The organism is Nonomuraea endophytica (assembly GCF_014203235.1).
Taxonomy (GTDB): Bacteria; Actinomycetota; Actinomycetes; order Streptosporangiales; family Streptosporangiaceae; genus Nonomuraea; species Nonomuraea endophytica.
Genome location: NZ_JACHIN010000015.1, coordinates 212,619 through 268,431 on the forward strand (window position 1 = coordinate 212,619; position 55,813 = coordinate 268,431).

Genomic DNA, 55,813 nt, shown 5'->3' on the forward strand with positions numbered 1-55,813 from the left:
CACGAGCAGCAGCACCGCCAGCGCGATGCTGACGATGAGCGAGGTCTTCAGCTGCTCCGTGGTGATCCACGTGACGGTGAAGGCGATCGTGGGCACCGCTGCCTCGATCATGCCACGCACGCCGCCCAGCGCCTTGCCGAGCTGGGCGCGGACCGCCGACTCGACGGTGTCGTGGGCGACTTCCTCGGCCTCGGCACTCACCTGATCAGCTCCCTGGACGCAGTTCGTATCGTGGATTGAACATCACCTTGCGCCCGTCCTGCATGCTGACCAGGCCCTCGGCCTTGACGATGCGTCCGGGTTCGATGCCCGCGATCCTGCGGCGGCCGAGCCAGACGAGGTCGATCACGTCGGACCCGTCATACAGCTCGGCCTCCAGCGCGGGCGCCCCACCGCGGGGACGCAACGTCACGGTACGTAGCGTACCGGCTACGCAGAAGCGGCGTCGGCCGCCGCACCTGACGATGGGAGTGGCGCCGGCCTGGTCGGCGTCCTCCCGCAGCTCCTGAGCTTCGATCTCGGACTGCGGGGAGGCAAGCCGGCTGAAGAAGCCGCGCAATCCGCCGCGTTTGTGGGGCTCTGCCGTACTCGTCATGATGACTCAGCTTATGTGATGAGAGGCGTCAGCGAATCTCACTGATTTCGGGTCCTCGCTGGAACGGGTCGAGCCCGGGGTCGGGCGCGTCCTGCTCGGATGCGTTCTCGTTGGGACGGCGCAGCGGGATCGCCTCTTCCCTGGCCATCGGGTCGCTGCCGCGCACCACCACGATGTCCCTGACGAAGTCGAGAAACTCCTCCGCCACCTTCTCGTCGAGGGCGGCGCGGCCGCTGATGATGGCCAGCAGGAGCCAGCGCGGGCCGTCGACGCCGAGGTAGCGGATCTGGCGGCGTTCGCCGTCGGACTCGACCTCGCCCCTCAGCTCGGCGCCCAGCGGGCCCTCGCTCACGGACAGGCCGCTCGCGGTGCTCGTGATCTTGGTGCGTACCTCGTCCCACAGACCCGAGGACTTGGGCGCGGCCATCGCCTGGACCTGCAGCGTGCTCTCCTCGTAGAGAGCGATCACGCTGACGTGCTGGTCGCCCATGGCGGCCAGGCGGATGTCGAAGGCCGGGTGATGCGGGACCCGCAGGCCGCCCAGGTCGATCCGGTCTGTCTCCGGGTGCGCCTCGTCGGCGTCCCAGGGACCTGACTCGCGGTCAGGCTCGCGTGCCGCCGATTCCTCGACGACCGGCTCCTGCCCGCGACGCTTGCGTCGGAACACGTTCCTCACTCCTTAACGTCCGGTAGAACCAAAGCCGCCGTTGCCGCGTGCCGATCCGGGCAGGCGCTCGACCTCGGCGAAGGCGGCGCGCTCCACACGCTGGATGACCAGCTGGGCGACCCGGTCGCCGCGGCGCAGGCGGAAGGCGTTCTTGGTGTCGGTGTTGATCAGCGTCACCTTGATCTCGCCACGGTATCCGGCATCGACGGTGCCGGGGGCGTTGACGAGGGTCACGCCGTGCTTGGCGGCCAGGCCCGAGCGCGGGTGCACGAACGCGGCGTAGCCGTCGGGCAGCGCGATCGCCAGCCCGGTGCCGACCATCGCGCGCTCGCCGGGCAGCAGTTCGACGTCCTCGGCGGCGTAGAGGTCGGCGCCGGCGTCGCCCGGATGGGCATAGGACGGCGGCGGCAGATCGCGGTCGAGCCGCTGGATCAGCACCTCCGTGTCCGTCGGCCGCGCGACGCTCGCGCGCCGCCCGTCCGCTCCGCCCACTGCGTCGGACTCACTCCCGCTCACGGGTTCACCTCGTACTCGTGATGTTCGGCCGCCATGGCCTCGGCGTCGCCGTGCTGCGCGAAGTGCTCCATGTTCACCTCGACGAACAGCGCCGCGGCGCGGACGGCGACCGGGCCGTCGGGGGCGCCAACGCGCCCCTCAGCCTCAAGGTACGCCTTCCGCCCCGCCACACCGGTGCACCAGGCACGCAGGTGGAGTGTCGTGCCCACGGGAACCGGGAGGAGGTAGTCGGTCTCCAGGCGGGCCGTGACATACGGCTTGTGGAACAGCCAGATGGACATTCCGATGACTTCGTCCATCGCCGCGGCGAGCACGCCGCCGTGCGCCAGCCCCGGCGCTCCCTGGTGCGCCGTGCCGACCGTGAACTCCGCCTCGACCGTGGCCCCGTCGGGCGTGCGGGCGGCGAGGTGGAGGCCGGTCGGGTGGTCGGCGCCGCAGCCGAAGCACCGGCTGTAGTGGGAGCCGAGCGCCGAACCCGGCGGAGGCGCGTTGAGGTGCGCCTTCGGCTGGTCCGCGCCCTCGGGAGGCGTGGTCAGGGAGGAACGAGTCACGGGTGACGAGGTTACTCCTTGCCGGAGGCCGCCACGTCCTTGGCGACCGCACCGGACTCCGTGGACGCGGGCGCACCGGACTCCGTGGACGCCCCGGACTCCGTGGGACCGGATTCCTTGGAACCCGGCTCCGTGGGCGCCGGGGCGGCGGGCTGGTCGGGCGCGGGCTTCGCGGGCGTCTGCGACGTGGGCGGGTCAGCGGGCGGGAGCTCCTGCGGCGGATCGTGGCGCAGCTCGGGCAGCGCCCGGTAGATGACGGCGGCCACCGGGACCGCCACCACGGCGCCCGCGATGCCGCCCATGATGCCGCCGACCGCCAGCACCAGGATGATCGCCAGCGGGTGGAAGTTGAGCGCCCGCCCGACGATCAACGGCTGCAGCACGTGGTTTTCCAGCTGCTGCTCGACGACGAGCACGATGAGGAAGACCAGCGCCTTCCACGGCTCGACGGAACCCAGCGTGACCAGCGTGGCCACGGTGCCGGCGAAGAAGATGCCGACGATCGGGATGAAGCTGGCCAGGAAGATCAGTACGGCCAGCGCCGCCCAGAGCGGCACCCCCAGCCCGGCCAGCACGATGCCCATGATCACGCCGTGCACCGCGGCGACCGCCACCGTGCCCTGGACGTAGTGGGAGATCGTGACCCAGGCGGCGGTGCCGGCCCGGTCGACCCGCGGCGCCATGCCGCCGAACGCCTTCAGGAACCAGGCCCAGATCCGGTCGCCATCCTTGAGCAGGAAGAACGTGACGAACAACAGCAGCACGATCGAGGCGAGGATCTCCACGAAGACCTGGCCGGCGGCCAGCGCGGTGCTGGTCAGCGCCGCCTGCTGCTGGGTGATCCAGCTCGTGATCTGCCCGGTCCACTTGCTGAGCTCGGCCTCGCTGAGGTGCAGCGGCCCCACCAGCATCCAGTCGCGCACGTTGTTGATCGTCGCGGTGATCTGCTTGGCCAGCTGCGGGAACTCCTCGCTGGCCCGCGTGCCCACCAGCCAGCCGGTGCCGCCCAGGACGGCCAGCGCCACCAGCATCGTCATCCAGGTGGCGTAGATCGGGCGCAGCCCGGCCCTGCGGAAGAAGCGGGTCAGCGGATAGAGCAGAGCGGCCAGCAGCAGCGCGATCGCCACCGGCAGCGCCACGAAGCTCAGCCGGGCGATGACCTGCGCGAAGACGTAGACGACCACTCCGACGAGGATCAGGCAGGCACTCCACGCCGCCATCCGGGCTAGGAACGGCGGCACGAGTTTCGTCAGTCGGTCGGAGAACACGTGTTCAAGACTGGCACGTCCCACCGACAGATGCGCGCACATATTCGGGCCTGTGCAAGGTCAGCGGCCCATGTCACGTTCGACCCATGAAGGCTGTCCCGATCTTAGTGGCGCTCCTCATGGCGCTGTCCGGTCTCACCGCCTTACCCGCCCACGCGGGCGGCGGCCTCGCGCTGGAGGTGCTCTCCAGCCGCCCCGACCAGGTGAGCGGCGGTGACGCCCTGCTGAGGGTACGGCTCGCGCCACGGCTGAAAGTGCTGCGTAACGGCGAGGACGTGACCTCGGCCTTCGCCCCCGACCCGGGCGGCAGGACGGCGACCGGCCTGGTGACCGGCCTGCGCACGGGCGAGAACCTGGTGACCGCGACGGCGCGGCCGTACCGGGACGTGCTGCGGCTGCGCGACCACCCGATCTCGGGACCGATCTTCTCGGGCCCGCAGCAGTACCCGTTCGTCTGCAAGACCGAGCGCTCCGGCCTCGGCCCGCCCGTGGCCGACAACCAGGATCGGCGGGGCTACCGGGTCGAGGGCGGCTGGAGCAAGGACTGCTTCGCCCCGTCGGTCACCGACCGCGTCTACCGCTCGACCGGCGGCCAGTGGAAGCCGATGCCCGCGGAACGCCCGGCCGACATGTCCACCACGAAGCTGCTCGACGGGCGCACCGTCGACTTCGTGGTCAAGCGCGAGCGCGGCGTCATCAACCGCTTCCTCTACTCGATCGCGGTCGTGGAGGGCGGCTGGAACCAGCGGGCCATGTACCGCTTCGACGGCGGCGTCGCGATCGGCCGCGACCAGGGCACGCTCGGCGGCAGCGCCCTCGACCCGCACGGCCTGGGCCTGGGCTACGCGATCCTGCACTCCTCGGGCACGCGCACCTCGACCCACTACAACCTGATCGTCGGCGGCGAGACCGCGCTGATGGTCAAGGAGCGCTTCATCGAGCTGTACGGCAGGCCGCTCTACACGGTGGGCGTAGGCGGCTCGGGCGGCGCCATCCAGCAGTACGTCTACGCCCAGAACTACGGCGACCGGATCATCGATGCCGCCATCCCCCAGTACTCCTATCCCGACATGGTCACCCAGACCATCCACATCGGCGACTGCGAGCTGCTCGAACGCTACATGGACGCCACCCCGCGCTGGGCGAACTGGAACTCCAGGACCGCCCTGATCGGCCTGAACGCCAGCGACACCGTCGCCAACCCCTACACGAGGCAGCCGGGCGCCAGCGAGTGCGTGATCGGCTGGCGCGGCCTGACCCCGCTGGCCATGAACCCGAAGTGGACCGACGACAACGACCCCGAGTGGGACAAGATGGACCCGCCGGGCGTCAAGGACACCGTCCACTGGACCCACTGGGAAGACCTCAAGAACGTCTACGGCGTCGGCCCCGACGGCTACGCCCGCTCCCCCTGGGACAACGTCGGCGTGCAGTACGGCCTGAAGGCCCTGCGCGAAGGCGTCATCACCCCCGACGAGTTCCTGGACGTCAACGAGAAGGCGGGCTCGTGGAAGGAGTCGCGCGACATGGTCCAGGAGGGCTGCCCGTTCGTCCCGGCCGCCTGCCCGGCCGACTGGGACCCGTGGAGCGCCCGCAACATCGCTCCGGGCCGCAGGACCGGCGACCCGGTCGCGATCCGCAACGTCGAGCGCAGCGGCCTGGTCTTCAGGGGCGACGTCGACATCCCGGTCATCGACTGGCGCCACTACCTGGAAGACCGGCTCGACATGCACAACAGCCACCAGTCGTTCGCCTCGCGGCAGCGGATGCTCGACCATGACGGCGACGCCGGCAACCAGGTGATCTGGTTCACCGACGCCCGCCCGGACGGGCCGCGCTCCGACCAGACGCCGCAGGCGCTGGAGGTCATCGACGCGTGGATGGCCAACATCCGCGAACGCCCGTGGCGCGGGGTGTCGGGCAACAAGCCGCCGCTGGCGGTGGACCGCTGCTTCGCCACCGACGGCACGCAGATCGCGGCCGGCCGCGGCGTCTGGAACGGCATACTCGACCGCCGCGAGCCGGGCGCCTGCACGAAGGCGTTCCCGCTGTATTCGACGAGCCGGATCGTGGCGGGCGGCCCGATCGAGGGCGGCGTCTTCAAGTGCCGGCTGCAGCCGGTCGCCAAGGCGGTCGCCCGCGGTCTCTACGGCACGTGGAAGCCGGCCCCCGCCGAGCGCGCCCGGCTGGACGCGGTCTTCCCGACGGGGGTGTGCGACTACTAGCCGAGCTCCACCTCGACGGTGAGCGACTCTCCCGGCTCCAGGACGAACTCCTCGACGTTGCCGGCGCCGCAGAGGTCGTCCTGGGCCAGCCGTACCAGCGCCACCTCGGGGCCGGTGACGGTCAGCCTGGACACCTCGGCGCGCATCGACTGCTTGGCCTCGGACTTGGCCTTGCGCACCCGGCGCAGGATCTCCGAGGCCACGGTCAGCACGGCGGGGTCGCCGCCGCCCGGTGCGGCCTGCGGCCACGCGGCGCGGTGGACCGAGCCCTCGCGCCACCACGACCAGACCTCTTCGGTGACGAACGGCAGGAACGGCGCGAACAGCCGCAACTGCGTCTCCAGCGCCCGCCGCAGCGCCACGACCGCCGAGGCGTCCCCCTCGTACGCCCGCGCCTTGACCAGCTCCAGATAGTCGTCGCAGAACGACCAGAAGAACCGCTCGGCGACCTCAAGGGCCCTGGTGTGGTCGTAGGACTCGAAGGCCCGGCCCGCCTCGGCGACGGCGTCGTCCAGCGCGGCCAGCATGGACAGATCCAGCGCCTCGGTCACCTCGCCGCCGACGTCGCCGAAGCCGAGCACGAACTTCGAGGCGTTGAGGATCTTGATGGCCAGCCTGCGGCCGACCTTGAGCTGGCCGGGGTCGAAGGCGGTGTCCACGCCGTAGCGGCCGTTGGCGGCCCAGTAGCGCACGGCGTCGGAGCCGTACTGCTCCAGCAGCGCCATCGGGGTGACGACGTTCCCCTTGGACTTGGACATCTTCTTGCGGTCGGGGTCGAGGATCCACCCCGACACGGCCGCGTCGCTCCACGGCAGGCTGCCGAACTCCAGGTGCGAGCGGGTCACCGTGGCGAACAACCAGGTGCGGATGATCTCGTGCGACTGCGAGCGCAGGTCCATCGGGAAGACCCGGCGGAACAGGTCGTCGTCGGTCTCCCAGCGGCCGGCGAGCTGCGGTGTCAGCGAGGACGTGGCCCAGGTGTCCATGACGTCGGTGTCGCCGGCGAAGCCGCCGGGCACGCCGCGCTGGTCCTCGGTGTAGCCGGGCGGCACGTCGGAGGACGGGTCGATCGGCAGCATCTCCTCCGGCGGCAGGATCGGCTCGTCGTGGAGCCGGTTGCCGGAGCCGTCGAGCTTGTACCAGACGGGGAACGGCACGCCGAAGAAGCGTTGCCGGGAGATGAGCCAGTCGCCGTTGAGCCCCTCGACCCAGTTGTCGTAGCGCACCCGCATGTGCGGCGGATGCCAGTTGAGCTCCCGGCCGCGCTCCAGCAGCCGCTCGCGCAGCACCTGGTCGCGCCCGCCGTTGCGGATGTACCACTGGCGGGTGGTGACGATCTCCAGCGGCTTGTCGCCGCGCTCGTAGAACTTCACCGTGCGCTGCACGGGTTTGGGCTCGCCGTCGAGGTCGCCGGACTCGCGCAGCATCTCCACGATCCGCTCGCGGGCGCTGTGGACGGTCTTCCCGGCCAGTTCCTTGTACGGCTCGCCGTCCACGCCCTCCGGCGGCTCGGGCAGCAGGCGCCCGTCCCAGCCGATGACCGAGCGCGTGTCCAGCCCCAGCTCACGCCACCAGGTGACGTCGGTGACGTCGCCGAAGGTGCAGATCATCGCGATGCCGGAGCCCTTGTCCATCTCTGCCAGGCGGTGGGCCACGATCGGCACCTCGACGCCGAACAGCGGCGTGAGCACGCTCGTGCCGAACAACGGCTTGTAGCGCTCGTCGTCGGGGTGGGCCACCAGGGCCACGCAGGCGGGGATGAGCTCGGGCCGGGTGGTCTCGATGAAGACCGGCCCCTGGTCGCCGTAGAAGGAGATGCGGTGGAAGGCGCCGGGCCACTCGCGGTCCTCCAGCTCCGCCTGGGCGACGGCGGTGCGGAAGGTGACGTCCCAGAGCGTCGGCGCCTCGGCGAGGTAGGCCTCCCCGCGCGCGAGGTTGCGCAGGAAGGCGCGCTGCGAGACCGCGCGGGAGTCGTCGCCGATCGTGGTGTAGAGCAGCGACCAGTCGACCGACAGGCCGACGCGCCGCCAGACTTCCTCGAAGGCCTGCTCGTCGATGGCGGTCAGCTTGTGGCACAGCTCGACGAAGTTGCGCCGCGAGATGGGGATCTCCCGCTTGCCCGGCTTGTCCGGTGGAGCGAACTCCGGGTCATAGGGCAGGGAGGCGTCGCCGCGCACGCCGTAGACGTTCTGCACCCGGCGCTCGGTGGGCAGGCCGTTGTCGTCCCAGCCGATCGGGTAGAAGACCTCGTAGCCCGCCATCCGCTTGTAGCGGGCCATGATGTCGGTGTGGGTGTAGGAGAAGACGTGGCCGACGTGCAGCGAGCCGGAGACGGTGGGCGGCGGGGTGTCGATCGAGAAGATCTCGGGCCGCTCACGGGTACGGTCGAAGCGGTAGACGCCTTCGTCCTCCCAGCGGGCTACCCATACCTGCTCCAGGCCGTCGAGAGTCGGCTTCTCCGGCATGGCGGCATGGCGTAGTCGCTGTTGAGTCATGCCTCCTTATGGTACGGCTTCGCACGGCTCGCAGAAGCTAGAGACTAGTGTTCGTTACATAGGCGAAGGAGTGATCAGGATGGCGGACGACAAGCCCGATGTCGCGTGGCGGGTGATCGGTGGTCTGGTGGGTCTGGCGACCGCGTGGGCGGCCAGGAAGCTGCTCGGGTTCGTCTGGGTCAAGGCGACGGGCAAGGAGCCCCCGATCGACTCGGAGTCCCCCGAGGTCAGCATGGCTGAGGCCATCGGCTACGCGGTCGTGATGGGCGTCGGCATGTCGGTGGCGCAGATCGTGGTCAACAAGACCGCGAAGAAGCGCTACGACGCCTGGAAGGCGCTCAAGACTCCAAAGCCGTGAGAAACTCGCTGGCCCAGCGGTCGACGTCGTAGGTGGCCACCCGGCGCCGCATCGTGCGCATGCGCCGGGCCAGCTCGTGCGGCGAGGCGTTCATGGCGGCCATCATCTCCCGTTTGAGCCCCTCCACGTCGTACGGGTTGACCAGGTACGCCGAGCGCAGCTCGGAGGCGGCCCCGGCGAACTCGCTCAGCACCAGCGCGCCCTGCAGATCGTGGTGGCAGGAGACGTACTCCTTGGCCACGAGGTTCATCCCGTCGCGCAGCGGCGTCACGACCATGATGTCGGCGGCCAGGTAGAGAGCAGCCAGTTCCTCCCGGTCGTAGGACTGGTGGAAGTACTGCACCGGCTGGGCCCCGAGCACCGAGTACTCGCCGTTGATCCGGCCGACCTGCAGCTCGATGTCGTCGCGCAGCCGCCGGTATTCCTCGACCCGCTCCCTGCTGGGCGTCGCGATCTGCACGAACACCGCCTCACCGGGAGCCAGGCTCTCGTCGCGCAGCAGTTCCCCGAAGGCTTCGAGCCGCCGCCCGATGCCCTTGGTGTAGTCGAGCCGGTCGACGCCGAGCAGCATGTGCTCGGGATCGCCGAGCTCGACCCGTATCTCCTTGGCCCGGTGCATGATGTGCGGCTCGCGCACGAGCGTGTCCAGCTCGGAGAAGTCGACGGAGATCGGGAAGGCCTGGGTGGTGACGACCCGGTCCTCCAGGAAGATCTCGTTGCTCTTGTACGGCAGGCCGAGCAGCCGCCTGCACAACATCCGGAAGTTCGCCGCCCCGCCGGGCAGCTGGAAGCCGACCAGGTCCGCCCCGAGCAGCCCTTCGACCAGCTCGCGCCGCCACGGCAGCCGCCAGAACAGCTCGACGGGCGGGAACGGGATGTGCAGGAAGAACCCGATGCGCAGGTCGGGCCGCATCGCGCGGAGCATGGCCGGCACGAGCTGCAGCTGGTAGTCCTGCACCCACACCACGGCGCCCTGCTCGGCGACCTCGGCGGCGGCCTGCGCGAAGCGCTCGTTGACGGTGCGGTAGGACTCCCACATCTCGCGTTCGAACACCGGCGGCGCGACCACGTCGTGGTAGAGCGGCCAGAGCGTGGAGTTGGAGAAGCCCTCGTAGTAGAGCTCGACCTCCTCCGCGGTCAGCGGGACCGGGATGAGGTCCATGCCGTCGTTCTCGAACGGCTCCAGGAGCTCGTCGGCGGCGCCGTGCCAGCCGAGCCAGGCGCCTTTCCGGCGTTGCATGACCGGGGCGATGGCGGTGACCAGTCCTCCAGGGCTTCGACGCCACGATGCCGTTCCGTCAGGCCCCACCGTGCGGTCCACCGGCAGGCGGTTCGCCACGATCAGGAACGAGCTACGGCTGGTCACCAAGGATTCCCTCCTACGACTCACTGTACGCAAGCCGCAAGGCACGGCTCACGGCGGCCGCCACCTCTTCGGTCCCCGCTCGGGGGATCATCGCGGCGATGTGGGCGTCGGGCCTGACGAGCCATGCCTCATCCGGCGCCGCACCGAGAGTCTCGGCCAGGGCTCCGGTCCCATCGATCTCCGCGAGCTCGCGAATGGCGAGCGGCGCCGTAGTCACCTTCCCCAAGATCTGGGCAAACAAACCCGAATCACACATTTCACCCAGGAGTAGCAGGAAACCACCTCTGCACATCTCGCGCAGCCGTCCGCCTGGAATGGGACAGTCGGGGAGGATCACCCCGGGCGCCGGAGCCGGGCTCTGCCCCCTGGGCGGGCGCCCGGCGAACGGGCGGCCAGGCGTGGTGAGCGGGGAGTCGACGTACCAGTACGGCTCGGCGAAGCGCCCGGAGTCGATCTCCTCGATCGCGCCCCGCTCCAGCACGTCGCGCTGGTGCGCCCGCCCGGCCTCGTCGGCGGGCACCAGGAAGCGCATGGTGGCCGTCGTGACCTCCAGGTTCTCCCGGGCGGCGGCGTGCCGTTCGTCGTGGTAGGTCTCCAGCAGTTCCTCCGGGGCCCAGCCGCGCAGGACGGCGGCCAGCTTCCAGGCGGCGTTCTCGGCGTCGGGCACGCCGGAGTTGAGCCCGCGGGCGCCGAAGGGGGCCACGAGGTGCGCGGCGTCCCCGGCCAGCAGGACGCGTCCCACGCGCATCCGGGAGGCGATCCGGGAGTGGAAGCGGTAGACCGACTGCCAGACGAGCTCATACGGCCGATTACCGATGATTTGCCTGATTTTTCGCGAAATATCATCTGATGTTGCGAGGTAGCCGGGCGGGACCTGCCAGTCGATCCGATACGTCGAGCCGGGACACGGGTGGATGAGGACCTGGCGGCCGGGGTTCCACGCCGGGTCGAAGTAGAAGCGGCGCTCCTGCTCCCAGCCCGGCAGATCGGCCCGGATGTCGCAGATGAGGAACTGGTCGTCGAAGGAGTGCCCGTCGAAGGTGACGCCGAGCGCCTGCCGTACCCCGTGGGCGCGGGCGCCCGCGCAGACCAGCACATAGGGCGCGCGCGTCAGCCCGTCGCCGCAGCGGACCGTCACCCCCTCGCCGTCCTGCTCCAGGCCGGTGACCTCGCGGTCCCAGCGGACCTCGATCAGCGGCTCGGCGGCGATGGCCGCGTCGAGCAGTTCCTCGGTGCGGGCCTGCGAGATGTTGACGAACGGCGGCAGCGGGCCCTGCGCGCCGAAGCTCCACGAGAACAGCTCGCGGTCGCGGTAGTAGGTGCGCGCGGTGGTCCAGGTCAGGCCCTCCTCGGCCACCTGCGGCACGCCCAGCGACGCCCACAGGTCGAGCACGTCGCGCTGCTGGCAGATCGAACGCGAGCCCTCCAGGTCGCGCGCGGGCCTGCGGTCCAGGACCAGCACCCGCAGCCCCCAGCGGGCCAGCAGCAGCGCCGCCGTCTGGCCGACCGGGCCCGCGCCGACCACTATGACTGCAGGGCCGCCCATACGTCCCTGTCCCTCTCGGCGGTCCAGATGACCGGCCGCTCGATCCCGTGCAGCTCGTCCCACAGCCGCGAGACGTCGAACGGCAGGCAGTGCTCGAAGATCGGCCAGCGTCCGTAGCGGGGCGCGAGCGCCGCGTGGGTGCGCTCGAAGGCCTCCTTCAGCGTACGGCTGCCGCCCACCTCCCTGATCATCACGCGCAGGAACTCGCGGGTCTGGGCGATGGCCGCCTCGACCCCGTCCTTGCCCGTCGCCACCGCGCCCCTGCCGCCGACCAGCGTCTCCGCGCCGAACGCCGCCACCCGGTCGAGCGTGCCGGAGGCCCAGTCGCGGTGGAAGGCGTCGCCGGTGTACAGGGCGGCCTGCGACTCCACCAGGTCTCCGGCGAACATGATCCGGTGCTTCGGCAGCCACATCACCAGGTCGCCCTCGGTGTGGCCGCGCCCGCAGTACTTCAGGACCAGGTCGCCCCTGTCGCCGCCCAGGTCGATGGTGAAGCGGTCGCTGAACGTGGCGGTGGGCCAGGTCAGGCCGGGGATCGAGGCGGGTTCCTTGAACAGGCGGGGCATCCTGCCGTACTCGCTGGCCCAGTCCTGCTCGCCGCGCTCGGCGATGAGCTCGCGGGTCTTCTCGTGCGCCACGATCACGCCCGCGCCGAACGCCGACGCGCCCAGGACCCGCACCGCGTGATAGTGGGACAGGACCAGGTAGCGCACCGGTTTGTCCGTGTGCTCACGCAGCATCGCCAGCCACTCGCGGGCGGCGACCGGGGTGGCCAGCGCCTCGAAGCACACCACGAAGTCCTCGCCCTCGACCGCGCCCACGTTGGGGTCGCCTTCGGCGGTGAGCGCGTAGACGCCCTCGGCCAGGACGTGCAGCGTCTGCCGCTTCTCGCCCAGATCCTCCGATGAGGCGAACGGCTTGGCCATCTTCTTCCGCTCCTTCACAACAGGCGCTTCACAGGCGTCTTCACAGGCGAACTCAGGCGTTCTCCGGCGTTCTCCGGCACTCTCTTTGCGTCTTCAGGCGTTCTCACGCGTTCTCTGGCGCTCTCTTGCGTCTTCAGGCGTCGAAGTCCGCTGTCACGTGTTCGGTTACGGGGTGGCTCTGGCAGGCCAGCCGGTATCCGGCCGCCAGCTCTCCGGGCTCCAGCGCGTAGTTCTGGTCCATCGTGACCTCACCCTGGCTCAGCCGGACGCGGCAGGTGCCGCAGACGCCGCCCCTGCACGCGTAGGGGGCGTCCGCGCGCACCCTCAGCGCGGCGCCGAGCAGGCTCTCGTCGTCGCGCAGGTGCACGCGCGTGGTGCGGCCGTCGAGCGTGAAGTCGAAAACCGCCCCATCCGGTACGGCATGCGTCCTCGCGACCGGCTCCCCCGCGTAGAACAGCTCGTAGTGGACCTGTCTGCCTCCCAGCATGCCCCTGACCGTCTCGACCAGGCCGATCGGGCCGCACAGGTAGTACTCGTCGGCCTCGCCCAGCAGGGGCAGCAGGGTGCGCATCTTGTCCGCGTCGATGCGGCCGCTGGCGATCGGGGCCTCCTGGGGTTCCTGGCTGAGGACGTGGAGGAGGTTGAGGCGGCTGCCGTAGGTGTCCTTCAGGTCGGCCAGTTCCTCGGCGAACATGACGTCTCTGGCGGTTCTGTTGCCGTACACGAGGGTGAAGCGGCTGAGCGGCTCGACCTCCAGCGTGGTCGTCAGCAGGGAGATGACGGGGGTGATGCCGGATCCGGCGACGATGGCCAGATGATGCCGCGATTTTTCGGGATATAGCGGGGTGGTGAACCGGCCGAGGGGCGGCATCGCCTCCACCACGTCCCCCGGCTTGAGCATGGAGTTGGCCCACTCGGAGAACGCCCCGCCGGGGAGCCGCTTGACCCCGATCCTGAGGGGGCCGCCTGCCGGGGAGCAGATGGAGTAGCTGCGCCGTACCTCCAGGCCGTCGAGGAAGACGCGCACGGTGAGATGCTGCCCCTGCACGAACGGCAGCCGCTCCTCGAACGTCACCGCCACCGCGTCGTCGGTCAGCCGTTCCACGGCCGCGACCGTGAGTGGCTGGAAGCGGCTCACGTCAGATCTCCTTGAAGTGGTCGAACGGCTCCAGGCACACGCGGCACGTGTAGAGCGCCTTGCACGCCGTCGAGCCGTACCTGCTGACCAGGCGCGTCTCCGGCGACCCGCACCGAGGACAACGCGCGCTCAACTCCAGCGCCACCGGCCCCCTGTCGCGCAGGTGGCCCGGCGGCGAGATCCCGTGCTCCCGCAGCTTCTCCCGGCCCTCGTCGGTGATCCAGTCCGTGCTCCAGGCCGGCGACAGCACCGTCGTGACCACCGCGCCGGGCAGCGCCCGCCCGATGTCCTCGCGGATGGCGTCCATGGCCGGGCACCCCGAGTACGTCGGCGTCACCACCACCTCGAACCCACCATCCGCCCCCTGCCTGACCTCCCTGACGATGCCCAGATCGCCCAGCGTGAGCACCGGCAGCTCAGGATCCGGCACCGCGCTGACCACCGCCCTGGCCTGGGCGAGCGTCACCATGTGGCGCCCTGGTGCTCGCGGTGCAGGGCCTGCATCTCGTCCAGCAGGACACCCAGGTGCTCGGTATGCACACCCTTGCGCCCGCCGTACCGCTGCTCGACACCTTCCGGCACAACCAGCCCCGCCTCCCCCAGCACCGCCCCCACATACTCCACCCAAGACTCCCTAAGCCCAGCGTCCTGGGCGTCCTGAGCGTCCTGTGCGTCCCGGGCGTCCTGAGCCTCCTGTGCGTCCCGGGCGTCCTGAGCCTCCTGTGCGTCCCGGGCGTCGTGGGCCTCCTGTGCGTCCCGGGTGTCCTGGGTGTCCCGGGCGTCCTGGGCATCTTGGGCGAAGAGCTCCCCCGTGAACGGCCAGAGCGCGTCCAGGGCGGCTGTCATGCGGCGGTGGCTCTCGTCGGTGCCCAGGCCGAGGCGCCTGGTCCAGAGGGCGGCGTAGTCGCGGTGGTAGGCGATCTCCTTGACGCCCTTGGCCGCCACGCCGTCCTCGGGATGCGCGCCGTACACCTCGAACAGGAAGCTCGCGTACAGCAGGTGCCGCACCACCGTGTGCGCGAAGTCCCCGTTGGGCTGCTCCACCAGCAGGCAGTTGCGGAACTCTTCAGGCCCCCGCAGATACGCCAGCTCGTCCTCGTCCCCGACCCGCGACAGCAACGAACGCGCCTGCCCGAGAAGGTCGAGCGAGAGGTTGGCCAGAGCGACGTCCTCCTCAAGCGTGGGCGCCCGCGTGACCCACTCCGCGAGCCGCTGCGACAGTACGAGGCAGTCGTCACCGATCTCCAGGGAGTTCACAGGTGCTTCACCCCCTCGGGCAGGTCGTAAAAGGTCGGATGCCGATACGGCTTGTCCCCCGCCGGGTCGAAGAACGCGTCCTTCTCATCCGGCGACGAGGCGGTGATCTCACTGGCCGGAACCACCCAGATGCTCACGCCCTCCTGGCGGCGCGTGTACAGATCCCGCGCGTGCCGCAGGGCCAGCTCAGCGTCCTCGGCATGCAGGCTCCCGGCGTGCACATGCGACAACCCACGCTTGGGCCGCACGAACACCTCCCACAACATCACCCCACCTCCCCAACCCCGGAACCGCCTTCCCGCAGCCCCACCCCATCCCCCGGCACCCCACGGTCCAACGGCCCCCGGTCTGACATCCCGGGCTCTGATATCCCCAGGTCCGTCATCCCGTGGTCCGACGACCTGCGGTCTGACATCCCGTGGTCCGACGACCCAGGGTCTGACAACCCGCGGTCCGACAACCCGCGGTCCGACAACCCGCGGTCCGACAACCCCCGGTCCGACAACCCCCGGTCCGACAACCCGCGGTCCGACAACCCCCGGTCCGACAACCCGCGGTCCGACAACCCGCGGTCCGACAACCCAGGGTTCGACATCCCGTGGTCCGACAACCCCCGGTCCGACATCCCCAGGTCCGACAACCCCGGAGCTGACAACCCGGAGGCCGACATCCCACGGTCTTGCCTCTCGGAGCCAGTCGCCCCGGAGGTCGTTGGATCTGAGGTGGATGGGTGGAGGGTGGGGCGGGTGGCGTAGGCGGTGGCGGCTTCGCGGACCCAGGCGCCCTCCTCGTGGGCGCGGCGGCGGTGGGACATGCGTTCGGCGTTCAGGGGCCCGTCGCCCGCCAGCACGCGCTTGAACTCCGACCAGTCGATCTCACCGTGGTCGTAGTGGCCGCGCGAGGGGTTCCAGCTCAGGTCGGGGTCGGGGAGGGTGAGGCCCAGGATCTCGGCCTGCGGCACCAGCATGTCGATGAAGCGCTGCCGCAGCTCGTCGTTGGAGTGGCGCTTGATCTTCCAGGCCATCGACTGCGCGGAATGGGTCGACTCGGTGTCCGGCGGGCCGAACATCATCAGCGACGGCCAGTACCAGCGGTCCACCGCGTCCTGGGCCATGCGCTTCTGGGCGGGCGTGCCGTGGGCGAGCGTGTAGAGGAGCTCGTAGCCCTGCCGCTGGTGGAAGCTCTCCTCCTTGCAGATCCGCACCATCGCCCGCGCGTACGGCCCGTACGAGCACCGGCACAACGGCACCTGGTTGACGATGGCGGCGCCGTCCACGAGCCACCCGATCGCGCCCATGTCCGCCCAGGTGGGGGTCGGATAGTTGAAGATCGAGGAGTAGCGCTGGCGGCCCTCGTGCAGGGCGTCGAGCAGTTCGTCGCGGTGGACGCCGAGCGTCTCGGCGGCGCTGTAGAGGTAGAGCCCGTGCCCCGCCTCGTCCTGAACCTTTGCCAGCAGGATCGCCTTGCGCTTGAGCGAGGGCGCCCGGGTGATCCAGCTGCCTTCCGGCTGCATGCCGATGATCTCGGAGTGCGCGTGCTGGGCGATCTGCCGGATCAGCGTCTTGCGGTAGGCGTCGGGCATGTCGTCGCGTGGTTCGATGCGCTCGTCCGCGTCGATGACTTCCTGAAATATCCCGCTCATCGATCCTCCTCCCACGTATAGAACCCTTTCCCCGACTTACGCCCCAGCTCCCCCGCGGCGACCTTCTCCCGCAGGATCCGGGGCGGCTCGAACCGTTCGCCGAGCTTCTGGTGCAGGTACTCGGCGATGGCCAGCCGCACATCCAGCCCCACGAGGTCGCCGAGCTTGATCGGCCCCATCGGGTGCCGGTAGCCGAGCTCCATGGCGGTGTCGATGTCCTCGGGCGAGGCGACGCCCTCCTCGACCATCCGCATGGCCTCCAGCCCCAGCAGCACCCCCAGCCGACTGGACGCGAACCCCGGCGAGTCGTTGACCACCACCCCCGTCTTCCCGATCAGCTCCACCCAGCCTTGGGCCCGCCCCAGCACGTCATCCGGAGTCCCAGCCGTGACCACGATCTCGACCAGCTTCTGCACCGGCACAGGATTGAAGAAGTGCAGCCCGATCAGCCGCTCGGGCCGCTCAAGCCCCGCCGCCAGTTCGCCGATGGACAACGAACTCGTATTGCTCGCCAGTACGGCCCGCTCCCCCGCCCGCGCCTCCGCCTCGGCCAGAACCTCGACCTTGAGCTTGGGATCCTCCGGCACCGCCTCGACCACCAGATCCACACCATGCGGCACCGTCCCCATCACCAGCCGAGACAAGGCCTCCTCCGCACTGACCCCACCCCCTCCAGCGCCAACAGACCCCCGGCTGACCACCCCTGAACTGACCGACCCCGGGTTACCAGACCCAGGGTTGACCACCCCTGAACTGACCACCCCTGAACTGACCACCCCTGAACTGACCGACCCAGGGTTGCCAGACCCAGGGCTAGCCGACCCTGGACGGTCGGACCCAGGGCTGACAGACCTCGGGCTGACGGACCTGGAGCTGACGGACCCAGAGCCGACAGACCCAGAGCTGACAGACCCCGGCCTGACGGACCCAGAGCCGACGGACCCAGAGCTGACGGACCTCGGGTTGACCGCGCCAGGGTCGGCAGACTCAGGGCTGGGTGGTGTTGTGAGGGGTTGGCCGGTGGGGGGTTGGGTGGTGGGGGTGGATTTGGATTCAGCTATGGCGAGGCCCTTGGCTATGCGGGCGTAGGCGGCTGCGGCTTCGGGTTCCTGGACGGTTACCTCGGCTCCGGCCGTAAGGAAGACCTGGGCTATGCCGGCGCCCATCCGGCCGCCGCCGATGACGGCCACCCGCAGGCGGGGTTCCTCTCGGGGTGCGTCGGTCATCTGGTGTCCTTCCGGTTCCGGTCCAGAAATTTCCGCATGCGGGCGTGCTTGTCGGGGTCCTCGAACAGCACGGCCTGGGCCAGGTGGTCGGTGACCGGGTGGGCGGAAGGCGGGGCGTCTAGGACGAGCTTGGTCAGGCGGAGGGCGGCGGGCGACATCTTCGCCATGCGGTCGATCAGGGTGTGGGCCGCGGCCTCCAGAGACTCCGGCTCGTGCACGGAGGCGACGAGGCGGCACGACAGCGCTTCCTCGGCGCCGATGGTGTGCCCGGCCAGCAGTACCAGCTTGGCCAGGGGCTCGCCGACCAGCTCCTTCAGCCGCCAGCACGCTCCGGCGCCGGCGATGATGCCCAGGTTGGGCTCGGGGTTGCCGAACCTCGCCTCGGTGCCGGCCACCCTGATGTCGCACGCGTACGCCAGCTCCGCCCCGCCGCCCAGCGCGTAGCCGTCGACCGCGGCCACCGTCGGCATCGGCAGGCGGCGGATCCGCTCGAACAGCGTGCTGTTGATGCCCTGGAGCGCCTGGTCCCGGCCGCGTTCGAGCAGTTCGGCGATGTCGGCACCGGCGGCGAAGAACCCGTTGCCACCGGTCAGCAGCAGCGGCCTGGGGTCACGTTCCAGGAAGCTGCAGACCGCGTGGAGGTCGCCGACCATCTCGGCGTTGATCGCGTTGCGGGCCTCGGGCCGGTGCAGCCGCACGATGAGCCGGTCCGGTTTCTCCTCCACGAGCAGGGTGTTCACCGTCGCCCCTCGGCGGCCGGGCGGATGGCGTTCATGCGGACTCCTCACAGTTCGCGGCACAGGCTGGGGGCCGAACCGGGTGGCAGGGCCGGACGAGGCCCCGCCCCGCTCCCCCGGCCGGGCGGGGCAGGGCAAGGGCGGGGGCCGGGCGGGGGCTGGGGCCCGGCCCGCTCGTCCGTCCGTCCGTCCGGCCGAGCGGACGAGCGGGCGAGCGAGCGGACGGACGAGCGAGCGAGCGAGCGGACGGACGAGCGGACGAGCGGACGAGCGGACGGACGAGCGGACGGACGAGCGGACGGACGAGCGGACGAGCGGACGAGCGGACGGACGAGCGGACGGACGAGCGGACGGAGTCGGTGGGGTGTCAGGCCGGGCGGCGGGATTGGACGATGTGGAAGCGGCCCGCCACGTACCCCGGATCGGTGAGGGAGGCCGTGGCCGCGGGGTTGGCGCCGGAGCCGTGGAAGTCGCTGAACGCCGCCGACTGGTTGACGAAGATGCCGCCGGTCAGGTTGCACGAGAGGTTGACCCCGGCCTCCAGAGCCGCCTTCTCCGCCCGGTCCAGCACATCGGGCGAGGTCGAGTACACGGCCGCGGTCAGCGCCCCGTGCGCGGAGACGGTCTCGCCGAGCAGGTTCAGCGCCGCCTCGGTCGACTCCACCGGGATGACGAACGAGATGGGCCCGAAGTGCTCGCTGGTGTAGACGTCGGAACGAGCGGGGTCCACGCGCACGATGACGGGCGTCCTGACGGTCGCCTCGGGGAAGGCCGGGTGCTTGATCGCCCGTGATTCCAGGACCACCTCGCCGAGCGCGGGCGCGCCGTCGACGCGGGCCAGCACGTCGGGGTTGGCCAGCGCCCCGGTCAGTTCGACCGCGCGGGCGTCGTCGCCGAGGAGTTTGCCGACCGCGGCGGCGATCCCGGCGGCGACCTCGTCGAAGCTCTTGTGTCCTTCGTCGGTGTCGATGCCGCCGGCCGGGATGAGGATGTTCTGCGGCGCGGTGCACATCTGACCGCTGTAGAGCGACAGGGAAAAGGCGAGGTTGCCGAGCATGCCCTTGTAGGCGTCGGTGGAGTCGAGGACGACGGTGTTGAGCCCGGCCTTCTCGGTGTGGACGAGGGCCTGGCGGGCGTTCGCCTCCAGCCAGTCGCCATAGGTGGTGGAGCCGGTGAAGTCGACGATGCGTACGTCGGGATGGACGGCAAGCTCGGTGGCCAGGCCCACGCCCTCCTCCACGGCCAGTTGCGCGAGGTTGGGGTCGAAGCCCGCCTCGGCCAGCACCTCGCGGGCGATCTGTACGGAGATGGCCAGCGGCAGGATGGCGCGCGGGTGGGGCTTGACGATGACGGGGTTGCCGGTGACGAGCGAGGCGAACAGGCCCGGGTAGGAGTTCCAGGTCGGGAAGGTGTTGCAGCCGATGACGAGGCCGATGCCCCGCGGCACGACGGTGAACTTCTTCTCCATCACCAGCGGGTCGCCCTTGGCCGGCTTCTCCCAGCGCGCCGCGGTGCCGGAGGCGGTCATGGCGGCGTAGCCGTACGCGATGGCTTCGAGCGCGCGGTCCTGCGCGTGCGGCCCGCCGGCCTGGAAGGCCATGACGAACGCCTGGCCGCTGGTGTGCTGCACGGCGTTGGCGATCTCGAAGGAGCGCTTGTTGACGCGGTTGACGATCTCGACGCAGGTGAGCGCGCGCGCCTCGGGCCCGGCGTCGCGCCAGGCGGGCAGCGCCGCCTTGGCGGCGGCGATCAGGGCCGCGACGTCCGGCCGGGGGTAGGTGACGCCGAGTTCGATCCCGTACGGCGAGCGTTCCGCCCCGACGGGGTCACCGGTGGACGGCTGGTCGGTGGGGAAGGGTCTGCCCAGATAGGACTCGAATGCTTCCTTGCCCCGCTCGGCGGCGCCCTCTCCGTAGACGCGGGGGCTCGGCGACTCGGGATAGGCGCTCCAGTAGCCCCGTTCCGAGATCGCGGAGAGCGCCTGGTCCAGGGTCTCGCGGTTCTGCTCGAACATGTTGTCCCTCTCTTGACAGGGATCCGCCGGACGTGAAGTGTTTACCGAACATTCGGTCAGTTGACAAGGGAGACTTCCGTTGGAAAGCGCGCGTCGCATGCTCGCCGCCGACACGGCCTCCAAGGCGCTGGGCATCGAGCTGCTCGATCTGGCGGAGGGCCGGGCGACCTGCCGGATGGCGGTGACCGGTGAGATGGTCAACGGGCACGGCCTGTGCCACGGCGGCTACGTCTTCCTCCTGGCCGACACCGCTTTCGCCTGCGCGTGCAACACCTACGGCCCGGTGACGGTCGCGGCCGGGGCGGAGATCACCTTCGTCTCCCCCGCCCGGGAGGGCGACGTGCTGACCGCTGAGGCGGCCGAGCGCACGCGTTACGGACGCAGCGGAATCTACGACATCACGGTGACGGGTTCCGGCGGCCGGGTGGTCGCGGAGTTCCGGGGCAGAAGCAGAGAGTTCCGGGGCAGAAGCAGAGAGTTCCGGGGCGGAAGCAGAGAGTTGAGGTGAGCGAGCACGTGAGACTGAGCGATGCGCCCGCGCCGGAGGACCTCGATCCGGCGGAACGGCTTTCGCGCGACGAACTGGCCGCGTTGCAGCTGGAGCGCCTGCAGTGGACGCTCAACCACGCGTACGAAAATGTGCCCTTTTATCGTCATAAATTTGACGAGCACGGCGTCCACCCCCGCGACTGCAAGGAACTCGCCGACCTCGCGCGCTTCCCCTTCACCACCAAGCAGGACCTGCGCGACACCTACCCGTTCGGCATGTTCGCCGTCCCCCGCGAGCAGGTCGTCCGAGTTCACGCCTCCAGCGGCACCACCGGCAAGCCCACCGTCGTCGGCTACACGCGGCGCGACATCGACACCTGGTCGGACGTCATGGCCCGCTCCATCCGCGCCGCCGGCGGCCGCCCCGGCCACATCGTGCACGTCGCCTACGGCTACGGCCTGTTCACCGGCGGCCTCGGGGCCCACTACGGCGCCGAGCGGCTCGGCTGCACGGTGGTGCCGGTCTCCGGCGGCATGACGCCCCGCCAGGTCCAGCTCATCAACGACTTCCGGCCCGAGGTCATCATGGTGACCCCGTCGTACATGCTGGCGCTTCTCGACGAGTTCGAGGCGCAGGGCCTCGACCCGCGCGCCAGTTCGCTCAAGGTCGGCATCTTCGGCGCCGAGCCGTGGACCGAGGAGATGCGCAGGGAGATCGAGGAGCGCTTCGACCTGCACGCGGTCGACATCTACGGCTTGTCGGAGGTGATGGGGCCCGGCGTCGCGCAGGAGTGCGTGGAGACCAAGGACGGCCTGCACGTCTGGGAGGACCACTTCTACCCGGAGACGGTCGACCCGTTCACCGGCGCGGTCGCCGACGCGGGCGAGCTGGTCTTCACCTCGCTGACCAAGCAGGCGCTGCCGATCATCCGCTACCGCACCCGTGACCTGACCAGGCTGCTGCCCGGCACCGCGCGGCCGGCGTTCCGGCGCATGGAGAAGGTGACGGGACGCACCGACGACATGATCATCCTGCGCGGTGTGAACGTCTTCCCCACCCAGATCGAGGAGATCGTGCTGCGCACGCCCGGCCTGTCGCCGCACTTCCAGGTGCATCTGACCCGCCCGGAGCGGCTGGACGTGATGACGGTCAAGGTCGAGGCCAGGCCGGGCTTCGAGGGCCGCCAGGAGGCCGCGGCGGCGCTGCGCGGGGCGGTCAAGGACACGGTCGGGGTGAGCGTGGAGGTGGAGATCGTGGAGCCGGAGACGTTGGAGCGATCCGTCGGCAAGCTCAAACGGGTCATCGACAGACGGGATAATTAACCATATGGCCACCACATCCCGTCAGCGGAAGCGCGGACACGACCCCGAGTCCGTGCTGTCCATCGCCGTGGGCGTCTTCAACGAGCGCGGCTTCGACGGGACCAGCATGGAGGACCTGGCCCGCGCGCTCGGCGTCACCAAGTCGGCCATCTACTACCACGTGCCCGGCAAGGAGCAGCTCCTCGCGCGGGCGCTGGACCGGGCGCTGGACGGCCTGTTCGAGGTGGTGGCCGACGAGCGCGCCACCACCGGTCCCGCGATCGAGCGGCTCCAGTGGGTGGTACGGCACAGCGTCCGCATCCTGGTGGACCGCCTGCCGTACGTGACACTGCTGCTGCGGGTGCGCGGCAACAGCACGACCGAGCAGCAGGCGCTGGACCGGCGGCGCGAGTTCGACCGGTTCATCGCGCACCTGGTGAAGGAGGCGGCGGCCGACGGCCAGATCCGGCCCGACCTGGACCCGGCGCTGGTGACGCGGCTGTTGTTCGGGACGGTGAACTCCATCACCGAGTGGTACCAGCCCGGCCGGGGCGGCACGGCCGACGAACTGGCCGACGCGGTGCTGAAGATGACCTTCGACGGCCTGCGCGTCTGAAGGCGGCCGTGCACGTCTGAAGGCTCAGGGATCGAGCTGCTTGGGGCCGGGATCGGCGTCGACGGCCCGCTTGCCGGGCGTCGGCAGCGTCTGCTTGCCCCGCAGGTCGTTGCGGATCGCCTCGCCCAGCCGCTTGGTGGCCGCCCGGTTGAGCGCGCCTCCGGCGACGGCGCCGGTGAGGAAAGGGCCGAGCGTGGTCAGGTGGCGTCCCATGACCTTGAGCAACCGGTTGCGCAGCGCGGTCTTGGTGGCCGCCCCGATGGCGAGCGTCACCGTGGCCGGTGCGAAGGGGTCGATGCCGCGCTGCCTGGCCCAGGCCGCGGTGAAGGCGACGGCACGCTGGGTGCCGGTGCCCTCGACGCGGACGCCGTAGACCTCGTGCAGCTCGGCCAGAAGTTTGACTTCGATGGCGGCCACGACGATCGTCTCGGCGACCAGCTGGGCCGGCGCGGAGAGCAGGAGGGGTGGGGCGGCGAACTCGGCGGCGGCCAGTGCCCCGCCGATCGCGCCGACGGTCATGGTCGCTTTCTGGGCGGTGCGCACCAGGTCGTCGGCGAGTTGCTCACCGGTGAGGCCGTGGTGGTGCTCGGACAGTGTCCGCAGGTCCCTGATGGGGATGCGGGGCGCGATGCTGAGGAACACGTCGGCGAGCCATCGGCCTCGGCTCTCGCCGCTCTTGCGTGCCTTCCTCGCGCCTGCCGCGAGAGACTGGGCTAGTCGGCCGAGCAGCTTGCGCCGCTCGGCCGGCTCCAGCTCGCCTGGTTGGGCGAGCTTGCCCACGATCTCGCCGATTTCCCTGTCGGGCTCGGCGTTCTCCTTGTCAGGTGCTGCCACGGTGCCTCCCAACTAGGCGGCGCACTCCCGGCAGACCTGCTGGCCGTTCCGCTCAGAGGCCAGCTGGCTACGGTGGTGCACCAGGAAGCAACGCGAACACGTGAACTCGTCGGCCTGGCGCGGAATCACGCGCAGGGAGAGCTCCTCATTGGACAGGTCGGCACCGGGCAGCTCGAGCGACTCGGCGAGATCGGTCTCGTCGATGTCGATGCTGCCGGACGACTTGTCCGTGCGCCGCGCCTGGAGTTCCTGGAGGCTGTCCTCCCCCAGGTCGTCATCGGTCTTGCGCGGGCTGTCGTAGTCGGTAGCCATTGTGCTTACTCCATCCCCCTCATCTATATGTCTTCGCGCTCGTCGCGCGTGGTCTAACGTCCGGGACGTTCATCTTGTGCCCGTTCCTCGCGGGAGATTTTGCATCGGATACCCGCGAGAAGAGGTCGACGAACCTCCCAACACGTCATGACGCGCTGCCGACTGCAATGGTTAGCCAAATATGGCTAAACCCACAGCCTTGGCGTCTTGCGCCACCGTGTTCGACGGCACATCCAACCACATGTACGGCGCGAACGAGACGCCCGCGGTGGATCAACACGCCGGGATCAACGACCAGGAAGCCGAATGGTCACGACAAGTCCCCCACCATCACGTGGAACAGCTGCGACGTTTCCGCCGTGCGCCTGCACCACAGCACGGACGATCGAAAGCCCGAGTCCCGATCCCTTCGCCGAATCCACACGGTCCGCATGGAGCCTCCTGAACGGCTCGAACAGGCTGTTCACCTCGTACGCCGGGACGTGCTGCCCGGTGTTGGCCACCTGAACAACCAAGGCCCCGTCCGCCATTCCCGTTCGGATCCAGACTTTTCCGCTATCGGAAAGGTTGTACTTCACCGCGTTCTCGAGCAGATTGCTCACACATCGCTCCAGCAACACCGGATCCCCCACGGTGCCCGCCGGGCTCAATTCTGTGGTGACTGTCACACCATGCTCCTCGGCGAAGGGCATCACCTGCTCCACCGCGGTCTGTGCCACGTCCTTGATGTCGAGCGGCTTGCGCACAGCCAGCTCGCGTTCGCTCCTGGCGAGCAGCAGCAGCCCCTCGATGAGCTTCTCGTTGCGCGCGTTGACCTCCAGGAGGGTACGGCCCAGCGCCTTCAGATCCTCCGAGGCCGCCGGGTCGCCCAGGGCGATCTCCAGAACCGTCCTGTTGATGGTGAGCGGCGTGCGCAACTCGTGGGAGGCGTTGGCCACGAAGCGCCGCTGGGTGTCGAAGGCGACGTTGAGGCGGGTGAGCATGTCGTCGAAGGTGTCGGCCAGTTCCTTCAGCTCGTCGTTGGGGCCCTGCAGGGCGATGCGCTGGTGGCTGAGGTTGCCCTCGGAGAGCTTGCGGGCGGTGGCGGTCATCCTGCTGACCGGCCGCAGCGCCCGGTCGGCCACGAAGTAGCCGACGATCACGGCGAAGATGCCGACGCCGACCAGGGCCATGATGCTGCTGCGCAGCATGGCGTCCTGGATGATCTGCTGGATCCTGGCCTGCTCGGCCCGCCAGTTGGCCTCCGTGATGGCCGCCTCGATGGGGGCCAGCCCGCGCAGGTTCAGGCTGGGCCACTCGTTGTCGATCGTGGAGCCCGCGATGGTGTACAGCGCCATCACGACGACGGCGGCGGCCACGAAGAACATCGCGCTGTAGGTGAGCGTGAGGCGCCAGCGGACGCTGACCTTGCCGGGCAGGTCCCAGAGGGACCCCTGCGGCGCCGAACCGAGGTACTCGGGAGGAGGCGGACCGTCCCACGAGGGCGCCCCGCTCGGCGGGGACACCTGCCTGCCCTCGGCCCGCTCGGAGTGCGGGCTGATCATCGGGTGGGTCGGCACCGGCTCGCTCACAGCTTGTATCCCACTCCGGGTACGGTCTCGATCACCTGCGGCTCTCCCAGCTTCTTACGCAACGTCATCATGGTGACCCGCACGACGTTGGTGAACGGGTCGATGTTCTCGTCCCATGCCTTGTCCAGTAGGTCTTCCTGCGAGACGACGGCGCCCTCGGCCCGCATCAGCTCTTCGAGCACCGCGAACTCCTTCTTGGTGAGCACGACCTCCTTGCCGTCGCGCTCCACCAGCCGCTTGCCCGGGTCCAGCCGGATACCGCCCCGCTCAAGGACCGGCGGCAGCGCCGGCGCGGAGCGCCGGCCCAGGGCCCGTACCCTCGCGACGAGCTCCACGAACACGAACGGCTTGGCGAGATAGTCGTCGGCGCCCAGCCCGAGCCCTTCGACCTTGTCGTCCACGTCGCCCGACGCGGTCAGCATCAGGATGCGCGAAGCGGTGCGCTGCGCCACCAGGCGGCGGCACACCTCGTCCCCGTGGACGACCGGAAGGTCACGGTCGAGCACGATCACGTCATAGTCGATGTAGGAGGTACGCTCCAGCGCTCCGCCCCCGTCGTAGGCCACGTCCACGGCCATGGCCTCGCGGCGCAGCCCGGTCGCGATCGCGTCGGCGAGCACCCGCTCATCTTCGACCACCAGCACTCGCACGGTGTGCACACCTCTCTCCGGTCCCGGCTCACATTCTCCGCACACGACGATAAGCGCACGGTAAGGCATGTGTGGGCACGCGAGCCGCAAGCCGCGGCCGAATCCATGTTTCGGGAACGGAGGGTCCGGGGTATGCCGTCGGGACCACCCGCTGACGTGTGCTTCGCGGGTTTTCGCGCGCTCTTTGCGACCCCCTGAGAGAGAAGGTGAGATGGGCGAGTTCACCACTACGATCGAACGCCGCCTCGACCAGGCATACCGTGGCCTGAAGGAGGCCAAGTGCTCCGGCGACGACTACCTCGCCGACACCCTCAACGCCGAGATCGAGGACCTGCGCCGCCTGGCGGACGACCACGGGGTGCCGTTGCCTCGCTGACCACCGAAAGCACGAAACGGCCGGAGCCCAGCTGTTGGGGCTCCGGCCGTTTCACGTGCGCGTCAAGCGTCCCGCTCCGGGTCCAGGGGCGCCAGCAGGCCGTGCAGGTCCTCGAACAGGCCGGGGGCCGCGCACAGCGTCAGCTCGGTGTTCGGGGCCTTGCCGCGCAGGCCGCCGATCCTGGCGCCGGACTCGGCGGCGACGAGCCCGGCCGCCGCCCAGTCCCAGTAGTTGACGCCGCGCTCGTAGTAGGCGTCCACGCGGCCGGCGGCCACCGAGCACAGGTCCGTCGCGCAGGAGCCGCCCCGGCGGATGTCGCGCACGCTGGGCAGCACCGCCGCGAGCACTTCTCCCTGTACGGCCCGCCGCTCCGGCGAGTATCCGAACCCGGTGGCGACCAGCGCCCTGGACAGCGGCACGTCCTGGTTGCAGGCGAGCCTTGAGCCGCCGAGCCAGGCGCCCTCGCCGAGCGCGGCGGTGAACACCTCGCCCCTCGGCACCACGTTGACGACCCCGGCGACGATCCCGCCGTCCACCTCGACCGCGATGGACACGGCCCAGTCGGCCAGGCCGTACAGGAAATTGACGGTGCCGTCGATGGGGTCGACGACCCAGCGCACGCCGCTGGAGCCGGGGGTGGCGCCGCCCTCCTCGCCGAGGATCATGTCGTCGGGGCGGGCGGCCAGGATGCGGGCCCTGATGAGCTCCTCGGAGGCCTTGTCCAGCGCCGTGACGACGTCGGTGGGGCTGGACTTGGTCTCGACCGCCGCGGACATCGTGGGCCGCTCGGCGAGCAACATCGCGCCCGCCTCCCTGGCGATGTCCTCGGCGAGTTTCAGAAAGTCGGTCATGAGCCTGCCCTGGATGTCGCTGTCATGCTACGGAGTCCGGGCGCTTCCACTCCTGGCCGAGGACGTGCTGGGCGAGGAAGGCCAGGACGGTCTCGTACCAGGCGACGGCGTTGCCGGGCTTGAGGATCCAGTGGTTCTCGTCGGGGAAGTACAGGAACTTCGACTCGACCTCGCTGCGCTGCAGGTCCCACCACAGGCGCAGGGCCTCGCCGATCGGCACCCGGTAGTCCTTGTCGCCGTGGATGACGAGCATCGGGGTGCGGATGTCCTTGAGGCCGTGGTGCGGGGAGAGCTTGGCGTAGCGCTCGGAGCCGGGCTCGCCGAACTCGCGCTGCCAGTACATGGCGGCGTCGGTGGTGCCGGCGAACTGGTCGAGGTTCCACAGCGAGGCGTGAGTGACGACGGCCTTGTAGCGGTCGCTGTGACCGGCGACCCAGTTGGCCATGTAGCCGCCGTAGGAGCCGCCCATCGCGCCGGCGCGCTCGCCGTCGACGTCGGGGCGGGCGATGGCGACGTCCACGATCGCGTCGAGGTCGGCGAGCGTGCGCGGGCCCCAGTCGCCCCAGCCGCGGTCGATCATCCGCTGGCCGTAGCCGGTGGAAAGACACGGATCGGGCAGCAGTACGGCGTAGCCGTGCTCGGCCATGATCCACGGGTTCCAGCGCCACTGCCAGTCGTTCCAGGAGGCGACGGGCCCGCCGTGGATCCAGAGCATGAACGGCGCCGGGTCGTCGGCCGAGGCGCCCTCGGGCAGCACCAGCCAGCCGCGGATGGTCGCGCCGTCGTCGGCGGTGGCGGAGATCTCGGTGAGCGTGCCCTTGACCTCGGGCCGCTCGGCCGGCGAGGGCAGGTCGGTGACCTGGCCGCCGGGCAGGTCGATGCGCGCGGGCCCGGCGGGGAAGGACACGGAGCTGCGCAGCGCGTAGACGGAGCTGCCGTCGGCGGCGGGGTTGAGCGCGAGGTAGGCGTCGTCGTCGCGGGTGAGCCGGGAGGCCGCGCCGCCGATCGGCACCACGAACGCCGGGCGGCGGCCCTGGTGGTCGGCCACGATGTAGACGGACCCGGAGTCGGGAGCCCAGGCCACGTCCATCGGGAACAGGTCGGGGGCGTGGGTCTGGCCCTGGCCGGTGGCCAGGTCGCCGATCCACAGCTCGGTGCGGGCCGACAGGTCGAGCGCGGTGTGCCGGTCGCGGGCGGCGGCGACCTTGGTGCCGTCGGGCGAGACGGCCAGCGGGCCGGTGAAGTCCTGGCCCTCCTCGGTCACGACGGTGCGCCGCTCCCCGGTGGCCACGTCGATCGCGACCAGGTCGGAGCGCTGCTGCCCGCCCGGCAGGTACGTGGTCCAGGTGCTGACCACGGCCGTGCCGTCCGGGGTGAGGTCGAAGGAGGCGTTGACCAGCGCCCGTCCGGCGTCCGGCGTCAGGTCGCGCACCTCGGCCAGGCGGTCGCCGCTCAGCCGGCCGGCGAACAGCCGGGGGCCGCCGGGGCCGAGGTCGTGGTCCCAGTAGCGGACCGGGTAGCCCTCGTGCAGGATCGCGCTGATGCCGGCGTCCTTGCGGGCCTTGCGCCGCTCCTCCTCGGTGGACTCCTCGCCGGTGAGCACGTCGGCGGAGAAGACGACCACGTCGCCCGCGGTCTTGAAGGCGCCGATGCCACCGGGCCTGGCGGCGATCTGGCGGGCCTCGCCGCCCTCGCGCGGCAGCAGCCACAGCGCCGGGACCTCCTCCTCGCCGTCCTTGACCGTCGGGTCGGGGCGGGCGGAGGTGAACAGCACGTCGCCGGCGGCGGTGAAATCGGCCGAGCTCTCACCCTTGGCCGAGCGGGTCAGCCGATAGGGGGCGCCGTCGACGGGGATCGCCCAGAGCGCGGTGCCGAAGGATTTGCCGTCCGGATTGAGCGACTGGACCACCGACACCAGCCGCGAGCCGTCCGGGGACAGCTTGAGCGAGAGAACCCGAGGGATAGCCACATAGTCGCGAATGTCGTTGAATGCGCTCACTCGATCGAACCTACCTCAGCGCCCCCTAGGCTTGCCTACGTGGGAAACTACGACGCGCTGCTGATCCTGTCCTTCGGCGGACCTGAGGGCCCCGACGACGTCATGCCCTTCCTGGAGAACGTCGTGCGCGGCCGCGGCGTGCCGCCCGAGCGGCTCGAGGAGGTCGCCGGGCACTATCTCCACTTCGGCGGGATCAGCCCGATCAACCAGCAGAACCGCGACCTGATCGAGGCCGTGCGGCCCACGCTCGACGTGCCCGTCTACTGGGGCAACCGCAACTGGGCGCCCTACGGCGAAGAGACCGTGCGCCAGATGCGCGCGGACGGCGTGCGCAGGGCGGCGGTCTTCGCCACCTCGGCCTTCGCCGGCTACTCCTCCTGCCGGCAGTATTACGAGGACATCGCGCGCATCTCGCTGCCCGACGGGCCCGAGCTGGTCAAGCTGCCGCACTACGGCGACCATCCGGGGTTCGTGACGGCCATGGCCGACCGGGTCGGCGACGCGCTGGCCGAGCTCAGCGAGCCCGACGCCAGGCTCGTCTTCACCGCCCACAGCATCCCGCTGGCCCACGCCAAGAGCGCCTACGAGAGCGAGCTGCGGCGCAGCGCCGAGCTGGTCAACCGGGCGCTGGGCCGTACTCAAGGCTGGGACCTCGTGTGGCAGTCGCGCAGCGGCCCGCCGCAGGTGCCGTGGCTGGAGCCGGACGTCTGCGACCACCTGCGCAAGCTGGACGGCCCGGTGGTGCTGGCGCCGATCGGGTTCGTCTCCGACCACATGGAGGTCGTCTACGACCTCGACACCGAGGCCGTGGAGGTGGCCGCCGAGCTGGGGCTGCCGATGGCGCGGGCGGCCACGGTCGGCACCCACCCGGCGTTCGTGCGCGTGGTGGGCGAGCTGATGGCCGGGCCGGAGCCGGTGCCGTGCTCGCTGGAGACGTGTCCTCAGGTGTAGGCGCGGGCGTAGGCCTCGGCGTAGCCCATGACCTTGTTCACGTAGTCCCACGAGTGGTTGTAGAACCAGATCGCCTTGCGGAGCTTCTCGCCGCCCTTGCCGGCGCCGTTGGCGCACAGGTAGTTGGCGGCGCCCGGCACCGCGTCGTACGGGCTCCAGATGTCCTTCTTGCCGTCGGCGTCGCCGTCCACGCCGTAGGCACGCCAGGTGGCGGGCATGAACTGCATCGGCCCCAGCGCGCCCGCGCTCGACGGCCCGTTGTTGCGCCCGTGCCCGCTCTCGACCTGCCCGATGGCGGCCAGCACCGTCCAGGACAGCCCGGGGCAGCGGGTGGCCGCCTGCTTGTAGAGGTCGAGGTAGCTGCCCGGCCGTCCCACCGACGCCACCTGCTGTTCCTGCGGCGCGGGCGTACGGCTGCCGCCCAGCCCGATCACCTGCGCCCCCTTGCCGAGGAGCTTGGCGACCCCGGCGGTGCCCACCTTGCCCTCCTTGCCGTGCAGCAGCACGGCCACGCCCGGGGCGACGCCGAGCGCCTTGCCGGTCTCGGCGCTGACGATGCCGTCGATGCCCTTGAGCCCGAGCCCGGCCGAGGCGGCCAGCCGGAGCCTGGGCCCGCCGTCCACCTGGTAGTCCGCGCCCAGCACCATGCCGAGGCGGCGCGCGGCGGCGGTGTCGGCGACCAGTTCGCCGCGGCTGAGCGCGCTCCAGACGGCCGGCTCGTCGGCGACCGGCTTCGGGGTCCAGGCGCGGAAGTCGGCCGGGGTGACGGCCAGCACGTTCAGGCCGGTGCCGGAGATCTTGATGGCGCCCGCGTCCACGACCGCCACCTTCTGCACGTGCTTGAGCCGGCCGAGCGCGTGGCGGGCCTGCTTGGGCACGGTGGCGCGGGCGATCGCCAGCACCCTGGGCGGGGTGGGCGTGATGCCGGGGCCGCCTCTGCCGAAGTCCTTCACCTGTTCGGGGATCAGACGTTCCAGGGGTTCCGGCCTGGCCTGCGGTTCGGGGGCGCGCCGGGTCTGCTGGGGCTGGGCCGTACCGGTGAACAGGTCGTCGCGGACGAGGAAGACCACGCCGCCGCTCGTCACGGTGACCACGGCGACCGCGGCCACGAGCAGCACCGCGGAGCGGATCGAGGGAAGAGCGGACACGCGGGACACGTTACCCAAAATCACTTGCGCTTCCGCGAGGGTCTGCAGAAGGGTGTCACGCGGCGATAGGGGGATTTTGTGGTCGGGCCGTATCGGGGACTGTTCAACGAGCCCGGGGTCAAGGGTTTCGTGCTGGCCGGGTTCATCGGGCGTTTTCCGATGTCGATGCTGGGGATCGGGATCGTTCTTCTGATCTCCGCGCTGACCGGGTCCTACGCCACGGCGGGAGCCGTCGCGGCCGTGGTCAACGTCTCCTATGCGATCGCCGCGCCGCTCTCGGGACGGCTGGCCGACCGTTTCGGCCAGAATCGGGTGATCTTCCCCTTCGCCGTGGTCAACGCGGTGGCCCTGGTCTCGCTCATCCTGAGCGCCGGGTTCCGGCTGCCCGAATGGACGCTCTACGCCTCGGGCCTGCTCGTCGGCGCGACCTCGCTCTCGCTGGGCTCGATGGTGCGCGCGCGGTGGTCGAACCGGCACGGCGGCTCGGCGAAGCTGCACACCGCCTTCGCGTTCGAGTCGGTGGCCGACGAGGTCATTTTCGTGACCGGCCCGGCGGCGGTGACGCTGCTGGCCACCTATGTCAACCCGTACGCGGGGCTGGTGGTCGCCGTGGTGGCGATGCTGGGCGGGTCGCTGGCGCTGGCGGCGCAGCGGCGTACGCAGCCGCCGATCGTGGCGGTGCGCTCGGTCAGCGGCACGCCGATCCTGATCCCGGGCATCGCCCTGCTGTCGGCCGTTTACGTGGGGCTGGGCGCGGTCTTCGGCTCGGTCGACCTGATCACCGTGGCCTTCGCCGAGGAGCACGGAGCCAAGGGGGCCGCGGGGTTCCTGCTGGCCAGCTTCGCGGGCGGCTCGATGGTCTCGGGCCTGTGGTTCGGCTCGCGGCACTGGCGAATCCCGATGCGCGGGCGCTTCGTGCGGGCGCTCGGGGTGTTCGTCGTCGGCCTGCTGCCGATCATGTTCGTGGGTGACACGCGGGTCATGGCGCTCGCGCTGTTCATCGCGGGCCTGGCCATCTCGCCGACGCTCATCACCGGCTTCTCGCTGACCGAGCGCCTGGTGCCGCCCTCGCTGCTGACCGAGGGAATGGCCTGGATCTCGACCTCGATCGGGTTCGGCGTCGCGCTCGGCGCGTGGGCCGGCGGGCGGCTCACCGAGGCGTTCGGCGCCTCCAACGCCTACGCGTTCTCACTGGCGTGCGCGCTGCTCGCGGCCATCGTCGGGGTGTCAGGTTCGGGTTTGCTGAGGATTCCGGAAGCGCCTTCTCCCGCGAAGAGCTGATCCGCTACGGTCGGGAGATCCCTCAAGCAACACCCTCAACTCACGAAAGCTCCGTAATGTCCCGACAAATTGCTTCACTTCTAGCTATCGCCGCTGTAACCGTCACTCTGGCCCCAGCTCCCGCGTCGGCCGCACCCGAAGTCGACTGCACGCAGGTCAAATGCCTCGCGCTGACCTTCGACGACGGGCCGGGCAAGTACGCTGACAAACTCCTCGACACGCTGAAGAAGGCCAACGCGAAGGCGACCTTCTTCCTGGAGGGCCAGTACGTCAAGACGCGGCCCGCCTTCGCCAAGCGCATGGCCAAGGAGGGCCACGAGCTCGGCAACCACAGCTACAAGCATCCCAACTTCACCGATCTCGAACCGGGGGCCATCCGGAACGAGGTCAAGAAGACCCAGGACATCATCTACAAGACGACCGGGGTCACGCCCAAGCTGCTGCGCCCGCCGTACGGGATGGCCGACATCCAGGTGTCGGACGTGGCGGCGGAGTTCGACATGCCGATCGTGTTGTGGACGGCGGGCTCGCGTGACTGGGCCACCAAGAACGCCGACGAGATCAAGAAGCAGACCTTGGCGGTCGCCCAGCGAGACGGCATCATCCTGATGCACGACTGGGTCAAGCAGACGGTCGACGTGATGCCGAGCCTGGTCAAGCTGCTCCAAAGCCGCGGCTACACGCTGGTGACCGTTTCCACACTGCTCAAGAGCCAGAACCTTCAGCCCGGCGACATTTACCCGGTTCCCGAAGGCTGGGAGAGATGAGTATCGTTCACGTTTAACGGAACGATCCTTTCCAGGGGGCGCGTCATGGTCTTCACCAACTGGGCCGGCAACCAGTCGGGCACCCCCGCCGAGGTGCGCACACCCACCTCGGTCGAAGACGTGGCAGGCGCCGTGCGGGACGCCACGCGCACCGGACGGCGCCTGCGCATGGTCGGAACGGGCCACTCCTTCACCGGAGTGGCCCTCACCGACGGCATCATGCTCCGCCCCCACGGCCTCACCGGCGTCAGGACCTGGGCGGACGACCGGGTGACCGTCCTCGCCGGCACCCCGCTCAGACACCTCAACGAACTGCTCGACCAGCGCGGCCTCGCGCTCGCCAACATGGGCGACATCACCGAGCAGACCGTCTCCGGCGCCATCCAGACCGGCACCCACGGCACCGGCCGCGACACCGGCGGCCTGGCCGACCAGGTCGTCGAGCTGGAGCTCGTGCTCGCCGACGGCTCCCTGGCCACGGTCAAGCCGGGCGAGGACCTCTTCGACGCCGCCCGGGTCGGGCTCGGCGCGCTCGGCGTCCTGACCGCGGTGACGTTCAAGGTCGAGCCCGCGTTCCTGCTGCACAACCGGCGCCGCCGGCTTCCGCTCCCCGAGATCCTGTCCTCGCTCGACACCATGACCTCGGCCAACGAGCACCTCGACTTCTTCTGGCTGCCGCACACCGACGCCTGCCTGGTCAAGACCAACAACAGGAACCCGGGGCCGGCCCGGCCGCCGAGCGCGTTCAAGCACTGGCTGGACGCGGTCTTCCTGGAGAACACGCTCTTCGGCGCGGCCTGCGCGCTCGGCGCCCGCTCCCCCGGCCTGATCCCCCGCATCAACGCCGTCAGCGCCGCCGCGCTCGGCGACTCCGAGTCCGTGGACACCTCCTACAAGATCTTCACCGCCCGGCGCGACGTGCGCTTCCTGGAGATGGAGTACGCCGTGCCGCGCGAGCACCTGGGCCAGGCGCTGCGCGAGACCCGCGACCTGGTCGAGCTCATGGACTGGAAGATCACCTTCCCGGTCGAGGTACGGGTGACGCCGCCGAGCGACGCCTGGCTGTCCACCGCGTACGGCCGGGACTCCGCCTACATCGCCTGCCACATCTACCGCCGCACCCCCAACCCCGCCTACTTCGAGGGCGTCGAAGAGATCATGACCAGGCTGGGTGGACGCCCTCACTGGGGCAAGATGCACACCCGCGACGCCGCCTACCTCAAGACCGTCTACCCGCGCCTGCCCGACTTCGTGGCCCTGCGCGACCGCCTCGACCCCGGCCGCCTCTTCACCAACCCCTACCTGGAGACCGTCCTCGGCTGAGTCGTATAGCTGGCTGGAGTGCCAGGCGGCCCCGGGCGTCCATACCCTTTGAGCATGACGCGTGACGCCCTCGAGGCTCTGGACCGCCTCGCGGGCGGGCTCGGCACCGCCGTACTCGCCCTGTTCATGGCGATGGCGTGGACGGTGACGCTGGTGAGCTGCCTCACCGGCGTCGGCCTGCTGGCGCTGCCCGGCATGATCGGGCTGACCAGGTCCGTGGCCGAGCGGGAACGCGCCCGCCTGGGCCGCCGCGGCGACCCGGTCATCTCCCCCTACGGCGAACCCGCCGCGGGAAACTGGGCCCAGCAGATGAACGCGGCCTGGCACGACCCCTCCGTCCGGCGCGACCTGGCGTGGGTGGGCATCCACGCCACGATGGGACTGACGCTCGGGCTGGTCGGCCTCGCGCTGCCGATCATGGGGCTGCGCGACGTGACGTTCCCGCTGTGGTGGCGGCTCCTGCCCGCGGGCGAGGTGGGCTCCTCGCTCGGCGTGCGCGCCGAGACGTGGCCGGGTGTCCTGGCCGTGGGCCTGTCGGGGCTGCTCTGGCTGGGGCTGGCCGTCGTGCTGGGGCCGCGGCTGGCCGTGCTGCAGAGCTGGCCGGGCCGCAGGCTGCTGGCGCCGCACGCCTCGGTGGACCTGTCCGAGCGGGTCGCGCGGCTGACCGCCACCCGCGCCGCCGCCCTGCGCGCCCACGCCGCCGAACTGCGCAGGATCGAACGCTCCCTGCACGACGGCGCCCAGAACCGGCTCGTCGCCGTCGTCGTCACCGTCGCCGCCGCCAGACGCGCGCTCTCCCGGAACCCCGAGGCCGCCGACCCCGCCCTCGAACGCGCCCAGACCGCCGCAGAGCAGGCCCTCGCCGAACTGCGCGGCGTCGTGCGCGGCATCCTGCCGCCTGTCCTGGAGGACAAGGGCCTGTCCGGCGCGCTGTCGGCGCTGGCCGCCGGATCGGCCGTCCCGTGCGGGCTGAGCGTCGGCGAACTCGGGCCGCTCCCGCTCTCGGTCGAGGCCACGGCGTACTTCACCGTCGCCGAGGCCCTCACCAACGTCGCCCGCCACAGCGCCGCCACCCGGGTCGACGTCGAGGTCATCCTGTACGGCGAGGCGCTGCGGATCACCGTGGAGGACGACGGCAGGGGCGGCGCCCTTGAGGAGTCAGGAGGGGGGTCTGGGCTGGCGGGGATCAGGCGGCGCGTGGAGTCCCACGACGGCGTCCTCACCCTGTCCAGCCCGGAGGGCGGCCCCACCAGGCTGGTGGTCGTCCTGCCCCCGGCCTCCTGAAGCGGCGGGGTTGTCAGCCGCCGGTCTTCTGGGGCTGCGGCCATAGGGGCGTGTCAGCCGCCGGTCTTCTGGCGGAGGTTGTCAGCCGCCGGGCTTCTGAAGCGTCAGCCCTTCCGGATGCCGGTCTTGTTAGACGTACCGGCATACCGGTCTTGGGAGGCGCCAGCCGTACCGGATCAGGGGTTTGTCAGGGGATGGTGGCGCGGTCCTGGTCGGCGGGGGCTTCGTCCGGGGGTGGGGTGGCCTCGTCCTCGGGCTGGCCGGTCTCCTCGGGCGGGTCCGTGGTCGGCTCGCCCGACGGCTCCACCTGGCCGGTCTTGGTCGGCGTCGGGGTGGGCGTCGGTGTCCTGGTCTTGTCCGGCTTGGGGGTCGGGGTGGGGGTCGGGGTCGGCGTGGACTCCGGTTCCTCCTGGGTGGACGGGGTGTCGGAGGGCGGCGGGGTGTGCTCGTCCTCCTTGACCGGGCCCTTGGGCTCCTCCGTGACCGAGACCGGGCGCTTGCCGGGCAGCTGGTCGGGGATCGACGAGCCGCTGGCCGCCTGGTAGACGAGGATCGCGCCCATGCTGATCGCGAAGACCAGCGCGGCGGCGAACCCCAGCTTCAGCCAGGGCAGCGGGCGGCGCCGTTCCGGCTTGTCCACCGCGGCCATGACCAGGGTGGCGTCCGCCTCGCCCGGTTCCGGCGGCGGCTCGTCGCGGAGCGTCGCCTGGGCCGCGGTGGCCAGTTCCCCCTCGCCGTCGCGGTGCGCCGGCACCTCCTCGCCGTCCTCGTGCTCGCGCCACGCGAGCACCGTGTGTTCCTTGACCTTCTCGCCGGTCCGCTTCAGGTAGTGCGTGTAGATCGCGCTGCCGACCGTGCTGGCCACACTGGCCACGGCCGCGCCGATCACCGTCCCCGCCACGCCGAGATACGACGCCGCCACCGCGGCGGTCACCGCGGCCAGGGCTCCACCGAGGACCTGCGGCACGCTCAGCTCGAACCTCCGCTGCTCGCCGCTCATCCTCCAGATCAGTCCCCTCTTGTCATTCGACAGGTAAAGAGCTTCCTCGTGAATAGACGCGAGTGCGTGTCCTGTTGTTCCTGTGACCTGCGTGACAGGAAGGCTCAAGGGTCGTGCCCCGCCGATTCGGACTGCCCTCCGTCTATGCCGCCGCGGCCGTGGCCACGGCCGTCACGACCGTCGCCCCGCTCGCCGTGACCGAGCCCGCCTCAGGACTGTCCGCGCGGCCGGTGGTGACGGAGCCGACCCGGCCGTACATCGTGACCGCGCACACCCGCGGCGACGCGCGGGACCTGGTCAGCGAGGCACGCTGGCGGGTGCGCCGCTACTACACGGCCGTCCTGCCCGGATTCGCGACGTGGCTGAGCGACAGGGAGGTGGCCGAACTGCGGGCGGACGCGCGGGTACGCTCGCTCGAACCCGACCGGCGGGTCCACCCTATGGGCGGCCGGGCACTGAACCGGCGCCACGGGCGCGAACTCCCCCTCGGCGGCCGCCACGGCCGCGCCGCGACCGGCCGCGGCGTCACCGTCTACGTGCTCGACAGCGGCGTGGACGTCGGCCACCGCGAGTTCGGCGACCGCGCGTGGCGCGCCTTCGACGCCACCGGCGGGCACGGCGCCGACTGCAGCGGTCACGGCACGCAGGTGGCGGGCGTCGCCGCCGGTCGCACGTACGGCGTGGCCCCGCAGGCCAGGATCGCCTCGGTGAAGGTGCTGGGATGCGGCTTCGGTTCGATGTCGGACGTGCTGGCCGGAGCCGACTGGGTGCGCAGACACGCGCGCGGCCCCGCCGTGGCCAACATGTCGATCGGCGGCGAGCCCTCCCCCGCGCTGGACGCCGCCGTGAGCAACCTCACCCGGGCGGGCGTCCTGGTCGTGGCCGCCGCCGGAAACTCCGGCGAGAGCGCCTGCTCGGTGTCACCGGCCCGCCGGGCGTTCGCGGTGGCGGCCAGCGACTCGGCGGACCTGCGGGCGCCGTTCTCGAACCACGGCCCTTGTGTCGATCTTTACGCGCCGGGCGTCGACGTGCGTTCCGCCTGGCTGGAGGGGACCACGCGCGAGGAGAGCGGCACCTCGATGGCCGCCCCGCACGTGTCCGGAATCGCCGCCCTCTACCTGGAGTCCCATCGCGGCTCCAGCCCGTCAACTCTCGCGTCTTGGCTCAAGTCCACGGCGACCCGTGGCGTGATTCGTCAGAATCCGTCGAGGACCCCTAACCTCCTGCTGCACTCCGGCGGGCTATAAAGGATGGAATCGACAAATGTGACCGGCGTCACAACGCTTGGGGAGTATCCCAGGCAGGCGATGTTCGGACATGCCGGGTACGGTGCTGGCAGGCAACCGGCACACGCGAGAGACTCAAGGGTCCGGGGGAAGAATGAGCGCGCTGACGAAGGGACTCGCATGCAGGAGCTCCGACTCGTCGCGGTGAGTGAGGACGGCACGTATCTCGTCCTGGCGACAGCCGGGCGGGGTACGCGGTTCACGCTCCCCGTGGACGACCGGCTCCGCGCTGCCGTCCGCGGAAACTTCTCCCGTCTCGGCCAGTACGAGATCGAAGTGGAGAGTCCGTTGCGCCCCAAGGAGATCCAGGCACGCATTCGCGCTGGAGAGACCGCGGAAGAGATCGCCGCGACCGCGGGAATCCCGGTCGAGCGCGTCCGCTGGTTCGAGGGTCCCGTGCTCCAGGAGCGGGAGTACGTCGCCCAGCAGGCGCAGCGCGTCGCCGTTCGCATGCCTGGAGAGTCCGCCCCGGGACCCACGCTCGGCGAACTCGTCGCCGAGCGCCTTACCCGCCGCGGCGTCCCCACCGACGAGATCGACTGGGACTCCGCCAAACGCGACGACGGCCTGTGGCGGGTCAAGCTGGGCTACGTCTGGAACGGTCACACCCGGCACGCGGAGTGGCTGTTCGACCCGCGCAAGCGGCACGTCACGCCGCATGACGACGAGTCCATGAGACTGTCGGCGGCCGACTTCGACCCGAACCCGCCCGCCGAAGACACCACCGTCACACCGTTCGCACCGCGCGCCGCCAAGCTGCAGCCGGTGCCGCCGCTGCCGTCGGTGATCCGGCACGAGCCGCCCGCCGTGGTCAGACCCGGCGACGGCCCGGCCGTCGCCTACCCACCCGGCCGCGACGGCTTCCCGCCCGGACGCGACGGGTTCCCCCCTGGCCGCGATGCCTTCCCGCCCGGACGCGAGTCCTTCCCGCCCGCCCGGGAAGGCTTCGCGCCTGGACGTGAGGGGTACGCGCAGGGCAAGGAGGGCACCGGCCGCGACGGCTTCCCGCCCAGCCGGGACGCGTACTCACCGGCCCGCGGCGAAGGCGCCTACAACCGCCAGCCCGAGCCGCCTTCCCGTGAGGCCGAGCGCGGTTACCCGTTCGAGGACGAGAGCTCCGACTTCGACGGGCGGGGTGGAGAGGGCGTGCGCCGGGCACCGGCTGCCTGGCACCCGGACTTCGCCACCAACCGCCCAGAACGCCCCCAGCCCCGCGACACCGACCCCATCTACGCCCCGGCCCCCCGGAGCCAGGAGCCCGCGCCCCCTGCCGTCCAGGAGCCTGTGGCCCCTGTCGTCCAGGAGCCTGTGGCTGTGGCCCCGGCGGTCCAGGAGCCCGCTGCGCCCATCGTTCAGGCGCCCGTGGCTCCCGTGGTTCAAGAGCCCGTGGCGCCCGTCGCTCAGGAGCCCGTGGCCCCTGAACCGGTCGCCCAGGAGCCCCCGGTCCCTGTCGTCCAGGTGCCCTCGGCGCCCGAACCGACCGCCCAGGAGCCCTTGGCCGCTGAGCCGGTCGTCTCCGTCGCGCCGGTAGTGCAGGAGGCGGCGGTTGCCGCGCCTGACGTCCAGGAGCCGGAGGTCACCGAGCCGGTCGCCCCGGCCGTCGCGCCCGCCGCCCCGGAACCGCCTGCTGTCGTGCAGGAGGCCCGGGTCGTGGAGCCGGTCGCCGAGCCTGCCGCCGTCGCCGAGCCCGCCGCCATCGCGGAGGAGGTCGTGGTCGAGCCGGTTGCCGCCGAGCCGGTTGCCGCTGAGCCCGTGGTAGTCGAGCCCGTTGCCGTTGAGCCCGTTGCCGTCGAGCCCGTTGCCGTTGAGCCGGTTGTTGTTGAGGCTGTCGTGGTGGAGCCTGCCGCGCCCGAGCCCGCCCCTGAGCCGAAGGCCGACGCCCAGCCGACCGAGACGCCCAAGCCCGCCGAGACGCCCAAGCCCGAGGCACCCAAGCCTGCGGAGGTGCAAGCCGAGGCGCCTCAAGCTCCTCCGGCGGCACCGCCCGAGCCTGAAGCCCCGAAGCCCGAGCCCGCCAAGGCTGAAGAGGTTGTCGCCGAGGAGCCTCAGGTCGTCGAGGTGGTCAAGGGCGAGACCGTTCAGGAGGACGAGGCGGGCAAGGGCGAGGAGGCGGCTGTGCCGGCGGCCAGGGACGGCAAGGACGAGCCGATCGCCAAGCCGAAGCCCAAGCCGAAGGACCCGTCGACGGTGCCGGTTCCGTCGCCGCCGCCCGCTCCTGCGGCCCGGCAGCCGCGCAAGGGTTCCAAGGGCCGGCGCGCCTCCGTCCCGACCTGGGACGAGATCATGTTCGGTGCCCGCAAGCAGGACTGACGTTCTGGGTACGGCCGGCCACGGTAACTGGCCGGCCGTGCGTCGTCACGGCGGGCCATTCGTGCGACTGCCGGGCGCCTGAGGATCGGGACCGGCGCACGGCGGCGGGGGGCGTCTGGTTGGCTTGCCGTAAGAGAAAAGGGCATGACAACCCAGGACGAGCGGGTAAGCGCCGTCAGGGCCTGACAAAGGGGGCAAGCCAGTCGGGGGTGACCTCGGCGGGGAAGGCGACGGCCTGGGTTTCCGAGACGTCGACGGCCGAGTAGCCGCCCTCGCCCGCGCCCACACCCGCCACCAGCGTCATGACGCCCGCGCGGCGCTGGAACCAGGTCTGGCGGATCCGCCAGCCCACCACCGCCCGGCGTTCGAACACCGCCTGCGAACGGCGCAGCGATCCGGAGCGCACCGACAGCCGGATCCCGTCGTACCCGTGGCCCAGCGACTTGTAGCGGTCGAGGCCCAGCGGGACGCCGATCCCGGCCAGGATGAGGGCGACCACGGCGAGCACCCACCAGGCCGTGGCGGCGGTCAGGAGGGCGGCGGTCAGCGCGAGGGCGGCCAGGGCTGCCCAGGGGGCGATCGCGCGGAACAGGCGGCGGTTGCGCGCCACCGGCGGGTGCTTGCGCAGTTCGGCGTTGAAGGGGCCGATGGCGGCGCCGGTGACCTGGTGGGCCACGGCGCGGGGCACGTCGGGCAGGAGCTGGCCGCGGGCCTGGGAGTCGCCCAGGCCGGTGACGATGGCCCAGACGCGTACGACTCCGGCCCAGCGTTCGGCGAGGGCGTCGGCGATCTCGTAGCCGCGTACGCGCCGGGATTCCAGGGAGACGCTCCTGCGGTTGATCAGCCCGCGCTCGGCGACGAGGTAGCCGTCGCGTTCCCTGAGCGTGAAGTTCCAGTTGAACACCGCGTACATGACCCCGCCCACCACCGGCATCGCGACCACCAGCAGGACGACGGCGATCAGCAGCAGGTAGGGATGGTCCCAGAGCCACTGCCCGGCGTCCCAGGCGGCGTCGCGGCCGAAGCCGAGCTGGTCGCCCCACTGGAAGGCGAGGCCGATGGCGCCACCGGCCAGCGCGAACGGCGTCAGCAGGTACGCCCCCGACAACGGCCCGTAGAGCAGCCAGGTGCGGGGCACGCGCATGATGACCCGCTCGTTCTCCTGCGGCTGCGGAGGGGCGTCAGTGACCGGTTGCCGCCGTTCCTGGGCGCGGGCGCGCAGGAGCACCGCCTTGAGGCGTTCCGCCTCGGCGAGGGTGACGCCGTCGAGCTCGCCCTCCTGCTCGCTGCCGCCGCTCGCTCCGGTGTCGAGCTTGAGTACGGCGAGGCCGAGCAACCGGTGCATGGGCGGCGTGGAGACGTCCACCCCGCGGATGCGCTCAAGCGGGATGGTCCGGACGGAACGGCTGATCAGCGACCGCTTGATCTCCAGCCGGTCGCCCGCGATCTGGTAGCTGAACGTCGCCCAGCGCACCACCGCGAACACCACGGTCCCGGCGATGCCCAGCGCCGCCCACAGGAACGAGCGCGGCGAGAACCCGCCCACGAACAGCACGCCGACCAGCGGCAGCAGCAGAGAGGGCAGCATGCGGACCGGGTCGATGAGCAACACCTTGGGACTCAGCCGCAACGGCACCGCCCCACCCTCATCCGGTCCCTGAACGCCCGGCTCGCCGTCATGCGGGCCGTCTGTCACTGGTTGGGGGGCTTCGGGATCGGGCTGTGTGGTCGGCCGCTCAGGCTCTCCGGTCCCGGGATGGGTCTGTTCGGCTCCGGGTCGCTGGTCTGGGTGGTTGAAGTGGTGGGGCTCGTGGGTCATGTGGCGTCGTCCCTGAGGTCCTCGGCCCGGCGGGCGAGCTGGTCGGCCAGCCCGGCGGCCACGCCGTACTCCAGACCCTTGATCGTGGAGGAACCGGCGTGCGACGCGGTGCGGATCTCCAGCGTGGCCAGCCCGAACAGCCGCTCCAGCCATCCCTGCGCCTTGTCGACCGTCTGGATCCGGCTCACCGGCACGAACACCCATTCCCGGGTGAGGAAGCCGGACCGGGCGTACACGACATCTCCCGACAGCTCCCACCGATGGACGGCGAAGCGCACGAACGGCTCGGCCACCAGGAACGGCGTCGCCACCACGCCCACCCCCACCGGCAGCAACCACGAGTCGGCCGACAGCCACCCGGGCACCCAGCCCCACCCGCTGCCGCCCACCACACGCGCCACCACGACCGCCCCGCCCACCAGGAGGACGAAGCCGATCAACGACTCCAGCATCCACAGCTGCCTGGCCTTGGGCGAGACGCGGTGCGCCGGGTCACGCAGCGTCCCCGCTCGGGGCTCGGATTCACTCACACCGCCCAGCTTAGGCGCGGCTCACGTCAGCGTTATCTCAGCGGCCCTCACGCGGGGTCGGAGAATTGTCAGTGACGTAAGCCACAGTGGCTCCATGCGATACGCGATCGAGGCCGAGGGCCTCGCCAAGCGCTACGGCGAGACCACGGCATTGGCCGGTGTCGACCTGGTGGTGCCGCCGGGAAGGCTGCTCGGCGTGCTGGGGCCCAATGGCGCCGGAAAGACCACCGCCGTGCGGATCCTCGCCACCCTGCTCGCCCCCGACGCGGGCCGGGCCACGGTGGGCGGTTTCGACGTGGTGCGCGAGTCTCACCAGGTGCGCACGCTGATCGGCCTGACCGGGCAGTACGCGGCGGTCGACGAGATGCTGACCGGCGTCGAAAACCTGCTGATGATCGGCCGTCTGCTCGGCCTGTCCAGGTCGGAGTCGCGGGCGCGGGCGGCGCAGTTGCTCGATCGCTTCGACCTTGCCGACGCCGGAGGCAGGGCTGCCAAGACCTTCTCCGGCGGCATGCGCAGGCGTCTCGACCTGGCGGCGAGCCTGGTGGGGCGGCCTCAGGTGCTGTTCCTCGACGAGCCGACGACGGGCCTTGATCCGCGCAGCCGCACTGACCTGTGGGGTGTGGTGCGGGGGTTGATGGCCGACGGTGTGACCGTGCTGCTGACCACCCAATATCTGGAGGAGGCCGACCAACTGGCCGACGACATCGTGGTGTTCGACCACGGCAGGGTGATCGCCTCCGGAACCTCCGACGAGCTCAAGTCGACGACGGGCGCGCAGGTGCTGGAGGTGAGCCCGCTGCGGGCCGACCAGCTCGGCCTGGTGGCCAAGGTGGTGGAGGCCGTGGTGGAGACGCCGCCCGAGGTCGCCAACGGAAAGGTGACGGTGGCGGTGCACGATCCGCAGGTGGTGCCCGCGGTGGTGCGGCGGCTGGACGAGCTGGGGGTGGTGGCCTCCGAGCTCGCCCTGCGCAAGTCCAGCCTGGACGAGGTGTTCCTTTCGCTGACCGGCCACCGTGCCGATGCCAAGGCGGTGGTTTAGGTGGCTGTGGTGGCGACGAAGGCCGTGCCGGTGGAGCGGCGGGTCGGGGTGGGAGCGACCGTCCGGCAGACGGCGACGCTGGCCTGGCGGAGTCTGGTGCAGGTCAAGCACAACCCCTGGGACCTGCTCGACCTGAGCATCCAGCCGATCATGTTCCTGCTGCTGTTCACGTTCGTGTTCGGCGGTGCGATCTCCGGTTCCACCGGGGACTACCTGCAGTTCGCGCTGCCGGGCCTGGTGGTGCAGAACGCGCTGTTCTACACCCTGTCCACGGCGATCGGGCTCAACACCGACATCAGCAAGGGGGTGTTCGACCGGCTGCGGAGCCTGCCCATCGCGCGCACCGCGCCGCTGGCCGGGCGGATCGTCGCGGACACGTTCAAGCAGGTGTGGGCGTTCGGGCTGCTGATGGGGTTCGGGATGCTGCTGGGGTTCCGGGTCCAGACGAGCGTGGCCGGGGTGCTCGGGGCGCTGGCGCTGCTGGTGGTGGTCGCGCTGGCCATGTCGTGGATGTCGGTGCTGATCGGGCTCAAGGCGTCGAGTCCGGAGAAGGTGCAGATGATCGCGTTCTCCGCGATGATGCCGCTGACCTTCACGAGCAGCGCGCTGGTCGATCCGGTGACGTTCCCGGCGTGGTTGCGGGCCTGGTCGGAGGTCAACCCGGTCTCCTACCTGGCCGACGCGATCCGGGGGCTGCTCATCGGGGGCGAGGTGGCGACCCCGGCGCTGGTCTCGCTGTTGTGGGCGGCGGGGTTCGTGGCGGTGTTCGCGCCGCTGGCCATCAGGGTCTTCAGGACGCGCGTGTGAACGAACCGGCCAGGGTCTTCAGGACCCGCGTGTGAGCGATCCGCTCAGGGTGTTGTGAGCGGATCGGCCAGGGCCAGGGTGGCGGGCCTGTCGAGAGTGTGGCCCTGGGCGAAGTGGATGCCGAAGGAGCCGGGTGGCAGAGACGTAGGCGGCGACCACCTCCCGGTCAGCGAGGTCGGCGAGCGCGGGCCCGCGCCACAGCGCCAGCGCCTCCCGCAGCACCCCGGCCGCCGTCGCGGCGTCCCCTTCGGCCAGCCGCGCCTGCCCTTCCCTGGCCAGTACGGCGAAGCGGTGCGCGTCCACCTGGTCAGGACCGGCAACCAGCCGGTATCCGGCCTGTTCCGCGACGACGAGCTGGCGCACCGGGTTTTTGCCGAGTGCCGCCCGAAGCCGGGAAACCAGTGCCTGAAGGGCATTGGCCACCCCGTCCGGCGGCCGCTCAGCCCATACCCCGGCCATCAGCGTGGCCGGCGGAACGGTCCTGCCCGCCTCGACAACCAGCAGGCCAAGGAGGGTGCGTAGCCTCTGACCTGCGATCTCCACGACCTCGCCGTCCCGGCGAACCTCGAGCGGGCCGAGAATGGCGAAGGTCATGCTTGTGTCCAAGCTCACCTTCTCCATCCCACGATTCTGGATGATTTCCGGCCCTTCCCCCGCCACCGACCCTCGCGAAACGGTCGGCGCACCGCCGTGAGCCGCGTAGCATCATCCGGCATGGGGCTGCGTTACACGGCGACACGCGTGCGACGGGCCGTCGTCATCTCGGCGGCGGTCGCGCTGGCGCTCGCGTCGTCGGGCTGCGCGCTCCTGCCGGGCCGGTCGATGGCCAAGGACATCGGCCAGCTCAACGTCACCAGTCCAGAACTACGCGAGGGCAAACCGTTGCCCCGCGAATATTCCTGCAAGGGCAACCAGGGCAGTCCGCCGCTGCGCTGGTCGGGTGAGCCGCTGCCGGGGGCCAAGTCGATCGCGATCGTGCTCGACACCCATACCGGCGCGAATCCCGCGGTCAACTGGGTTGTTTACAACATTCCGCCAGATTGGACCGAGCTCGGCCCCAACGCCACCGAGGCACTGCCGGGCGACGACACCGGCCAGGCCAAGGTGACGAGCGGCAAGGAAGGCTACGAGCCCCCCTGCGACGACAAGGCCACCTATCGGTTCAGCGTCTACGCGCTGGACGAGCCGGTGACGGTCGAAGGGGGCGCCTCTCTCCCCAAGGTCCTGAAGAACATCGCGGACCGGACCATCGCCCGGGGGCGACTGACGGTGGTCCACATCGAGTGAGAGGTCGAACACCGCAGGTAGTAATGGTTACCAATTCTTCACTTAGGGTGTGACAACGCTCATAGTGGTCCGACAGAATCAGATCCAATTGTTAGACGTCGGTGATCAATGGGGGCAGGTCGCGTCGATGGCCGCGCGATCTCACCGGCGCCACTGGGAGGCCATGGCTTTGAGGGTGGTGCAATGATCGCGGTCGTAGTCAGCTTGGTCGCTGTCGTGCTCCTCGTGCTCGTCGTCGTGGCACTGGGCATGCGTTCGATGAACAAGAGGGAGAGTTCCCTGCCTCCGGAGCGGCTGAAGGAAATGGCCGACCGGGAAGAGATGAGGACAGCGCGTTCGACCGACGAGTTCGCGGCGCACGAGCCCCGGATGAACAACTTCAGCCCGGACTTCAGCCCGATCGACGAGGTGAAGCAGCCCCGGCCGGTACGCACCGGCCAGCGTGGCAAACGCGGCGTCGACGAGTGGGGCAACCCGAGCTCCGATGACGAGGACGAGGAGTTCTGGGCGAACATCCGCAGCGATGCGGAGGAAGGCGGCTTCGGCGCCGGCGGCACGGTCGCGGCCCGCAAGGGCGCCTCCCGCCCGGTCAACGTCGACCGTCCGATGGGCGCCCCGCGCCCGGTGAAGCCGGAGCAGCCGGTCAGCGCCGCGGCGGAACCCGACCCCAACGCCGCCACCGTCCAGCAGCCGCTCCCGCAGCGCACTCCCGCTCCCGCGGCGGCCAAGGCGAACCTGGCCGACCTGGTCGAGCCGACCCAGCACATGGAAGCGGTCCCGAGCGAGTCCCCCGCCCCGCCCACGCGCCCGTCGCGGCGGGCCAAGAAGGCGCCAGCTCCCGCTCCGTCCGCCGCCGATCTGGCCGACCAGCGCACCGTGACCTTCGCCGCCCCGACCTCGGACGTGATGAGCATCCTGGGCGCCGGCGCCCAGCCGGTGCCGCCGCCGCCCCGCCCGGAGCCCGCCCACAACAGCGGCGCCTTCCCCGCGGCCGCCACGACCCCGCCGACCTCGCCGTCGTTCACCCCCACCAACAGCGGCTCGTTCGCCGCGATCCCCAACGGCTCCCTGCACGGCGCGCCCACCAGCGACCCCTTCCCCGCCTACGTCAACAACGCCGAGACGTGGCAGAGCCCGGTCTCGCCCGCCCCCACCGCCTCCGGCTCGTGGCCGGCGACCCCGGTGCGGGACGTGCTCGACGACCCGACGCCGGTGACGCCCGGCCCGGCGGACTCCTGGCCGGCCTTCGAGGGCGCGTACGCCCCCCGGCCCGCCAACGACTTCCCGAACTCCTACGAGGTCCGCGCCGGCTGGGCCGTAGCCGACGACAGTGAGATCACCGGCCCCACGCCCGCTTCCGGCACGCCGACGGCGCCCGCCCGCGCGGTCACCGCCTACGACGACGTGCTGGCCGCGCCCACCGCGCAGCCCGCGCCCCAGCCCGCCCCCTACCCCGCCTACGAGACGGGCGACTACGCCCCGGCCAATGCCGCCGCTCCCGGTGGCGCCGCCTGGCCGGAGCCGCCCGCGAGCGGCCCCGGCTGGCCGAGCTACGGCGAGATGTATCCCAACGGCCAGGAGCAGCAGCCGGCCCGCCAGGGCGGCCGCCGCCGGGCGCCCGATCAGCAGGACTATCCCGACTACTACCGGTGATCATCAAAAGCCCGCGTAAGGCGTAATCCCTGGTCAGTAGGGCACTAGAGTTGCTCGCATGATCAGGGACACACAGAGTAGCGTGATCCGCACGCTCCGATACGACCTGCCCGCCTCACTGGTGGTGTTCCTCGTCGCGGTGCCCCTGTCCTTGGGCATCGCCATGGCCTCCGGGGCGCCGCTCGCCGCGGGCCTGATCTCGGGCGTGGTGGGCGGCATCGTGGCGGGTGCGCTGGGCGGCTCCGCCGTACAGGTGAGCGGGCCCGCCGCCGGTCTGTCGCTCGTCGTGGTGGATTTGGTGCACACATACGGCTGGCGCGCCACCTGCATGATCACTCTGCTGGCCGGCGCGGTGCAGATCGTCCTCGGCCTCTTCCGCGCGGCGCGGGCCACGCTGGCCGTCTCGCCCGCGGTCATCCACGGCACACTGGCCGGGGTGGGCGTGGTCATCGCCCTGTCGCAGTTGCACGTCGTGCTCGGCGGCAGCCCGCAGACCTCGGCCGTGGCCAACCTCATCGAGCTGCCCGCGCAGATCGCCGCCCATCATGATCATGGCTTCGCGGTCGGGGTGCTGACGATCGCGGTGCTGGCGATCTGGACGAGGCTCCCGAAACCGGTCAGGGCCGTGCCGGCGCCGCTGGCCGCGCTGCTCGTCGCCTCGGTGACCGCGTGGGCGTTCGGCTGGAACGTGACAAGGGTCGACCTGTCCGGCAGCTTCACCGACTGGGCCTTCCCGGTGCTGCCGCAGGGCGACGGGCACCGTATCGTCGTCGCGGTGCTTCTCGTCGCGCTGCTGGCCAGCGTGGAGTCGCTGCTGTGCTCGGTCGCGGTCGACGGCACGCACAAGGGCCCGCGCTCCGACCTCGACACCGAGCTGACCGGCCAGGGCGTGGCCAACATGGTGACCGGGGCGCTCGGCGGGGTGCCGGTGGCCGGCGCGATCGTGCGCAGCACGGCCAACGTCAAGGCGGGCGCGCGCAGCCGCTGGTCGGCGGTGCTGCACGGCGTCTGGATGCTGGTGTTCGCGCTGGGCTTCGGCTGGTCGATCCAGCTCATCCCGATGGAGGCGCTGGCGGCGCTGCTGGTCTTCATCGGCGTGCAGATGGTCAACCTGGGCCACGTCAGGAAGGTGCACGGCCACGGCGAGGTGCCCGTCTACATCGTGACCCTGATTGGCGTCGTCGTGCTCGGGCTGGCCGAGGGCGTGGTGGCCGGGCTGGGCCTGGCCGCGCTGCTGGCCCTGCGCCGGTTGACGTGGGTGACGGTGAACGTGCGCCCGGAGGAGGACGGCCACTACCACGCGACGATCTCCGGCTCGCTCACCTTCCTCGGCGTGCCCCGGCTCACCCACGAGCTGCGCTCGATCCCCGAGGGCGCCAGCGTCGACCTCGACCTCAACATCGACTTCATGGACAACGCCGCGTTCGAGGCGATCCACTCGTGGCGGGTGGACCACGAGCGGATGGGCGGCCACGTCGACATCGACGACATCCACGACGAGTGGTACGCGATGGCGGCCTCGGGCTCGCGCATGTTCCCCGCGAAAACCCCGCCGCGGGCGCCGGACCGCTGGTGGCTGCCGTGGGCGCACCGCCGACGGCGCACCGTCCGGCCGTCGCTGGTGCCGCAGCAGGTCGGACCGGTCGAGGCCGAGTGCCAGCTGACGGCGGGCGCGCGTGAGTTCCATCGGCGTACGGCTCCGCTGGTCCGTCCCATCTTCACCGAACTGGCCCACAAGCAGACGCCCTCGCACCTGTTCATCACCTGCGCCGACTCGCGGGTGATGCCCAGCCTGATCACCGCGAGCGGGCCCGGTGACCTGTTCACCGTGCGCAACATAGGCAATCTCGTGCCGCGGCGCGGCGGCGAGCCGCACGACGACTCGGTCGTGGCGGCGATCGAGTACGCCACCCAGGTCCTGGGCGTGCGGACGATCACGGTGTGCGGGCACTCGGGCTGCGGCGCGATGGCCGGGCTGCTGAGCGGCGGGGTCCAGGCGGGCAGCCTGCCGGGGCTGCGGCGCTGGCTGCGGCACGGCAACCACAGCCTGGCCCGGTTCATCGACACCGAGAGCGACGGGAGCGACAGCGGGCCGCTGGATCGGCTGTGCCGGGTCAACGTGCAGCAGCAGTTGCTCAACCTGCGCACGTACCGGCGGGTGGACGAGCAGGTGAAGGCCGGGGAGCTGGAGCTGGTCGGGCTCTACTTCGACATCGGGTCGGCTCGGGTGCACATGCTGCCGCCGCTGCCTTCTACGCTCTCGGTGAAGAGGTGAAGGATTTGGCGGGCCGTACGCGAAGAATGCAGTTATGAGAGTTCTGGTCATCGGAGGTTCCGCGTTCCTCGGCCGCGCGATCGTGCAGGAAGCGCTCGACAGGGGACATGAGGTCACGACGTTCAACAGGGGTCGGAGCGCGCCGGACCTGCCGGGTGTGGAGGCGGTGCACGGGGATCGCGAGGTCACTGCCGACCTGGAGCGGCTGGTCGACGGGCGCACCTGGGATCTGGTGGTTGACTCCTCCGGCTATGTGCCGAAGGTGGTGGGCGATGCGGTGCGGCTGCTGTCCGGGCGGGCGGCGACGTACGCCTTCATCTCCACCATCTCGGCCTTCAAGAACTTTCCCGCCGAGCAGACCTCGGAGGACAGCCCGCTCTGGGACTGCGCGCCGGACGCCGGTCCCGACGCCGGTGACTACGGCGTGCTCAAGGCGGGCTGTGAACGCGCCGTCGAGCAGGGCTTCGCGGGCAACGCCCTGATCATCCAGCCCGGCCTCATCCTCGGCCCGTACGAGAACGTCGCCCGCCTGCCGTGGTGGCTGAACAGGATCTCGAAGGGCGGGAAGGTGCTGGCCCCCGGCGACCCGGCGCAGCCCATGCAGCTCATCGACGCCCGCGACATCGCCGTCTTCACGCTGGACCAGGCCGAGAAGGGCGTGGCCGACCGGTTCGTCGTGACCGGGCCGGAGGGCAACACCACCTACGGCGAGTGGCTGGAGATGTGCAAGCGGGAGACCGGGTCGGACGCGGAGTTCGTGTGGGTCGCCGATGACTTCCTGATCGAGCACGAGGCCGGCGTGTGGATGGAGCTGCCGCTGTGGGCGCCCGCCCAGCCCGACATGGCCAACTTCTGGACCGTCTCCACCGCCAAGGCCGAGGCGGCGGGGCTGCGCAGCCGTTCGGTGGCCGACACCGTGCGCGACACCTGGGAATGGCTGCGGCACATCCCCGAGGACGAGCGGGTCTTTGGCAAGAAGCACGCGCACGGCATCGCGCCCGAGAAGGAGCAGGCGATCCTGGCCGCCTGGGCCGCCCGTTCTGCGTAATCTTCCGCAGACGGGAACATCCTCCGGTTCTAGCGTGTAAAGCGTCCCGACTCCCAGGGACGTGAGTGAGGGGCGGGGTTGCCGATGCCTCCGCCTCTCACTCCGCTCACTCCGCCAGGGCCCGCAACGGCTCGTCGGTGAGCCGGTAGACGGTCCACTCGTCCATGGGGATGGCGCCCAGCTTCTTGTAGAAGCCGATGGCAGGCGCATTCCAGTCGAGAACCGACCATTCCAGGCGTTGGTACTCCCGTTCCACACAGATCTTGGCCAACTCGGCCAGCAGCGCCCTGCCGTACCCGCCGCCTCGGTGCTGCGGGCGCACGAAGAGATCCTCAAGATAGATCCCGTGTACGCCACGCCAGGTCGAGAAGCTCAGAAACCACAACGCGAACCCGGCCAGCTCCCCATCCTCCTCAGCCACATGCGCGAAGGCAGCAGGCCGCTCCCCGAAAAGCGCCGCGTGCAACTGCTCCTCGGTCGCCCTGGCCTCATGCGGCACCTTCTCGTACTCGGCCAGCTCACCGACCATGGCCAGGATCTCGGAGACGTCATCGGGGGTCGCGGGTCGAATCATGTGCCCCAGGCTAACCGAGCCCCAACCGGACCTCATCCACCCGTGGGCGGATCCGGAGGCGGAGGTTCGGTGGGCGGCCAGATGCCCAGCAGCAACACGACGATGAGCCCCGCCGAGGCTCCGGCGACACGGCCCATGCGGAGGTGCGGCCGAACCCAGGTCCGGCCGCCTCCAGGGCGTCGCCGGTAGTGCCCCTTCACGTACTGCCGCCTGTCGGCCATATGCGGACCGTAGACAGGAAAAGGGGAACGTTCCAGCCAGACTATGGTGACGAACCGGACTGCACCCATCCGCCTCGTTACGGCGAGGTCATCCCCAATCTGCCTCGGTCACGCGACCATCGCCGAGACTGTGGACGCCTCTTCCCGGAACAAGATGATCTCGGGCGATGAGCGGTTGACGTGCTCCTGAGTCTCACAGCCACCGAACAGGCGATCTTGGAGGGTGCTCCGCCCAGGTCAGAGGGGAGGAAGGTGACGAGCCGGCCTGTAGGCCGGGTTCTAGATGAGCATGATTGCTACCTGCGGCGATGCGGGCAACGAGCTAGTTGACCTGCGAAAACGTTGCGGTCCCTTGTCATCATCTGACGGTGCGATCCACTGCGATGTGCCCTTGATGTGCCCTGATCTTGGGAACGTTCGATCAGCGACTTCTTTAGTGTGAAGCAGACATCGCGATCAAGGAATCAGGTGTGCTGCCTGGTCAAGGCCGTGATTCCTGTGCACTGACGTGCATGTTCAGCCCCTGCTGGGCACCTCGGATGCCACTCACTTTGTCACTGGCTCCAAAGCATGTAACCCGAATCGCTGGAACCTCTCAGAGGGTGATCGCGTTTGTAGGATAATGACTGAGAATCTGTCAGCCCTGGAACGTATCTTCCCCAAGAACCCGGCAGACGACTTCGCCACAAGAACCATAGGGGTGTTCGATGCTCAAGACATATCGCGTAGTGAATGACGTGCTCATGGAGTCTCTGCTTAGCCAGGTAGCGAATAGTGGCGTGATCGAGCGTAGCACCGAATGGGAAGGGAGGGTGACGTTTGGCGTTGGGAGCTTTGGGCGAAAAGCTTCTACCAAGAGGGCCAATGGCCGTGCCCAGGCAAGCGCACATCATCAGATAGAGAGTGTCGTTGAAGCACTCCGAGAGCATGGGCAGCTTCGCGATTACCGCCCCGAACGCACACACGAATTGTATAAGCGGAGCGAACTCATGCCCGATCGGCCATATGTTCGAGAGTTCAACATTGCGGCAACCCCCGTATATCTCCCCGTCCCCGAGCATCTCCAGGATGTTCGCGGCCCCATACTCACCGTCTGGGTTTGTGATCCCATTGGGGAAGTCGGATTCATCGACAAGGAGCACGATGGCAGCTTTGCATGGGATTGGGTTGGGACCTACGTATTCCTAGTCGAGGAGATTCGAGAGGCGAGTGTCCGTCCCTTTATGTCCGGCATCTCGGCATTGTGTGCCGTGGTCAACTTTGTTGCAGGCCATGATCCGTGCGGGCAACCAGATCAGATCCACTCGTGTACCCGCAAGAATGGGGAGCCATGGGGGCGAGATCTGTCAATACACCCCATAGAAAAGCTTAGTAAGGTCGGCGGCATAGCCGGACGTAAACGCAACATTGAGACCGTGTACAAGATCGTCCACATGACCAATGAACAAGCAACTCTAATTGATGGCGAAGAAGTACGACTCAATGACATCCTTGCCTATCCTTTGTACATCGCCGAATAACGCTACCTCATACCCCCTCCTGCCTGCCCGTCTGCCGTCGTCCCACCCGCAGGGATAGCGGGGCTGCCTGGGCGTGCGCCCGGTGCCACGGTCGTGATGGAGCGTGGGCGGCCCCGCGGCTGGTCTGCTAGGGCTTGTCCTGGGGCGTCGGCAGGCGGGCAGGCTTCCACCTCAACCACTCCACCACCGCACGTCGCGATCTTGAGCTGCCCGGAGCCGGAGCGCCCCCGCCAGAGGCATGCCGTAACCCCGGCCTCGTGACTGGCTCAGCTTGCGCTTAGCGAGCGTGACCCCGTGAGCGGAGCACCGCGCCCCCGTAGCGGCCCTGTCCTCGTTCGCGCCAGCCGACCGGCGCTCATGCGGCCCGGTGCGGGAGCCCAAGTGGACGCAGCCGGCCCGCGCCGAGTCGGCGGCGCGTGCGGCCTGTCAGGGCCGCTTTAAGTTTGAGAAGAAAGTTCTCACAGCACTATTTGAGATGCAGCGATTGAATGGTTGTCCAGCGATACGTTCGGCCTTCTCGGCGCAGCAGTACGAGATCTACCTTGGATACGAGCAATTCGATAACAGGTAGATCCCGCAGGGACGACACTGCCTTAATCAATGGCTTGGCAGGTACGGGTTTGTCGCAGTAGGCGATGCCTACATGCGGCCGGAACTCCGACTCATAGTGGGTACCAAGCACGGCTTGAGTGGAGTTGAACAGTCGTCGATAGAGGTCGACGATCGGTTCCCATGGCCCAACGCTGAATCGCACGGCTCCTGGTGAACCTGACACTGGCCCAATAGTCATAGTGAAGGGCTTGAGGCCTGCGCAGGAAGATGTTGCGGCATTGAAGACGGCATTGACATCTGCATTGGATACTTCATCGTGCCAACCGACCCTAGACAGGGTCAAGTGCAGAGCATCGAGCGGAACATGGTTGAGAAATGGTTGGGGTAGCCGTTGTTGACAGTAGGAACTAAGTTGCCGTAGTTCAGGAGAATCCACGCATAGGTACCAGAAGAAGGCTTGACGACCAGGGGTCCAATGAGGGTTTTCCCAGTGGTCCCGCATGGTGGTAAGCGTGCTGAAACGCTGCCAATCTTCCCCTTGTGGAGACAGCTCGGATACATGGGTCATCGATGGTGGGCCACTCGGAGAGTGTCGGCAACTTCGCGGATAGCTGGCAGTTCAGCCCAGCGATTCGCGGCATGAAGGAGCTCGCGACTTCGTGTTAGTACGGAGGTGATCGGACGCTCAGCCGAGATGGTCAGAGCTTCGATGGCGAGGCTTGCGGCTTGCTCGGGTTCTGGTCGATCAGCCAGGAGTAGAGCCGTTGCGATGTCGAGTCGGAGCAACGATTGGCTCCAGCACGATTCGGAGGCTTCGAAGACAGGCAGCACTTCGTCAGCGTACTCCTGAACACGGTCAGGGCGACGAAGTGCCACGTAGGCGGTAGCTGCGTTCGAAGCGGTTCGGGCTGCGCTGTACAGCCCGAAGGAGATGCAGGATGAGACTCCCGAGACGGAGTCAAACTTCGTGGACAGGTCGTAAGCGTGAGCGACAGCCCTGTCCACTGCTCGCGCTTCGCCGAGCTTGGCCAGCGCCCGCGCTTCGCCGTTGATAGCCAGCCTTACCGCCTGGGGGCCTTGCCGCGCATACCGCTGACCGTCACGTGCGAGGTCCACGGCTCGTTCATAGTCGCCCACGTAGTAGGCGCAGAAGCTCTCTGTTCCCCGAGCCCAAGCTTGCATGTCTAGGTTGTCAACGAGGGCACCTAGTTGGAACGTTTCTTCGCAATACGCATTGGCGAGGGGGAACTTGCCGAGATTTACGGCCATGTATCCCAGCAGGCCGGATAGCTTGGCGGCTTGCGTATAGAGCCTGATCCGCTGCTTGGGCAGAAGCTTCCCATCGAGAAGTTGGGTCACCAAGGCTCGCTGGCGGAGAGCTCTTGAAGCCAAAGTCTCTGGCCCTGTCGTTTCGTACTCGTCTACAAAGTAACCGATAAAGGAGTCGATCTGATCGAGGGCGTCATCGTTTGTAGCAGTTGCGGTTAGCGATTGGAGTCGTTCGACGATGTCTTGGAGTTGCCCCGGTTCGATAGACACATCAGGGCTTGCGACTACGCGGCAGCATAGTTGAGGTCTTGGGTGTTCTTGTGCGCGTGTCGGCGTTCG

At 69.8% G+C, this 55,813-nt stretch carries 51 protein-coding genes and 2 pseudogenes (1 of these 53 running past the window's edge); 20 read left to right on the top strand and 33 right to left on the bottom strand.

Annotation, left to right across the window (positions count from 1 at the left end; all coding sequences use genetic code 11):
• The 6 genes in view from HNR40_RS42400 to HNR40_RS42425 are tightly spaced (at most 28 nt apart) and all read right to left on the bottom strand, a layout consistent with a single transcriptional unit that may run on beyond the window.
• Positions 1–201 carry the beginning of a DUF3159 domain-containing protein gene (locus HNR40_RS42400; RefSeq protein WP_184971834.1) on the bottom strand. It extends 462 nt beyond the left edge of the window, so 201 of the gene's 663 nt are visible here — the first part of the coding sequence; the start codon lies at positions 199–201; its stop codon lies beyond the left edge, outside the window.
• A gap of 4 nt (positions 202–205) precedes the next feature.
• The gene (locus HNR40_RS42405; protein WP_184971835.1) at positions 206–595 is read right to left on the bottom strand and encodes an OB-fold nucleic acid binding domain-containing protein; all 390 of its coding nucleotides are present in this window, start codon (positions 593–595) and stop codon (positions 206–208) included.
• A 28-nt stretch (positions 596–623) separates the two neighbouring features.
• Positions 624–1,262, bottom strand: coding sequence for a DUF3710 domain-containing protein (locus HNR40_RS42410; protein WP_184971836.1), 639 nt, complete (start codon positions 1,260–1,262; stop codon positions 624–626).
• A gap of 12 nt (positions 1,263–1,274) precedes the next feature.
• On the bottom strand, positions 1,275–1,754 hold the full coding sequence (gene dut, locus HNR40_RS42415; protein WP_184971953.1) for a dUTP diphosphatase: 480 nt from the start codon (positions 1,752–1,754) through the stop codon (positions 1,275–1,277).
• Positions 1,755–1,774: 20 nt separating this feature from the next.
• On the bottom strand, positions 1,775–2,329 hold the full coding sequence (locus HNR40_RS42420; protein WP_184971838.1) for a PaaI family thioesterase: 555 nt from the start codon (positions 2,327–2,329) through the stop codon (positions 1,775–1,777).
• Positions 2,330–2,340: 11 nt separating this feature from the next.
• The gene (locus tag HNR40_RS42425) at positions 2,341–3,597 is read right to left on the bottom strand and encodes an AI-2E family transporter (RefSeq protein ID WP_184971840.1); all 1,257 of its coding nucleotides are present in this window, start codon (positions 3,595–3,597) and stop codon (positions 2,341–2,343) included.
• Between the two features lie 86 nt (positions 3,598–3,683).
• On the opposite strand from HNR40_RS42425, the gene HNR40_RS42430 reads away from it, so the two are divergent.
• Positions 3,684–5,822, top strand: a complete 2,139-nt coding sequence (locus HNR40_RS42430; protein WP_184971842.1) for a DUF6351 family protein — start codon at positions 3,684–3,686, stop codon at positions 5,820–5,822.
• Here HNR40_RS42430 and valS read toward each other — a convergent pair.
• On the bottom strand, positions 5,819–8,317 hold the full coding sequence (gene valS, locus HNR40_RS42435; protein WP_246510221.1) for a valine--tRNA ligase: 2,499 nt from the start codon (positions 8,315–8,317) through the stop codon (positions 5,819–5,821). The genes HNR40_RS42430 and valS overlap by 4 nt on opposite strands.
• Positions 8,318–8,396: 79 nt before the next feature.
• Between valS and HNR40_RS42440 the strand changes: the two genes are divergently transcribed.
• Positions 8,397–8,675: a DUF4235 domain-containing protein gene (locus HNR40_RS42440; RefSeq protein WP_184971844.1), complete on the top strand. Its 279-nt coding sequence runs from the start codon at positions 8,397–8,399 to the stop codon at positions 8,673–8,675.
• On the opposite strand, the gene HNR40_RS42445 is transcribed toward HNR40_RS42440, so the two are convergent.
• The 12 genes and pseudogenes from HNR40_RS42445 to paaN form a co-directional block, all read right to left on the bottom strand.
• Positions 8,656–10,041: an alpha,alpha-trehalose-phosphate synthase (UDP-forming) gene (locus HNR40_RS42445; protein WP_184971845.1), complete on the bottom strand. Its 1,386-nt coding sequence runs from the start codon at positions 10,039–10,041 to the stop codon at positions 8,656–8,658. The two genes, HNR40_RS42440 and HNR40_RS42445, sit on opposite strands and share 20 nt — an antisense overlap.
• A gap of 13 nt (positions 10,042–10,054) precedes the next feature.
• Positions 10,055–11,587 (bottom strand): FAD-dependent monooxygenase, encoded by a 1,533-nt coding sequence (locus HNR40_RS42450; RefSeq protein WP_184971848.1) that lies wholly within the window; start codon positions 11,585–11,587, stop codon positions 10,055–10,057.
• A complete protein-coding gene (locus HNR40_RS42455) occupies positions 11,566–12,513 on the bottom strand; it encodes an MBL fold metallo-hydrolase (RefSeq protein ID WP_184971850.1) in 948 nt (315 codons plus the stop codon). Before HNR40_RS42455 ends, HNR40_RS42450 begins: the two co-directional genes overlap by 22 nt.
• 133 nt (positions 12,514–12,646) lie before the next feature.
• Positions 12,647–13,651, bottom strand: a complete 1,005-nt coding sequence (locus HNR40_RS42460; protein ID WP_184971851.1) for a 2Fe-2S iron-sulfur cluster-binding protein — start codon at positions 13,649–13,651, stop codon at positions 12,647–12,649.
• Between the two features lies 1 nt (position 13,652).
• On the bottom strand, positions 13,653–14,120 hold the full coding sequence (paaD, locus tag HNR40_RS42465) for a 1,2-phenylacetyl-CoA epoxidase subunit PaaD (protein ID WP_184971853.1): 468 nt from the start codon (positions 14,118–14,120) through the stop codon (positions 13,653–13,655).
• Positions 14,114–14,908: a 1,2-phenylacetyl-CoA epoxidase subunit PaaC gene (paaC, locus tag HNR40_RS42470; RefSeq protein WP_184971855.1), complete on the bottom strand. Its 795-nt coding sequence runs from the start codon at positions 14,906–14,908 to the stop codon at positions 14,114–14,116. The genes paaD and paaC overlap by 7 nt, the downstream gene beginning before the upstream one ends.
• Positions 14,905–15,174 (bottom strand): 1,2-phenylacetyl-CoA epoxidase subunit PaaB, encoded by a 270-nt coding sequence (gene paaB / locus HNR40_RS42475; protein WP_184971857.1) that lies wholly within the window; start codon positions 15,172–15,174, stop codon positions 14,905–14,907. Before paaB ends, paaC begins: the two co-directional genes overlap by 4 nt.
• A gap of 476 nt (positions 15,175–15,650) precedes the next feature.
• Positions 15,651–16,550: pseudogene (gene paaA / locus HNR40_RS42480) on the bottom strand (1,2-phenylacetyl-CoA epoxidase subunit PaaA); the annotation flags it as partial.
• Entirely contained in the window at positions 16,547–17,194 is a 648-nt protein-coding gene (locus HNR40_RS42485) for a 3-hydroxyacyl-CoA dehydrogenase family protein (RefSeq protein WP_184971972.1), read from the bottom strand. The pseudogene paaA and the gene HNR40_RS42485, both read right to left, overlap by 4 nt.
• Positions 17,195–17,644: 450 nt before the next feature.
• Positions 17,645–17,776 (bottom strand): annotated as a pseudogene (locus HNR40_RS42490) (3-hydroxyacyl-CoA dehydrogenase NAD-binding domain-containing protein); the annotation flags it as partial.
• Entirely contained in the window at positions 17,773–18,516 is a 744-nt protein-coding gene (locus HNR40_RS42495; protein WP_184971859.1) for an enoyl-CoA hydratase/isomerase family protein, read from the bottom strand. The pseudogene HNR40_RS42490 and the gene HNR40_RS42495, both read right to left, overlap by 4 nt.
• A 364-nt stretch (positions 18,517–18,880) precedes the next feature.
• A complete protein-coding gene (paaN, locus tag HNR40_RS42500) occupies positions 18,881–20,527 on the bottom strand; it encodes a phenylacetic acid degradation protein PaaN (protein ID WP_184971861.1) in 1,647 nt (548 codons plus the stop codon).
• Positions 20,528–20,624: 97 nt separating this feature from the next.
• On the opposite strand from paaN, the gene paaI reads away from it, so the two are divergent.
• The 3 genes from paaI to HNR40_RS42515 are packed head-to-tail and all read left to right on the top strand — an operon-like array spanning position 20,625 to position 22,934.
• Positions 20,625–21,035 carry a hydroxyphenylacetyl-CoA thioesterase PaaI gene (gene paaI, locus HNR40_RS42505; RefSeq protein ID WP_184971957.1) on the top strand — a complete coding sequence of 137 codons (411 nt, stop codon included), beginning with the start codon at positions 20,625–20,627 and terminating at the stop codon, positions 21,033–21,035.
• An 8-nt stretch (positions 21,036–21,043) separates the two neighbouring features.
• Positions 21,044–22,339 (top strand): phenylacetate--CoA ligase PaaK, encoded by a 1,296-nt coding sequence (paaK, locus tag HNR40_RS42510; RefSeq protein WP_312896732.1) that lies wholly within the window; start codon positions 21,044–21,046, stop codon positions 22,337–22,339.
• A gap of 4 nt (positions 22,340–22,343) precedes the next feature.
• Entirely contained in the window at positions 22,344–22,934 is a 591-nt protein-coding gene (locus HNR40_RS42515; RefSeq protein ID WP_184971865.1) for a TetR/AcrR family transcriptional regulator, read from the top strand.
• 24 nt (positions 22,935–22,958) lie between these two features.
• Here the strand turns inward: HNR40_RS42515 and HNR40_RS42520 are convergent, their stop codons facing one another.
• The 4 genes from HNR40_RS42520 to HNR40_RS42535 form a co-directional block, all read right to left on the bottom strand.
• Positions 22,959–23,768: a hypothetical protein gene (locus HNR40_RS42520; protein WP_312896733.1), complete on the bottom strand. Its 810-nt coding sequence runs from the start codon at positions 23,766–23,768 to the stop codon at positions 22,959–22,961.
• A gap of 12 nt (positions 23,769–23,780) precedes the next feature.
• Positions 23,781–24,080, bottom strand: coding sequence for a DUF4193 domain-containing protein (locus HNR40_RS42525; RefSeq protein WP_090929286.1), 300 nt, complete (start codon positions 24,078–24,080; stop codon positions 23,781–23,783).
• 287 nt (positions 24,081–24,367) lie between these two features.
• Complete coding sequence (locus HNR40_RS42530) at positions 24,368–25,651, bottom strand: sensor histidine kinase (protein ID WP_312896734.1); 1,284 nt, start codon at positions 25,649–25,651, stop codon at positions 24,368–24,370.
• The gene (locus HNR40_RS42535; RefSeq protein WP_184971867.1) at positions 25,648–26,301 is read right to left on the bottom strand and encodes a response regulator transcription factor; all 654 of its coding nucleotides are present in this window, start codon (positions 26,299–26,301) and stop codon (positions 25,648–25,650) included. The genes HNR40_RS42530 and HNR40_RS42535 overlap by 4 nt, the downstream gene beginning before the upstream one ends.
• 211 nt (positions 26,302–26,512) lie before the next feature.
• Between HNR40_RS42535 and HNR40_RS42540 the strand changes: the two genes are divergently transcribed.
• The gene (locus HNR40_RS42540) at positions 26,513–26,677 is read left to right on the top strand and encodes a hypothetical protein (RefSeq protein ID WP_184971869.1); all 165 of its coding nucleotides are present in this window, start codon (positions 26,513–26,515) and stop codon (positions 26,675–26,677) included.
• A 62-nt stretch (positions 26,678–26,739) separates the two neighbouring features.
• Here HNR40_RS42540 and HNR40_RS42545 read toward each other — a convergent pair whose 3' ends face one another.
• Both HNR40_RS42545 and HNR40_RS42550 read right to left on the bottom strand, forming a co-directional pair.
• On the bottom strand, positions 26,740–27,528 hold the full coding sequence (locus tag HNR40_RS42545) for an inositol monophosphatase family protein (protein WP_184971871.1): 789 nt from the start codon (positions 27,526–27,528) through the stop codon (positions 26,740–26,742).
• Between the two features lie 22 nt (positions 27,529–27,550).
• Positions 27,551–29,527 carry a S9 family peptidase gene (locus tag HNR40_RS42550; RefSeq protein WP_312896735.1) on the bottom strand — a complete coding sequence of 659 codons (1,977 nt, stop codon included), beginning with the start codon at positions 29,525–29,527 and terminating at the stop codon, positions 27,551–27,553.
• A gap of 39 nt (positions 29,528–29,566) precedes the next feature.
• On the opposite strand from HNR40_RS42550, the gene HNR40_RS42555 reads away from it, so the two are divergent.
• Positions 29,567–30,478 (top strand): ferrochelatase, encoded by a 912-nt coding sequence (locus HNR40_RS42555; protein ID WP_184971873.1) that lies wholly within the window; start codon positions 29,567–29,569, stop codon positions 30,476–30,478.
• On the opposite strand, the gene HNR40_RS42560 is transcribed toward HNR40_RS42555, so the two are convergent.
• Positions 30,469–31,626: a lytic transglycosylase domain-containing protein gene (locus tag HNR40_RS42560; RefSeq protein ID WP_184971875.1), complete on the bottom strand. Its 1,158-nt coding sequence runs from the start codon at positions 31,624–31,626 to the stop codon at positions 30,469–30,471. The genes HNR40_RS42555 and HNR40_RS42560 overlap by 10 nt on opposite strands.
• A 78-nt stretch (positions 31,627–31,704) precedes the next feature.
• Here HNR40_RS42560 and HNR40_RS42565 point away from each other — a divergent pair, with 78 nt between their 5' ends.
• Genes HNR40_RS42565 through HNR40_RS42580 form a run of 4 tightly spaced genes read left to right on the top strand, consistent with a single transcriptional unit; the run spans position 31,705 to position 36,281 of the window.
• A complete protein-coding gene (locus HNR40_RS42565) occupies positions 31,705–32,907 on the top strand; it encodes an MFS transporter (protein WP_184971877.1) in 1,203 nt (400 codons plus the stop codon).
• A gap of 56 nt (positions 32,908–32,963) precedes the next feature.
• Complete coding sequence (locus tag HNR40_RS42570) at positions 32,964–33,674, top strand: polysaccharide deacetylase family protein (RefSeq protein ID WP_184971880.1); 711 nt, start codon at positions 32,964–32,966, stop codon at positions 33,672–33,674.
• A gap of 45 nt (positions 33,675–33,719) precedes the next feature.
• The gene (locus tag HNR40_RS42575; RefSeq protein WP_184971882.1) at positions 33,720–34,997 is read left to right on the top strand and encodes a D-arabinono-1,4-lactone oxidase; all 1,278 of its coding nucleotides are present in this window, start codon (positions 33,720–33,722) and stop codon (positions 34,995–34,997) included.
• A 54-nt stretch (positions 34,998–35,051) separates the two neighbouring features.
• Complete coding sequence (locus HNR40_RS42580) at positions 35,052–36,281, top strand: sensor histidine kinase (protein WP_184971884.1); 1,230 nt, start codon at positions 35,052–35,054, stop codon at positions 36,279–36,281.
• Positions 36,282–36,468: 187 nt separating this feature from the next.
• Here the strand turns inward: HNR40_RS42580 and HNR40_RS42585 are convergent, their stop codons facing one another.
• Positions 36,469–37,281, bottom strand: coding sequence for a hypothetical protein (locus HNR40_RS42585; RefSeq protein ID WP_184971886.1), 813 nt, complete (start codon positions 37,279–37,281; stop codon positions 36,469–36,471).
• A gap of 113 nt (positions 37,282–37,394) precedes the next feature.
• Here HNR40_RS42585 and HNR40_RS42590 point away from each other — a divergent pair, with 113 nt between their 5' ends.
• Both HNR40_RS42590 and sepH read left to right on the top strand, forming a co-directional pair.
• Positions 37,395–38,528, top strand: coding sequence for a S8 family peptidase (locus HNR40_RS42590; protein ID WP_184971888.1), 1,134 nt, complete (start codon positions 37,395–37,397; stop codon positions 38,526–38,528).
• A gap of 159 nt (positions 38,529–38,687) precedes the next feature.
• Positions 38,688–40,877 (top strand): septation protein SepH, encoded by a 2,190-nt coding sequence (gene sepH / locus HNR40_RS55535; RefSeq protein ID WP_246510226.1) that lies wholly within the window; start codon positions 38,688–38,690, stop codon positions 40,875–40,877.
• A gap of 175 nt (positions 40,878–41,052) precedes the next feature.
• On the opposite strand, the gene HNR40_RS42600 is transcribed toward sepH, so the two are convergent.
• Together HNR40_RS42600 and HNR40_RS42605 are read right to left on the bottom strand one after the other, a co-directional pair.
• Positions 41,053–42,513, bottom strand: coding sequence for a PH domain-containing protein (locus HNR40_RS42600; protein WP_312896736.1), 1,461 nt, complete (start codon positions 42,511–42,513; stop codon positions 41,053–41,055).
• A gap of 179 nt (positions 42,514–42,692) precedes the next feature.
• Entirely contained in the window at positions 42,693–43,226 is a 534-nt protein-coding gene (locus HNR40_RS42605; protein ID WP_312896737.1) for a PH domain-containing protein, read from the bottom strand.
• 94 nt (positions 43,227–43,320) lie between these two features.
• Here HNR40_RS42605 and HNR40_RS42610 point away from each other — a divergent pair, with 94 nt between their 5' ends.
• Together HNR40_RS42610 and HNR40_RS42615 are read left to right on the top strand one after the other, a co-directional pair.
• Positions 43,321–44,268 carry an ATP-binding cassette domain-containing protein gene (locus tag HNR40_RS42610; protein ID WP_184971890.1) on the top strand — a complete coding sequence of 316 codons (948 nt, stop codon included), beginning with the start codon at positions 43,321–43,323 and terminating at the stop codon, positions 44,266–44,268.
• Between the two features lie 9 nt (positions 44,269–44,277).
• Positions 44,278–45,075 (top strand): ABC transporter permease, encoded by a 798-nt coding sequence (locus tag HNR40_RS42615; RefSeq protein WP_312896738.1) that lies wholly within the window; start codon positions 44,278–44,280, stop codon positions 45,073–45,075.
• A gap of 18 nt (positions 45,076–45,093) precedes the next feature.
• Here HNR40_RS42615 and HNR40_RS42620 read toward each other — a convergent pair whose 3' ends face one another.
• On the bottom strand, positions 45,094–45,696 hold the full coding sequence (locus HNR40_RS42620; RefSeq protein ID WP_221341498.1) for an AfsR/SARP family transcriptional regulator: 603 nt from the start codon (positions 45,694–45,696) through the stop codon (positions 45,094–45,096).
• A 93-nt stretch (positions 45,697–45,789) separates the two neighbouring features.
• On the opposite strand from HNR40_RS42620, the gene HNR40_RS42625 reads away from it, so the two are divergent.
• From HNR40_RS42625 to HNR40_RS42640, 4 genes are all read left to right on the top strand, one after another.
• Complete coding sequence (locus HNR40_RS42625; RefSeq protein WP_184971894.1) at positions 45,790–46,362, top strand: YbhB/YbcL family Raf kinase inhibitor-like protein; 573 nt, start codon at positions 45,790–45,792, stop codon at positions 46,360–46,362.
• A gap of 183 nt (positions 46,363–46,545) precedes the next feature.
• Positions 46,546–48,015: a hypothetical protein gene (locus tag HNR40_RS42630; protein ID WP_184971895.1), complete on the top strand. Its 1,470-nt coding sequence runs from the start codon at positions 46,546–46,548 to the stop codon at positions 48,013–48,015.
• Between the two features lie 58 nt (positions 48,016–48,073).
• Positions 48,074–50,290 (top strand): SulP family inorganic anion transporter, encoded by a 2,217-nt coding sequence (locus HNR40_RS42635; protein ID WP_184971898.1) that lies wholly within the window; start codon positions 48,074–48,076, stop codon positions 50,288–50,290.
• Between the two features lie 34 nt (positions 50,291–50,324).
• Positions 50,325–51,338: an NAD-dependent epimerase/dehydratase family protein gene (locus HNR40_RS42640; RefSeq protein WP_184971900.1), complete on the top strand. Its 1,014-nt coding sequence runs from the start codon at positions 50,325–50,327 to the stop codon at positions 51,336–51,338.
• Between the two features lie 106 nt (positions 51,339–51,444).
• Here HNR40_RS42640 and HNR40_RS42645 read toward each other — a convergent pair whose 3' ends face one another.
• Positions 51,445–51,912 (bottom strand): GNAT family N-acetyltransferase, encoded by a 468-nt coding sequence (locus tag HNR40_RS42645; protein ID WP_184971901.1) that lies wholly within the window; start codon positions 51,910–51,912, stop codon positions 51,445–51,447.
• Positions 51,913–52,840: 928 nt separating this feature from the next.
• Between HNR40_RS42645 and HNR40_RS42650 the strand changes: the two genes are divergently transcribed.
• On the top strand, positions 52,841–53,653 hold the full coding sequence (locus tag HNR40_RS42650) for a hypothetical protein (RefSeq protein ID WP_184971903.1): 813 nt from the start codon (positions 52,841–52,843) through the stop codon (positions 53,651–53,653).
• 466 nt (positions 53,654–54,119) lie between these two features.
• On the opposite strand, the gene HNR40_RS58015 is transcribed toward HNR40_RS42650, so the two are convergent.
• Entirely contained in the window at positions 54,120–54,773 is a 654-nt protein-coding gene (locus HNR40_RS58015; RefSeq protein ID WP_376773583.1) for a 2'-5' RNA ligase family protein, read from the bottom strand.
• Positions 54,770–55,813, bottom strand: a 1,044-nt coding sequence (locus tag HNR40_RS42660; protein WP_221341499.1) for an NsdA family TPR-like regulatory protein, incomplete at its 5' end; no start/stop codon positions are given. The genes HNR40_RS42660 and HNR40_RS58015, both read right to left, overlap by 4 nt.

Bases quoted from the DNA above. Each gene is read 5' to 3' on its own strand.
- HNR40_RS58015 (WP_376773583.1), bottom strand. From the start codon at position 54,773: ATGACCCATGTATCCGAGCTGTCTCCACAAGGGGAAGATTGGCAGCGT.
- HNR40_RS42570 (WP_184971880.1), top strand. From the start codon at position 32,964: ATGTCCCGACAAATTGCTTCACTTCTAGCTATCGCCGCTGTAACCGTC.
- HNR40_RS42450 (WP_184971848.1), bottom strand. From the start codon at position 11,587: ATGGGCGGCCCTGCAGTCATAGTGGTCGGCGCGGGCCCGGTCGGCCAG.
- HNR40_RS42645 (WP_184971901.1), bottom strand. From the start codon at position 51,912: ATGATTCGACCCGCGACCCCCGATGACGTCTCCGAGATCCTGGCCATG.
- paaD (WP_184971853.1), bottom strand. From the start codon at position 14,120: ATGGTGACGCTCGCCCAGGCCAGGGCGGTGGTCAGCGCGGTGCCGGAT.
- HNR40_RS42455 (WP_184971850.1), bottom strand. From the start codon at position 12,513: ATGGCCAAGCCGTTCGCCTCATCGGAGGATCTGGGCGAGAAGCGGCAG.
- HNR40_RS42575 (WP_184971882.1), top strand. From the start codon at position 33,720: ATGGTCTTCACCAACTGGGCCGGCAACCAGTCGGGCACCCCCGCCGAG.
- paaN (WP_184971861.1), bottom strand. From the start codon at position 20,527: ATGTTCGAGCAGAACCGCGAGACCCTGGACCAGGCGCTCTCCGCGATC.
- HNR40_RS42650 (WP_184971903.1), top strand. From the start codon at position 52,841: ATGCTCAAGACATATCGCGTAGTGAATGACGTGCTCATGGAGTCTCTG.
- HNR40_RS42580 (WP_184971884.1), top strand. From the start codon at position 35,052: ATGACGCGTGACGCCCTCGAGGCTCTGGACCGCCTCGCGGGCGGGCTC.
- HNR40_RS42440 (WP_184971844.1), top strand. From the start codon at position 8,397: ATGGCGGACGACAAGCCCGATGTCGCGTGGCGGGTGATCGGTGGTCTG.
- HNR40_RS42430 (WP_184971842.1), top strand. From the start codon at position 3,684: ATGAAGGCTGTCCCGATCTTAGTGGCGCTCCTCATGGCGCTGTCCGGT.
- HNR40_RS42620 (WP_221341498.1), bottom strand. From the start codon at position 45,696: ATGGAGAAGGTGAGCTTGGACACAAGCATGACCTTCGCCATTCTCGGC.
- HNR40_RS42610 (WP_184971890.1), top strand. From the start codon at position 43,321: ATGCGATACGCGATCGAGGCCGAGGGCCTCGCCAAGCGCTACGGCGAG.
- paaB (WP_184971857.1), bottom strand. From the start codon at position 15,174: ATGTTGTGGGAGGTGTTCGTGCGGCCCAAGCGTGGGTTGTCGCATGTG.
- HNR40_RS42585 (WP_184971886.1), bottom strand. From the start codon at position 37,281: ATGAGCGGCGAGCAGCGGAGGTTCGAGCTGAGCGTGCCGCAGGTCCTC.
- HNR40_RS42525 (WP_090929286.1), bottom strand. From the start codon at position 24,080: ATGGCTACCGACTACGACAGCCCGCGCAAGACCGATGACGACCTGGGG.
- HNR40_RS42405 (WP_184971835.1), bottom strand. From the start codon at position 595: ATGACGAGTACGGCAGAGCCCCACAAACGCGGCGGATTGCGCGGCTTC.
- HNR40_RS42640 (WP_184971900.1), top strand. From the start codon at position 50,325: ATGAGAGTTCTGGTCATCGGAGGTTCCGCGTTCCTCGGCCGCGCGATC.
- HNR40_RS42635 (WP_184971898.1), top strand. From the start codon at position 48,074: ATGATCAGGGACACACAGAGTAGCGTGATCCGCACGCTCCGATACGAC.
- HNR40_RS42540 (WP_184971869.1), top strand. From the start codon at position 26,513: ATGGGCGAGTTCACCACTACGATCGAACGCCGCCTCGACCAGGCATAC.
- paaI (WP_184971957.1), top strand. From the start codon at position 20,625: ATGCTCGCCGCCGACACGGCCTCCAAGGCGCTGGGCATCGAGCTGCTC.
- HNR40_RS42625 (WP_184971894.1), top strand. From the start codon at position 45,790: ATGGGGCTGCGTTACACGGCGACACGCGTGCGACGGGCCGTCGTCATC.
- sepH (WP_246510226.1), top strand. From the start codon at position 38,688: ATGCAGGAGCTCCGACTCGTCGCGGTGAGTGAGGACGGCACGTATCTC.
- valS (WP_246510221.1), bottom strand. From the start codon at position 8,317: ATGACTCAACAGCGACTACGCCATGCCGCCATGCCGGAGAAGCCGACT.
- HNR40_RS42630 (WP_184971895.1), top strand. From the start codon at position 46,546: ATGATCGCGGTCGTAGTCAGCTTGGTCGCTGTCGTGCTCCTCGTGCTC.
- HNR40_RS42515 (WP_184971865.1), top strand. From the start codon at position 22,344: ATGGCCACCACATCCCGTCAGCGGAAGCGCGGACACGACCCCGAGTCC.
- HNR40_RS42545 (WP_184971871.1), bottom strand. From the start codon at position 27,528: ATGACCGACTTTCTGAAACTCGCCGAGGACATCGCCAGGGAGGCGGGC.